General features: G+C 38.2%; 54 protein-coding genes, 2 pseudogenes and 2 other annotated features (2 of these 58 cut by a window edge). Of the genes and pseudogenes, 49 read left to right on the top strand and 7 right to left on the bottom strand.

Annotated features, from left to right (window positions below; all coding sequences use genetic code 11):
* The 4 genes from qoxB to MHB65_RS16910 all read right to left on the bottom strand — a co-directional run.
* Positions 1-416 carry the start of a cytochrome aa3 quinol oxidase subunit I gene (gene qoxB, locus MHB65_RS16925; protein ID WP_205444708.1) on the bottom strand. Its footprint begins 1,528 nt before the window's first position, so the window shows 416 of its 1,944 coding nt (coding positions 1-416); it begins with the start codon at positions 414-416; its stop codon lies off the left edge, out of view.
* A 60-nt stretch (positions 417-476) separates the two neighbouring features.
* A complete protein-coding gene (qoxA, locus tag MHB65_RS16920; RefSeq protein ID WP_342441105.1) occupies positions 477-1,382 on the bottom strand; it encodes a cytochrome aa3 quinol oxidase subunit II in 906 nt (301 codons plus the stop codon).
* A gap of 828 nt (positions 1,383-2,210) precedes the next feature.
* Entirely contained in the window at positions 2,211-3,053 is an 843-nt protein-coding gene (locus MHB65_RS16915; protein WP_342441104.1) for a DUF2785 domain-containing protein, read from the bottom strand.
* 813 nt (positions 3,054-3,866) lie between these two features.
* Positions 3,867-4,331, bottom strand: a complete 465-nt coding sequence (locus MHB65_RS16910; protein WP_205444703.1) for a hypothetical protein — start codon at positions 4,329-4,331, stop codon at positions 3,867-3,869.
* Between the two features lie 213 nt (positions 4,332-4,544).
* Here MHB65_RS16910 and MHB65_RS16905 point away from each other — a divergent pair, with 213 nt between their 5' ends.
* The 18 genes from MHB65_RS16905 to MHB65_RS16820 all read left to right on the top strand — a co-directional run bounded on the left by MHB65_RS16905 (position 4,545) and on the right by MHB65_RS16820 (position 27,568).
* Positions 4,545-5,528 carry a CDC27 family protein gene (locus MHB65_RS16905; protein ID WP_205444702.1) on the top strand — a complete coding sequence of 328 codons (984 nt, stop codon included), beginning with the start codon at positions 4,545-4,547 and terminating at the stop codon, positions 5,526-5,528.
* Between the two features lie 119 nt (positions 5,529-5,647).
* Positions 5,648-6,937 (top strand): trigger factor, encoded by a 1,290-nt coding sequence (tig, locus tag MHB65_RS16900; RefSeq protein ID WP_205444700.1) that lies wholly within the window; start codon positions 5,648-5,650, stop codon positions 6,935-6,937.
* Between the two features lie 685 nt (positions 6,938-7,622).
* Positions 7,623-8,894 carry an ATP-dependent protease ATP-binding subunit ClpX gene (clpX, locus tag MHB65_RS16895; RefSeq protein ID WP_205444698.1) on the top strand — a complete coding sequence of 424 codons (1,272 nt, stop codon included), beginning with the start codon at positions 7,623-7,625 and terminating at the stop codon, positions 8,892-8,894.
* 230 nt (positions 8,895-9,124) lie between these two features.
* Entirely contained in the window at positions 9,125-11,449 is a 2,325-nt protein-coding gene (lon, locus tag MHB65_RS16890) for an endopeptidase La (RefSeq protein ID WP_342443761.1), read from the top strand.
* 4 nt (positions 11,450-11,453) lie between these two features.
* The gene (gene yihA / locus MHB65_RS16885) at positions 11,454-12,035 is read left to right on the top strand and encodes a ribosome biogenesis GTP-binding protein YihA/YsxC (RefSeq protein ID WP_205444696.1); all 582 of its coding nucleotides are present in this window, start codon (positions 11,454-11,456) and stop codon (positions 12,033-12,035) included.
* A gap of 137 nt (positions 12,036-12,172) precedes the next feature.
* On the top strand, positions 12,173-12,346 hold the full coding sequence (locus tag MHB65_RS16880) for a YjfB family protein (RefSeq protein ID WP_081011007.1): 174 nt from the start codon (positions 12,173-12,175) through the stop codon (positions 12,344-12,346).
* 143 nt (positions 12,347-12,489) lie between these two features.
* A complete protein-coding gene (locus MHB65_RS16875) occupies positions 12,490-14,151 on the top strand; it encodes a hypothetical protein (RefSeq protein WP_205444695.1) in 1,662 nt (553 codons plus the stop codon).
* A 201-nt stretch (positions 14,152-14,352) separates the two neighbouring features.
* On the top strand, positions 14,353-15,801 hold the full coding sequence (locus MHB65_RS16870; RefSeq protein ID WP_342441103.1) for an S-layer homology domain-containing protein: 1,449 nt from the start codon (positions 14,353-14,355) through the stop codon (positions 15,799-15,801).
* 18 nt (positions 15,802-15,819) lie between these two features.
* Positions 15,820-18,747, top strand: a complete 2,928-nt coding sequence (locus tag MHB65_RS16865) for a VWA domain-containing protein (protein WP_342441102.1) — start codon at positions 15,820-15,822, stop codon at positions 18,745-18,747.
* A gap of 199 nt (positions 18,748-18,946) precedes the next feature.
* Positions 18,947-20,311, top strand: a complete 1,365-nt coding sequence (hemA, locus tag MHB65_RS16860) for a glutamyl-tRNA reductase (protein WP_205444690.1) — start codon at positions 18,947-18,949, stop codon at positions 20,309-20,311.
* A gap of 183 nt (positions 20,312-20,494) precedes the next feature.
* Positions 20,495-21,322, top strand: a complete 828-nt coding sequence (gene ccsA / locus MHB65_RS16855) for a cytochrome c biogenesis protein CcsA (protein WP_205444689.1) — start codon at positions 20,495-20,497, stop codon at positions 21,320-21,322.
* A gap of 18 nt (positions 21,323-21,340) precedes the next feature.
* Positions 21,341-22,273: a hydroxymethylbilane synthase gene (hemC, locus tag MHB65_RS16850; RefSeq protein WP_205444687.1), complete on the top strand. Its 933-nt coding sequence runs from the start codon at positions 21,341-21,343 to the stop codon at positions 22,271-22,273.
* Positions 22,263-23,024, top strand: a complete 762-nt coding sequence (locus MHB65_RS16845) for a uroporphyrinogen-III synthase (RefSeq protein ID WP_342441101.1) — start codon at positions 22,263-22,265, stop codon at positions 23,022-23,024. Before hemC ends, MHB65_RS16845 begins: the two co-directional genes overlap by 11 nt.
* Complete coding sequence (hemB, locus tag MHB65_RS16840) at positions 23,021-24,001, top strand: porphobilinogen synthase (protein ID WP_342441100.1); 981 nt, start codon at positions 23,021-23,023, stop codon at positions 23,999-24,001. The genes MHB65_RS16845 and hemB overlap by 4 nt, the downstream gene beginning before the upstream one ends.
* Positions 24,002-25,294, top strand: coding sequence for a glutamate-1-semialdehyde 2,1-aminomutase (hemL, locus tag MHB65_RS16835; RefSeq protein ID WP_342441099.1), 1,293 nt, complete (start codon positions 24,002-24,004; stop codon positions 25,292-25,294).
* A 174-nt stretch (positions 25,295-25,468) separates the two neighbouring features.
* Entirely contained in the window at positions 25,469-25,942 is a 474-nt protein-coding gene (tnpA, locus tag MHB65_RS16830) for an IS200/IS605 family transposase (RefSeq protein WP_036129052.1), read from the top strand.
* A gap of 333 nt (positions 25,943-26,275) precedes the next feature.
* Complete coding sequence (locus MHB65_RS16825; RefSeq protein ID WP_342441098.1) at positions 26,276-26,722, top strand: SRPBCC family protein; 447 nt, start codon at positions 26,276-26,278, stop codon at positions 26,720-26,722.
* A gap of 171 nt (positions 26,723-26,893) precedes the next feature.
* Positions 26,894-27,568, top strand: a complete 675-nt coding sequence (locus MHB65_RS16820; protein WP_205444680.1) for a valyl-tRNA synthetase — start codon at positions 26,894-26,896, stop codon at positions 27,566-27,568.
* Here the strand turns inward: MHB65_RS16820 and MHB65_RS16815 are convergent.
* Positions 27,545-27,739 (bottom strand): hypothetical protein, encoded by a 195-nt coding sequence (locus tag MHB65_RS16815; protein WP_036124009.1) that lies wholly within the window; start codon positions 27,737-27,739, stop codon positions 27,545-27,547. The two genes, MHB65_RS16820 and MHB65_RS16815, sit on opposite strands and share 24 nt — an antisense overlap.
* 102 nt (positions 27,740-27,841) lie before the next feature.
* Positions 27,842-28,100 (top strand) — a binding site (T-box leader).
* A gap of 81 nt (positions 28,101-28,181) precedes the next feature.
* On the opposite strand from MHB65_RS16815, the gene MHB65_RS16810 reads away from it, so the two are divergent.
* The 24 genes and pseudogenes from MHB65_RS16810 (at position 28,182) to MHB65_RS16695 (ending at position 49,768) form a co-directional block, all read left to right on the top strand.
* Positions 28,182-30,827, top strand: a complete 2,646-nt coding sequence (locus MHB65_RS16810) for a valine--tRNA ligase (protein ID WP_342441097.1) — start codon at positions 28,182-28,184, stop codon at positions 30,825-30,827.
* 267 nt (positions 30,828-31,094) lie between these two features.
* Positions 31,095-31,493, top strand: coding sequence for a hypothetical protein (locus MHB65_RS16805; protein WP_205444677.1), 399 nt, complete (start codon positions 31,095-31,097; stop codon positions 31,491-31,493).
* A gap of 134 nt (positions 31,494-31,627) precedes the next feature.
* The gene (locus MHB65_RS16800) at positions 31,628-32,908 is read left to right on the top strand and encodes a folylpolyglutamate synthase/dihydrofolate synthase family protein (protein WP_342443760.1); all 1,281 of its coding nucleotides are present in this window, start codon (positions 31,628-31,630) and stop codon (positions 32,906-32,908) included.
* Positions 32,905-34,155 (top strand): folylpolyglutamate synthase/dihydrofolate synthase family protein, encoded by a 1,251-nt coding sequence (locus MHB65_RS16795; protein ID WP_342441096.1) that lies wholly within the window; start codon positions 32,905-32,907, stop codon positions 34,153-34,155. The genes MHB65_RS16800 and MHB65_RS16795 overlap by 4 nt, the downstream gene beginning before the upstream one ends.
* A 184-nt stretch (positions 34,156-34,339) precedes the next feature.
* Positions 34,340-34,984, top strand: a complete 645-nt coding sequence (locus MHB65_RS16790; protein WP_205444674.1) for a hypothetical protein — start codon at positions 34,340-34,342, stop codon at positions 34,982-34,984.
* 98 nt (positions 34,985-35,082) lie between these two features.
* Positions 35,083-35,676 carry a Maf family protein gene (locus tag MHB65_RS16785; RefSeq protein ID WP_342441095.1) on the top strand — a complete coding sequence of 198 codons (594 nt, stop codon included), beginning with the start codon at positions 35,083-35,085 and terminating at the stop codon, positions 35,674-35,676.
* Between the two features lie 33 nt (positions 35,677-35,709).
* Positions 35,710-36,243: pseudogene (radC, locus tag MHB65_RS16780) on the top strand (DNA repair protein RadC); the annotation flags it as partial.
* A gap of 568 nt (positions 36,244-36,811) precedes the next feature.
* Positions 36,812-38,695: a reverse transcriptase domain-containing protein gene (locus tag MHB65_RS16775; RefSeq protein ID WP_342441094.1), complete on the top strand. Its 1,884-nt coding sequence runs from the start codon at positions 36,812-36,814 to the stop codon at positions 38,693-38,695.
* Positions 38,696-38,762: 67 nt separating this feature from the next.
* Positions 38,763-38,915: pseudogene (locus MHB65_RS16770) on the top strand (JAB domain-containing protein); the annotation flags it as partial.
* Between the two features lie 580 nt (positions 38,916-39,495).
* A complete protein-coding gene (locus MHB65_RS16765) occupies positions 39,496-40,515 on the top strand; it encodes a rod shape-determining protein (RefSeq protein ID WP_205444671.1) in 1,020 nt (339 codons plus the stop codon).
* Between the two features lie 13 nt (positions 40,516-40,528).
* Positions 40,529-41,443, top strand: coding sequence for a rod shape-determining protein MreC (gene mreC, locus MHB65_RS16760; RefSeq protein ID WP_205444669.1), 915 nt, complete (start codon positions 40,529-40,531; stop codon positions 41,441-41,443).
* Positions 41,443-41,967, top strand: a complete 525-nt coding sequence (gene mreD, locus MHB65_RS16755) for a rod shape-determining protein MreD (protein ID WP_004226656.1) — start codon at positions 41,443-41,445, stop codon at positions 41,965-41,967. Before mreC ends, mreD begins: the two co-directional genes overlap by 1 nt.
* Before the next feature lie 27 nt (positions 41,968-41,994).
* Complete coding sequence (minC, locus tag MHB65_RS16750) at positions 41,995-42,663, top strand: septum site-determining protein MinC (RefSeq protein ID WP_205444667.1); 669 nt, start codon at positions 41,995-41,997, stop codon at positions 42,661-42,663.
* Between the two features lies 1 nt (position 42,664).
* The gene (gene minD, locus MHB65_RS16745; protein WP_205444666.1) at positions 42,665-43,462 is read left to right on the top strand and encodes a septum site-determining protein MinD; all 798 of its coding nucleotides are present in this window, start codon (positions 42,665-42,667) and stop codon (positions 43,460-43,462) included.
* Positions 43,463-43,555: 93 nt separating this feature from the next.
* Positions 43,556-44,110, top strand: a complete 555-nt coding sequence (locus MHB65_RS16740; RefSeq protein WP_205444665.1) for a peptidoglycan DD-metalloendopeptidase family protein — start codon at positions 43,556-43,558, stop codon at positions 44,108-44,110.
* Complete coding sequence (locus MHB65_RS16735) at positions 44,100-44,711, top strand: stage IV sporulation protein FB (protein ID WP_342441093.1); 612 nt, start codon at positions 44,100-44,102, stop codon at positions 44,709-44,711. The genes MHB65_RS16740 and MHB65_RS16735 overlap by 11 nt, the downstream gene beginning before the upstream one ends.
* Positions 44,712-44,756: 45 nt before the next feature.
* Positions 44,757-44,834: a sequence feature (ribosomal protein L21 leader region), on the top strand.
* Between the two features lie 14 nt (positions 44,835-44,848).
* A complete protein-coding gene (gene rplU, locus MHB65_RS16730; RefSeq protein WP_205444661.1) occupies positions 44,849-45,157 on the top strand; it encodes a 50S ribosomal protein L21 in 309 nt (102 codons plus the stop codon).
* 16 nt (positions 45,158-45,173) lie between these two features.
* A complete protein-coding gene (locus MHB65_RS16725) occupies positions 45,174-45,530 on the top strand; it encodes a ribosomal-processing cysteine protease Prp (RefSeq protein ID WP_205444660.1) in 357 nt (118 codons plus the stop codon).
* On the top strand, positions 45,527-45,826 hold the full coding sequence (gene rpmA, locus MHB65_RS16720; protein WP_205444658.1) for a 50S ribosomal protein L27: 300 nt from the start codon (positions 45,527-45,529) through the stop codon (positions 45,824-45,826). Before MHB65_RS16725 ends, rpmA begins: the two co-directional genes overlap by 4 nt.
* Before the next feature lie 179 nt (positions 45,827-46,005).
* Positions 46,006-46,533, top strand: a complete 528-nt coding sequence (locus MHB65_RS16715; protein WP_205444656.1) for a Spo0B domain-containing protein — start codon at positions 46,006-46,008, stop codon at positions 46,531-46,533.
* 5 nt (positions 46,534-46,538) lie between these two features.
* Positions 46,539-47,828, top strand: coding sequence for a GTPase ObgE (gene obgE, locus MHB65_RS16710; RefSeq protein WP_205444655.1), 1,290 nt, complete (start codon positions 46,539-46,541; stop codon positions 47,826-47,828).
* Between the two features lie 24 nt (positions 47,829-47,852).
* The gene (locus MHB65_RS16705) at positions 47,853-48,308 is read left to right on the top strand and encodes an ACT domain-containing protein (RefSeq protein ID WP_004226679.1); all 456 of its coding nucleotides are present in this window, start codon (positions 47,853-47,855) and stop codon (positions 48,306-48,308) included.
* Positions 48,309-48,475: 167 nt separating this feature from the next.
* The gene (gene pheA, locus MHB65_RS16700) at positions 48,476-49,354 is read left to right on the top strand and encodes a prephenate dehydratase (RefSeq protein ID WP_205444653.1); all 879 of its coding nucleotides are present in this window, start codon (positions 48,476-48,478) and stop codon (positions 49,352-49,354) included.
* 21 nt (positions 49,355-49,375) lie between these two features.
* Positions 49,376-49,768: a thiol-disulfide oxidoreductase DCC family protein gene (locus MHB65_RS16695; protein ID WP_205444651.1), complete on the top strand. Its 393-nt coding sequence runs from the start codon at positions 49,376-49,378 to the stop codon at positions 49,766-49,768.
* A 161-nt stretch (positions 49,769-49,929) separates the two neighbouring features.
* Here the strand turns inward: MHB65_RS16695 and MHB65_RS16690 are convergent, their stop codons facing one another.
* A complete protein-coding gene (locus MHB65_RS16690) occupies positions 49,930-50,463 on the bottom strand; it encodes a transcription repressor NadR (protein ID WP_205444650.1) in 534 nt (177 codons plus the stop codon).
* 141 nt (positions 50,464-50,604) lie between these two features.
* On the opposite strand from MHB65_RS16690, the gene MHB65_RS16685 reads away from it, so the two are divergent.
* The 7 genes from MHB65_RS16685 (at position 50,605) to yajC (ending at position 57,058) form a co-directional block, all read left to right on the top strand.
* Positions 50,605-51,648 (top strand): LysM domain-containing protein, encoded by a 1,044-nt coding sequence (locus MHB65_RS16685; protein ID WP_342441092.1) that lies wholly within the window; start codon positions 50,605-50,607, stop codon positions 51,646-51,648.
* Positions 51,638-52,516 carry a phosphotransferase gene (locus MHB65_RS16680; protein ID WP_342443759.1) on the top strand — a complete coding sequence of 293 codons (879 nt, stop codon included), beginning with the start codon at positions 51,638-51,640 and terminating at the stop codon, positions 52,514-52,516. The genes MHB65_RS16685 and MHB65_RS16680 overlap by 11 nt, the downstream gene beginning before the upstream one ends.
* 112 nt (positions 52,517-52,628) lie before the next feature.
* Complete coding sequence (gene ruvA, locus MHB65_RS16675) at positions 52,629-53,249, top strand: Holliday junction branch migration protein RuvA (protein WP_342441091.1); 621 nt, start codon at positions 52,629-52,631, stop codon at positions 53,247-53,249.
* A gap of 18 nt (positions 53,250-53,267) precedes the next feature.
* Positions 53,268-54,272 (top strand): Holliday junction branch migration DNA helicase RuvB, encoded by a 1,005-nt coding sequence (gene ruvB, locus MHB65_RS16670; RefSeq protein WP_342441090.1) that lies wholly within the window; start codon positions 53,268-53,270, stop codon positions 54,270-54,272.
* Between the two features lie 17 nt (positions 54,273-54,289).
* On the top strand, positions 54,290-55,330 hold the full coding sequence (queA, locus tag MHB65_RS16665) for a tRNA preQ1(34) S-adenosylmethionine ribosyltransferase-isomerase QueA (protein WP_342441089.1): 1,041 nt from the start codon (positions 54,290-54,292) through the stop codon (positions 55,328-55,330).
* A 57-nt stretch (positions 55,331-55,387) separates the two neighbouring features.
* The gene (gene tgt, locus MHB65_RS16660; RefSeq protein ID WP_036075815.1) at positions 55,388-56,533 is read left to right on the top strand and encodes a tRNA guanosine(34) transglycosylase Tgt; all 1,146 of its coding nucleotides are present in this window, start codon (positions 55,388-55,390) and stop codon (positions 56,531-56,533) included.
* A 258-nt stretch (positions 56,534-56,791) separates the two neighbouring features.
* The gene (yajC, locus tag MHB65_RS16655) at positions 56,792-57,058 is read left to right on the top strand and encodes a preprotein translocase subunit YajC (RefSeq protein ID WP_205444640.1); all 267 of its coding nucleotides are present in this window, start codon (positions 56,792-56,794) and stop codon (positions 57,056-57,058) included.
* Between the two features lie 83 nt (positions 57,059-57,141).
* Here the strand turns inward: yajC and MHB65_RS16650 are convergent, their stop codons facing one another.
* Positions 57,142-57,671, bottom strand: the 3' portion of a protein-coding gene (locus tag MHB65_RS16650; protein ID WP_342441088.1) for a polysaccharide deacetylase family protein. 322 nt of this gene lie beyond the right edge of the window; the window shows 530 of its 852 coding nt (coding positions 323-852); its start codon lies off the right edge, out of view; its stop codon occupies positions 57,142-57,144.

Here is a 57,671-nt window from a genome sequence, read left to right as displayed (position 1 = left end):
ACAGCATTTAAACGTGGGAAAGCAACGTCACGTGCACCGATTTGAAGTGGAATGACAATGTTCATTAACCCGATGACAAATGGCATCGCCATAAATAGAATCATTAATAAACCGTGTGTTGTGAAAATCTCATTATAGTGTTGTGCATCAAGAAGTCCGTTATCTGGAACGGCTGTTTGTGCACGCATTAATAGTGCATCGATACCACCGCGGAATAGCATTAATAAGGCTACTGCGATATACATAATCCCGATTTTTTTATGGTCAACAGTTGATAGCCAGTTTTTGTAGAAATAGCCCCATTTTTTGAAATAAGTAAGGCCAGCTACGATAACCACTGCACCAACTACGATACTAATAGCTGCCGCTAAAATCATCGGTTCTTGCATTGGATGGAATAATTCTTCCATACTCATTGGATGCGCTCCTTTCAAAATTAAAAATTAAGTCTCGATTCGTTCAAAGTTAAATTCAAATTAATGACCAGAATGTTCATTATTCATGTCTTCCTCAGACATATCCCCATGATCCATATCATCCATATTCATGTTTTTACCATGTTCCATTGGAGCTGGACTGAAGTCTAAGTGTGTAGATGAGAAGCTTTGGCGACCAACATGTTCTGCCTCTAGAAGCTCATCAAATTTTTCTTCTGTTAATGGTGCTTCTTTTGCTTTTACATCAGCAACCCATTTATCGAAGTCTTCTTGCGTCATAGACTGTGCTTCAAATTCCATTTCAGCAAAGCCACGTCCATTAAAGTTAGAGTTACGTCCCATAAATGAACCAACTTCATCTGCCGCAAGGTGAATTGTTGTTAACATATCACTCATGGCATACTTTTGACCTGCTAATTGAGGAATCCAGAAACTTGTAATTGGACCAAATGAGTAAAGTTTGAACTCGATTGGACGATCCACCGGAATGTTTACATAGTTGACTGTTTCAACACCTTCTTCAGGATAACTAAAGTGCCATTTCCAGTTTGATGATGATGCATAAATAACTAAAGGTTCCTTATCGTCATAACCTGCTGGTTGAGCTTCTACTGTAGATGTTGTTCTTACAGTCACAACAGCTAAGAATGCTACGATAATAATTGGAATTACTGTCCATGTAATTTCAAGAAGATGGCTTCCTTCTTCATGAGGAGGCTCATAATCAGCAGATGCTTTTGATGCACGATACTTTGTAAGCATAAAGGCTAAAAGCACATACACGACTAGTAATATAAAGGCCATTGTAATAATGGATAAGATAATTGTGTTTGATAATGTTTCAGCATTAGGTCCTTTTGGATTGAACACTGTTAATGGTTCACAACCAGCAAGAAGAGCAAGCGCACTCAATGCTACTAACATTAAACTTAATTTTTTCTTCATGTTTGACTCCTTTCTATAGAACGGCTATTCATAAAATTCATGTGTTTTTTTGTCAGTGTCACATTTACAAATAGTAGATACTGAGGTCACCTCTTTTATCTTGGCGTATCAATCAACAACATAAGAAATTACAATGGCATGGTTCAATATGAAACATAAAATCTAGTGTTGACTGATCTGATGCAAGCGTTAGCAAAATCAATGACTTGCGCAATCGTTTTAAATACGTACTTGCTTAACTACGATTGTCACAATCTCTCGTTGTTTGCACATTGGATTATACGCCCTGTTTTTAAGAAAAAACATAATTTTGTTATGAAAATGATAGTATAGCGGTGTTGAATTTGAACATTTTTTGAACAAAAATCGTTATTTTAGTATTGGTATTTATAGGTTTTAATCATTAAACACTGTGGAAACGTTGAAAATACTGCATTCCTGATGTTTACCTAAGTAAATAATTTATATTGTGAAAAATGGCATTTCACATTTTAGACGCTGTTTTGTAATAAAATCATTGCCATATCAGACGTAATGGGATTTTTTATTTGCCTTTTATTAAAAAAAGGAGTACACGTAATGACGTTTTATGGAAACAATAGGTTGAATTTTCAATGAAAGGAATGAGTGAAGAGGGAATAAATGGTGTGGATTATTAATTATGTTAATATAATAATCAATTTTCTTTAGAATCTAAATTTTTACTTTGTTTGTTTTATCTGAAAAGTAAAAAGCAAACTAAGAGCTGTCTTAGTTTGCTAGTATTTTAGAAAAAAATTATGTTATGAAGAATTAAGAGGAGTTAATCAGCATTTTTAAGATTGCTTGTCAATCACCAAGCTTCAACCATTTGGCTACTTGACCATAAATCGTATTTTGTAGTTGAGGAGCTTTATTATTCATTTTTAAAGAAAAATATAATGTTTTCATAAAGTTTAACGTACAAGTGCGTCCACTAAAGAAGAGCTCATTATAACCTTGTGCCATTAAATGCATTTCAAATTTATCAAAAGCCTGCTCAACAAATTCGATCAGTGCTTCCTCTGAGTAATGTTGAAGTAATAGCGCATCCACGATATTGATTAAACGTTCCTCTTCGTCATTAACAAAGACGGTTTCTTTCCAAGTGACAAGTTTTAATGCATGTAAGATGGATGGTGCATACTGTAAATCGAATTTTGGATGTTTTATTGTCGTTGCAGCTAAATCTGCACCATGTGCAATACTGTGTGCCCATCCTTTATCCTGAACAAATCCTCTCGTATCTTGCTCTAATAACAAATAGCGGCCAATTTTTTTAAAGAATAGTTGCAAGTCATCATCACTTAAAACGAGTAATTCAGCATCCTTTGCAAGAAGCCCTGCAACAAGTAATGCAGAAAACGAACGAGTAAAGACACTATCTGTTGCTTTTTCTCCAATATGTAAATATAAAAAATCATCACCCGTAACTGTTTCAAACAAATATTGAAGTTGTTGAGGGTTCAATAAATTATCACTTAGTAAATCAACAAAGGTACGATAAATGAGGTGGTCTCGTAATTCAGCATCAACTGAGCCAATATGCGCTAACATCTCCTGTAATAGCCAATCACTATGCTGCAACATAAATGCTTGGCGATCAGACAGTGTCATTGTAGAAAAAGATTGTAATGTTTCTTTAATATCCATGTTTAAGAAAGCCTCCATCATCATTTTTGTACTATTATTATAGCGCCATTTCATTTCGAAAGGATAAATTTGAAACCCCCATTAAATAAGAACTGTTAGAATGCTCTCTTTAAAACATAACTTTTACAATATTATTTCCAGAACCTATAGAAAGTTGTTATGATAGAAACGCAATAAAATGGTAAAACTTAAATGTGAATAAAAAAAGACATACCTATTTAAGTATGTCTTTGCTTAGTGTTGAAAAACAAAACTGTCAATTGAAAGGTAGAAATGGATTTCCGTTGCAGGCTACTTGCTTTCCTGTGGGCGAGCGCCGAATCGCTTCCTCCGCTACCGCTCCGTGCAGGGCTTCGCCTGTCTCGCTATCCCACGGGAGTCAAGTAGCCTTCCACTCCAACCCACTGACTTTTTAGCAAAGGTTTTCAAATAAAGGGAAGGTGCTCACTGCTCTTTATGAAGAGGTGTTGTCACGCATCACTTCTCCACATTGAAAATAAGAGTTTATCCCCTCTAAGAATACAGTTAATGGGCGATTTGATCGCTACGGCTAGTATGAAAAATAAGGAAAGACACTTTTGCAGAATGGTTGATTGGAGTGGAGCCAGCGTCACTCCTAGGGGGTTTAGCGTCACAGAGGAGACCCTGGAGCGAACGTAAGTGAGTGAAGCGGCTCATCGGACGCCCTCTGGAAAGGACGCTGGCGGAACGGAAATCAACCCCTCACCTTGCAAAATTGCTTTCTCTGCCGTTGACAACATCTTTTTTCAACAACATGAAAAGACATACTTATTTAAGTATGTCTTTGTCTAGCTAAATAATGACTGCTGATTTGATGCCAATTGGCCATTCGGTAAGCGTGTGTTGATTTGTCTTTAACTCGACAAGAATATTGGCGTTTTTGATTGCATCAATGAGCCATTCACAATAATGACGATTTGGTTCAGGATGTTGTAAAATTTGCTGCATATCTTTTTTATCAACATGTAACAGCTTGTAGTTGCATTCAATGTTTACTTTTTGAGGAATAATGGAAAGAGACTCGTTTTGATGACCAAGTGCAATAGAACCAGGAATACACCCTTGAATTCTTAAAATATAGGTGCTGGCTTCTTGTGTGTAGACGTCGATTTTGGTGCGTGTTAAAAGTTCAAATTCTATCGGCATATCTTGAAGAGGGCCGTTCGTTGTAGAAATTGAAATGACTTTAATCGATAATGCCTCGAATGCAGATGAGATACAATGATCAAATTCTGTAATTGTATCAAGTAATTGCATGGATTCCACTCCTTGTTAAGAACTTGATTTTCTTGATGCAGACAATAATGGGGAACGTCTGCGAATTGTGATAAATTTTAGACTATTCTAATTATAATACAATTTATTACAAAATATGAATGCAAAAGCAATGATTTTTTGTTAAAAACAAGAAACTTGTGGATTTTTTTAGTAAATAACAGAAATGAAAATTAGAATAATGAGGTGAGAAAAATGACAAAAAGAAAGCGTCATGTCATTAAACATGACAATATTGTTGTTTTTCCAGGCGCTGTCCAAACTTTAATACGTGAAGGGCATATGTTTGCTGAAAATTTTCAGTATGAAAAAGCGGTGGCAAGTTTTGAAAAGGCATTTGCATACGAAGCTGGAGATGAGTTTGCTCTTAGTGCCTATGCTTTTGCTTTGTATGAATTAAAGGACTATAGCAAGGCAAAAAATGTTTGTGAGCAATTATTTTCGGTGGGTACAACACTTTATGTAGAAGTCATGGAATTGTACATTACCGTATGCATGCAGTTAAAAGAATATCATCAAGTAGAGTCATTAATTACAACCCTACTTGAAGAAAATGTTTTGCCTCAGGATCAAATTGAAAAATTTGAGCGATTAAAAAATTTGAATAGTGAAGTGTCTAAGAATCTAGAAAAAAAAGAAAATGCACAACGTTTAATAGAGGAACAGGAGTATGATCTTGAGAAATTTTGTGCACTTACTCCAAATGAACAATCCATTCGCTTACATCGTCTTATGGATACAAATGTAAGACAATTAAAAGAGGCATTAAAAGCGATCATTGAATGTTCAACGGTTCATCCTTTTGTCCAGAGCTTAGCATTAATATTATTAGTGGAACAAGAAGTAGCTATTGATGTTACAATAGCCAAATTCAACCAAACAAAAACCGTTAATCCGACTGAGCTAGTATTGCCTAACCAGTTACCGCAGTATGGAGAAATAAAAAATATATTGGAAATGAAGCTAGAACAAGACCCATCTACGTTGGAAATGGTACAATATTTAATGGCAAAGCATGCCATTGTAACGTATCCTTTTGAATGGCAACCGTTCGAAGCAGATGATGTTGCCTATAGTTATATTGATTTTGTCTTAGCCATGCTAGGAAATGTACAAGAAATGGACTATGAAATCATCGACTTTTTACAAATGTTAGAAAAGCTAACAGAACTACATTAGGTATGAAATAAGTTGAAACTATACACATCTATGTTATACTAAAATGGTTGTCAAAATCGTAGTTACGAATGAATTGTCTAACATCTAAACTTGATTATTTATTTTGGAGGTATTTATACATGTCAGCAAAATGGGAAAAACAAGAAGGTAATATCGGTACTCTTACAATCGAAGTACCTGCTGCAGAAATCGATGCAGCAATGGACCAAGCGTTCAAAAAAGTTGTAAAACAAATTAACGTACCAGGTTTCCGTAAAGGTAAAATGCCTCGTAAAATGTTTGAACAACGTTTTGGTATCGAATCTCTATACCAAGATGCATTAGAAATCATCGTTCCTGAATCTTATGCAAAAGCAATTGATGAAGCTGGAATTATGCCAGTTGATTACCCAGAAATCGCTGGTACAGAAAACTTTGTACACGGCCAAGATTTCACATTCACTGCACAAGTAACAGTGAAACCAGAACCAAAGCTAGGTGACTACAAAGGTTTAGAAGTATCTAAACTGCCAGTAGAAGTAACGGATGAAGAAGTAGATGCTCAAATTCAAGATCAATTAGCTCGCAAAGCAGAACTTGAAATCAAAGAAGACGAAGCAATCGTAGAAGGTGATACAGCTGTGATCGACTTCGAAGGTTTCGTAGGTGAAGAAGCTTTTGAAGGTGGAAAAGGCGAAGACTATCCACTAGAAATCGGTTCAGGTTCATTCATTCCAGGTTTTGAAGAGCAACTTGTTGGTGTTAAAACTGGCGAATCTAAAGATGTTGTTGTGACATTCCCAGAAGAATACCATGCAGCTGAATTAGCTGGTAAAGAAGCTACTTTCAAAGTAACAGTGAAAGAAGTTAAAACAAAAGTTCTTCCTGAGTTAAATGATGAATTCGCAAAAGAATTAGATCCAGAAGTTGAAGGCGTTGAAGCTTTACGCGCTAAAATTAAAGAACAAACTGCAGCTCAAAAGGCAACAGAATCAGATGCTGCTCTTCGTGATGAACTAGTAGAGAAAGCTGCTGAAAATGCTGAGTTTGAAGTGCCAGCAGGTATGATTAACTCTGAAACTGATCGTATGTTACAAGAATTTGGTCAACGTTTACAAATGCAAGGTATGAACTTAGACCTTTACTACCAATTCTCTGGTCAATCAGAAGAAGACCTACGTGGTCAAATGAAAGAAGAAGCAGAAAGCCGTGTACGTGTTTCATTAACACTTGAAGCGATTGCTGAAGCTGAAAAAATTGAAGCATCTGAAGCTGATATTGAAGCAGAATTAGAAAAAATGGCTGCTCAATTCAACATGACAAATGATCAAATCACAAGTGCTTTAGGTGGTACAGCAGTACTTGAAAACGACATCAAAATCCAAAAAACAGTTGAATTTTTAGTAGAAAACGCTAAAATTACTGAATAAGATTTTGTGTAATTAGATAGCCTAAAAAAAACAAGGTACGGCATGAATCCGTGCCTTGTTTTATCACATAAACTCTTAAAAATCAGTCCCCTTAACGTTTAATTCACTTTATACTTCACTTATACATAGTATTGTTTTAGTTTTTATCTTCATTCAGCAGATGTTTTTGTATCCAAAGCATAACGTCAGGTACAAATGACGCCCATCTCACATAGATGGTGAACTGTATGCCTTTTTAACCTTTTTAGTGTGTGTTTAAACCACGACTGAATGAAGATAGAGCCTGCTGGCAGGTGTCAAGGATTTGGATTGATGTCCAGACGCTATTTGAGTCAAGGCGAAATTGATACGATGCTAAACTTAACTTCATTCAGAGAGGTCATAATAAATAAAATTTATTTTTTGAGTGATATATACCCTTGGTTGATGAATGTAGTAGATTTATAAATAGAGATCAGTAGTTTGTAGTGTGTCGGAAGTGAATAAATGTAACTTTATAGCAGTATAAGGTGGCGGAGTAAGCAGGTTTCGATAGCATGCTTCGTAAGGCAAATGAAGTAAAGTACATGACGATACGTTATAATCTATACATGCATAAATGCTGAGGCGTAAATGATGCAGACAATTTATTTGATAAAGGTTCAATAATCTTGTAAGATTGTTGCTTGAATAGGGGTGAAACATATTGTTCAAATTTAATGATGAAAAAGGCAATTTAAAATGCTCATTTTGTGGAAAGCCACAAGAACAAGTGCGTAAATTAGTTGCAGGTCCTGGTGTTTATATTTGTGATGAATGTATCGAGCTTTGTTCAGAGATCGTTGTAGAGGAACTAGGTGTAGAGGAGGAAATTGAATTCCAAGATATTCCGAAACCTAAAGAAATCTTAACGATTCTAGATGAGTATGTAATTGGACAAGAGCGTGCTAAAAAGGCATTGGCAGTCGCAGTTTACAATCACTATAAACGTATCAATACGAATAGTAAAATTGATGATATTGAATTAGCAAAATCGAACATTGTGTTAATCGGCCCAACTGGTAGCGGTAAAACTTTATTAGCTCAAACGTTAGCACGTATTTTAAATGTTCCATTCGCAATTGCGGATGCTACCTCCTTAACTGAAGCAGGTTATGTTGGTGAGGACGTTGAAAATATTTTATTAAAGTTAATCCAATCAGCTGATTATGATATCGAACGCGCTGAAAAAGGGATTATCTATATTGATGAAATTGACAAAGTTGCACGTAAGTCAGAGAATCCATCTATTACACGAGATGTTTCTGGTGAAGGTGTTCAGCAGGCACTCCTAAAGATTCTGGAAGGAACAGTTGCAAGCGTTCCACCGCAAGGAGGACGAAAACATCCTCATCAAGAATTTTTACAAATCGATACAACTAATATTCTTTTCATTGTGGGTGGTGCATTTGATGGCATTGAAACCATCATTAAACGACGTCAGGGTGAAAAAGTAATAGGATTCGGTTCAGATCCGAATATAGTAGATGTAGATGAAGGTTCTATTATGTCCAAGCTGATTCCTGAGGATTTATTGAAATTTGGTTTAATACCAGAGTTCATTGGTCGATTACCTGTACTTGCGAGTCTGGAGCAATTAAACGAAGCTGCACTAGTACAAATTTTAACAGAGCCGAAAAATGCACTAGCCAAGCAATATCAAAAAATGCTTGAATTAGATGGTGTTGAGCTTGAATTTGATGAAGGTGCTCTTGTGGAAATTGCTAAGGAAGCGATTGAACGTAAAACAGGTGCGCGTGGTCTTCGTTCAATTATTGAGTCAACAATGCTTGATGTAATGTACGAATTGCCTTCACGTGAAGACGTAAAAAAATGTATCATTACAGCAAAAACAATTACGGATAAAGAAAAACCGAAATTGCTTCTTGAAGATGGCACTGAACTCGATGAAGGTAGCGACACTAAAACTTCAGCATAATGAATAGACGTGGCTGTCTACCGTTGTGAGATAGAGAGTAATTAGCTGACTTCGATTGTGCAATGTTCGCACATATCGACAGTCAGCTTTTTATTCATTCCTACATAAAGCCAGCTGTAACTTGAAGAAATTTTTGGCTCGCTTCAATAACTAGTGTGAATCAACTTTTTAAACACATACTAGTAGCGCGGGATGTTAACATGAAAATTTTGACGGAGGTGAATGCCCGCATGGTGACAATACAAAAAACAACAAATGTACCATTATTGCCTTTGCGTGGACTTTTAGTATTCCCATCGATGGTGTTACATATTGATGTGGGTAGAAATCGTTCTGTAGCGGCGCTTGAGCAGGCAATGTTAGAGGACCAAATGATTTTATTGGTGACACAAAAAGAAATGCACGATGAACAGCCTGAAGAGCAAGATCTGTATTCAGTTGGTACAATTGCTTATGTCAAACAAATGCTAAAATTACCAAACGGCACGTTACGTATCCTTGTAGAAGGAGTTGCTCGTGCAACGTGGGAAAACTATCGTGCATTAGAGAAGTATACAGTTGTGGATATTGATATGAAAGAGGAGTCAACAGAAAAAGATGTAGAAACGCAAGCATTGATGCGTACATTGTTGACGTATTTTGAAAAATATGCAAAATCCTCCAATAAAATTACGACTGAGACGATCAATACTGTAACGGATATTGAAGAGCCTGGCCGTTTAGCAGATATTATTGCTTCTCATTTGCCATTTAAAATGGCCGACAAGCAAGAAGTATTGGAAATGCTTAGCGTTAAAAAACGACTAGATCATTTAATTATTCGCTTACATGATGAACAGGAAGTATTGGATCTAGAAAAGAAAATTAATTCCAAAGTAAAGCAATCAATGGAACGCACGCAAAAAGAATATTATTTACGTGAGCAAATGAAAGCTATCCAAACGGAGCTGGGCGATCGCGAAGGGAAAACTGGAGAAGTTGCGGAATTACGTAAGCGTATCGACGAAGCGGGTATGCCTGAATCAACAAAAGAAGCGGCACTGAAAGAATTAGATCGCTATGAAAAAATACCTGGAGCTAGTGCAGAGAGCGGTGTTATTCGCAATTATATTGATTGGCTTATCTCATTACCATGGACAACTGCTACAGAGGATCGCATGAATATTGCGCATGCTGAAAATATTTTAAACCGAGATCATGATGGATTAGAAAAAGTCAAAGAACGTGTTTTGGAATATTTAGCAGTACGTCAGCTGAAAAATTCACTGCGAGGACCTATTTTATGCTTAGCAGGACCTCCAGGAGTAGGTAAAACATCATTAGCTCGCTCCATTGCGGAAAGCTTAGATCGTAAGTTTATTCGTATTTCTTTAGGTGGTGTGCGGGATGAATCGGAAATTCGTGGTCATCGACGTACGTATGTTGGTGCAATGCCAGGACGTATTATTCAAGGAATGAAAAAAGCAGGTACCGTTAATCCAGTATTTTTATTAGATGAAATCGATAAAATGTCTAATGATTTTAGAGGTGACCCTGCAGCAGCCATGCTTGAAGTCTTAGATCCTGCACAAAACAATACATTTAGTGATCATTATATTGAGGAACCATATGATTTATCAAATGTGTTATTTATTGCCACTGCCAATGACTTAAGTAGTATCCCTGGACCATTATTAGATCGTATGGAAGTAATTTCTATTGCAGGTTATACTGAAATTGAAAAATCTCAAATTACGAAAAATCATCTGATACCAAAGCAGCTTAAAGAGCATGGTTTGAAAAAAACACAAGTAGTAATTAAAGATGAAGCTGTCACTGATATTATTCGTTATTATACACGGGAAGCAGGAGTTCGCGGTTTAGAACGACAAATCGCTACGCTTTGCCGTAAAATCGCCAAAATAATAGTATCTGGTGAGAAAAAACGAGTAACGGTTAACTCAAAATCGTTACAAGATTTACTGGGTAAACATCGTTTCCGTTATGGTCAGGCTGAAAAGGAAAATCAAGTAGGTGTAGCAACTGGACTTGCATATACAACAGTTGGTGGAGATACATTACAAATCGAAGTATCATTAACACCAGGTAAAGGGAAGTTACAACTTACTGGTAAGCTTGGTGAAGTAATGAAGGAATCTGCTCAAACAGCATTATCCTATGTTCGCACGAAGATGGAGCACCTCAATGTGGATGCCGAATTTTTTGATACACATGATATTCATATCCATGTGCCAGAGGGTGCTGTACCTAAAGATGGGCCATCAGCTGGTATTACAATGGCAACAGCTATCGTTTCTGCTATTTTACATCGCCCGATTCGCCGCGAAGTAGGTATGACAGGTGAAATTACCTTACGTGGCCGTGTATTACCTATCGGAGGCTTAAAAGAAAAAACACTAAGTGCTCACCGTGCAGGCTTAACGACGATTATTTGTCCAAAGGATAATGAACGTGATATAGAGGATATTCCTGACAGTGTACGCGAGCAACTAACATTTAAACTAGTGACATCGGCTGATGAAGTATTAGCCTATGCACTGGACGGAGGTTTTTAGAAAAATGAAAGTCCATAATGTCGAAATGGTCATTAGTGCGGTACGACCAGACCAATATCCAGAAGATGGACTGCCAGAATTTGCATTAGCTGGTCGTTCGAATGTAGGGAAGTCTTCCTTCATTAATCGAATGATCGGGCGTAAAGCTTTAGCACGTATTTCATCTAAGCCTGGTAAAACACAAACCCTTAACTTTTATAAAATTGAAGAGCAGTTATTTTTTGTGGATGTTCCGGGTTATGGCTATGCAAAGGTTTCTAAATCTGAGCGTGAGGCATGGGGAAAAATGATTGAGCGCTATTTTACAGGGCGCCAGGAGTTAAAAGCAGTCGTACAAATTATTGATTTGCGTCATCCTCCAACAGCTGATGATCGCATGATGTATGATTTTTTAAAGCATTACAATATTCCTTGCATTGTTATTGCGACGAAGGCAGATAAGATACCAAAAGGTAAATGGGATAAACATAAGAAAATTGTCAAAGAGACATTGGAGATGGAAAAAAGTGATCCACTTATTGTCTTCTCTTCCGAAACGGGTCTTGGCTTTGAGGAAGTTTGGAAAACAATCGAAAATAAAATGTAATAATAAACATCTATTGTGTCTAAGGCGTTAGGACAATAGATGTTTTTGTATTTTCAATAGGGGGATGTGTAGAAAATTAGGGAAAATACTTGATGATGAAACTATTTGTCCGATAAATTAGATAGGAGGTGGACTAAATGGATATCGCAGCTTTATCGATGGCAATGAATCAAGCAACACTAATGCAAAATGTATCTTTAGCTGTTACGAAACAGGCAATGGAGATGCAACAGCAAAATACAGAACAGTTAGTTGAAATGTTAGATGCTCCACATCCGACAGCCGGACATACAATTGATATTCAAGTATGAAGCAGGCAAGGTAGCTTGAAGTTAAAAGCTACCTCAACTTTTTTCATTAGAAATAAATTCAAAAAGGCCTAAAATGTAACTTTTCGAATAAGAAAAACTACCAATAATACGATATACTAATAATTAGTAAGGAGGCAGGTTTTTTGAAAAAATATTCATACATACTTATGATCGTGTTACTGATGATAGTAGGTTTTTCCTTTAACCAAACTGCTAAAGCAGCCCAATTAGTGACTGGGACCTTTGTCGATGTAACATTTTCAGAATATACAAAGCCAGATGGCACGATAGAAAAGCAGCTTAGTAAAATAACATTGGAAAATGATCGTGGACGAACAGTGACATTCAATATTAATAAAAACACGCGATTATATATTAATAATACGTCAACGACTATTGAGGGCTTTAAGATGGGAATGGAAGTCGAGGCTGAAATTTCTCTCAGAAGTGTTGTTGAACTTCGCGGTACCTCTAATACACCAACAGAAACAAATGTACCATCAACTGGAAGTAGCAACGGTAAAACGATGGCTGGTGTCGTAACGAGTATTGATCCAAATGGATTATTTATTATGGTCAAACCAGATGTTGGTGCAGAAACGACTTATTATTTAAACAAAGAAACCAATTATCAAAAAGGTTCTTCTGCAACGGATATTAGTGCATTATATGTTGGGGATCGAGTTAAATTAAGTTTTAAAAATAAAACCTCCTCAGTCCTATCAAAGGTAGCTATCAGTGAAACAGGTACACTAGTAGAAAACTTATATAAAGGTGAGATACAAGCGGTCAATCCGAATGCCAATAAGCTAACCGTGAAAAATCAACATGCTTTTGTTAACTGGCAATTTGGCTCACAAGCAACAAATGATCTTTCAACAATGCCTTTTACATCTAAAGTACCAATATATGTGGGGAATACGAAAGTCGAGAAAGGTCAGCTGAAAAATTATATAGGCAGCGAAGCATACTATGCGACCGTTAAACAATTCGGTAAGGAAGTAATCGAGAAAATCGTCGTATTGAAAAATAACGAACGAACATATTACGAACCCATGCTGTCTGTAGATACAGATTACCAACTACTGAAACTGAAAACAGCAGGTACCATGTACTTCCATAATGGAACTATTTTAATTCGAAATGGACGTTTAATTGAACCTACTGGTCTAATGGCATATGGTACTGCTTTTGTCGTGGCTGATGGTGCTACGCGCGACCATTATGCACAAGTTATACAAGTAACAAGTGATAGCTTCATGTCACCTAATTTAGCTGGCCATGAATTATATTATGGACGCTTATCTCAAGCTGATGGATATGTAATTGAAATTGACGATGCTATGAAGATTGAGTCAAATGTTTTCAAAAAAGCAGATCGTACGGTATTGTCGGTTAGTAATTCCACAAAAGCGATGGTAGATGATGGCAATAAAACCTATAGTGTCATGCCTGATATTGAACTTTACTTATCTGAGGGCGACTATGGATATTTCTATGTGAAGGAAGGCCATGTACAGGCTCTTCATATTTTAGACAATGCTAAACCTGTTGCGCCTCTAATGCTTGCAGGGAAGCTACAATCTGTGAAATCTACGTATCCTGCTGTGATTAATGTCAAGAGTGTTAGTCAATGGCAAAATGGTCGTTGGTATGAAGCAGGTGAGATGGTTAATATGAATATTGACCAAGCGACACTGATAAAAGCAGGTAAGGTGATTCAAGCTTCTGACTTACAGCCATCTGATCGTTTAGTAGTATTATCAGATCGATTTGTGAAAGCTCATTTTATTTTGGTAGATTAGCATAAATAATTAACTAAAAAAAATCTGCGAGTCTAATGCGAATAGTATTTGCAAAAGAGCGATGTTTCTTATCTAAAAAAGAGGAAGGTTACTTCGCATAAGCTATATTGTGCATACTTTCGCTAGACGAGCAGATTTTTTAGTAGTATTAGAACAAGCTTCATTCTGCACGCCATGCACAGTGAAAGAGAGGAAAAGTGAATGCAAAAAAAATTATCTAAAATTATGTTCATCGTTCTTGCTATTTTTTTGATTGGAACTACTATTCCGTTCAATGCATCAGCCGCTTCATTAGAAACAACGGGTGCTGTAAAAAACGAGTATACATATGAAGAAGCCGTGTTCCTGTCAGGGACACCTGTTATTTTTAAAGGGACAAGTAAAGATATTAAAATTGCACAAAAAGAATCAAAAGGTAAATTAACTGAAACGTATAGTATGAAGTTAACAGCAAGCAATGGTGCTACATTGACAAGAAATATTGCCTACGAATCAGATGTAGTAGATTATGCAGTTCTTGGTCAAAAAACATCTAATGGTGAAGTAAAGAAATACACTGAAAAAATTACAATTGGCGCCATTACGTATTCATTAGTCGATTATCAATTTTCACAAGGAACAGTTACTGATAATCGTGCAGCCTCAGATTATTACTCAGGAAATATTATTTCTAGGAAAACCTATGCTTTTGAAACAGGAAAAGGGAAAAATGCTGTTCAAAACACAGTAACAATTGAAACAGATAGTCGACATGCAGGCTATGAGAACTTCTGGGGTGCGACTGAAACTCAAATCACAGAGTCTGTTTATTCCTATAGTGATGGCAAGACAAGCCATGTGAAAAATCGTTTATCTACAAGTAAATCACGTGTCTTAAATTATGAAGAAAATCTCGGTAGCTTAGGGAGTTTTGAAGGGGGATATGCAGTCGTTAGTGAAAAGGATGTTATTTCTGAATATACATACGACTTATCTTCAGGGCAAAAAGGAACGCTAGATTTAGATACAGAGTACATGCCAACAATTGAGCGTCTCATTATTCCTAAATTCAGAGATTTAACAACCCATTACGCGAAAGAAGCAATTGAAAAACTTTATTCTCTAGGTATTTACTCGGATTCAAGTAATTTCTTCTCTCCTAATACGCCAATGAAACGTATTGATTTTACGACGGCTATTGGGAAAGCAGTTGACTTACGTGTGTTTGAAGAAAAGAAATCAAAAAAGACACCTACTACAAGTGTTTTTAAAGATTTGAAGCGTTCTATCAAAGATTACGGCTATATTGAATCAGCATTAAATAAAGGGATCATTAAAGGTGTATCAGCTGACTACTTTAAGCCAGATAATGCGATTACTCGAGCACAGGCTGCAACAATTTTTGTTCGTGCCTTAGGACTTGAAAATAGAGCACCCGATCCTGGCTACTTAACTAGATTTACAGATGATAAACAGATTCCGAATTATTCAAGAGATGGCATTTATATAGCGAATGAACTTGGCTTAATGATTGGTGATTCTGCTGGTCGCTTTAATCCAAATAAACCGCTAACTCGTGCGGAGGCATCAGTCGTTCTAGAACGATTCTTGAAATATTTGGAAGATGACTTAAAACAAAACTATCGTGATGACATATTGTTCTTTAACTAAAGAAAGGATGGAACAAAAATGACATATGTAAAAAAGGCATTGCTTGCTATGCTTTGCTTCATGTTACTACTGATGACAGCGACACCCACTGTCACTCAAGCAGCTACAACCATTAGAGATGTTCCAACAAATAGCAATAATTATAAAGCTATTTCCTGGGCGGTCGATAATGACCTGATGTCCTTAAATAGTGCAAGTAACTTTTTACCGAATGAGCAAGTGACAGATCGTGAGCTTGTCCTGATGTTTGCCAAGCTAGATCGTAACTATGCGTTATCTTATGTAGATAGTGTTGCTTATAATTTCTATAGCGATTTTTATTTACCATTTAACGGCACACATGTGAATACGAATCGAACAAAAGCCGTAACGCGCGGCCAATTTGCCCAAATTTATGCTGCTTTTAAAGGCTTAGATTTAGATGAGCCACAGGCAGTGCAATATTTATATTCAAATGATTTATCTACAAGTTCTACAGGCAAAAAGACATTTGCTAGCTTCAATCCATCTACAAAATTAACACGTGGTGATGTTGCTGAATTCTTATATCGTGCTGTTCAAAATAGCACTTTTGCAGTACAAGGATTAAAACGTAGTCCAGCGGGTCGTGATAATGATAGCATTACGTTACCTCCAGGTTTTATGGGATCTAGTAGTGCTGATTTTGAAGAACCGAAGGATAATTCAAATGATTTTACTGGACCGAACAATGTCAATAATGCACTGCAAAGTATTGTGGTGGAAAAACCTGATTTAATTGCAAATAATGTGGATACAACACTTGTTACGGTGTCTTTAAAGGCTTGTAATGGTGATCCTATCGCAGATGATAAATCCTATTCATTCCGCGTGAAGGCATCCTACGGAAATATTGTTGATACTTCAGGTGAAGCAGTTGATATTGTCCAATCGGATGGTTCAACTGTGTCCGCTATCGTTGTAGCACCAAAATTAACTAAATCGGTACGTGATACCATCACTTTTGAGCTAATTAATAATACAGACCCAGCAATGAAGTGTCTTGTTGGAGAGAAATTAAATGCAGAAGTGCGTTACGCACCACAGCCTGAATTGCGTATTGATTACCAAGTATACGACCCAGGAAATACGGATGATAATGGCAGCGTGATACCTGAATTTCCAAAAAGTGAAGATATCCCAGAGTTCTTTACGCAAAACCTAATTGATGTGTATAGCCCAGTTCCTTTTGACTTTGATGGGGATAGAAAGCTATTTAGTATTGGACAGCAAACAAATGTAACAGATGTTTTAGGAAATGTGCAAAACATCTATTTACGTTACGGTGGATCTGATCCTAAATATCCAGCATTAGGTTATGAAAATGCTATTCTACAATTTGAAAACTATGATATTTCTGTTCACTTATTTGAGGAACTTTTAAAGACGCGTTTCCAAAACTCTGTTACAACTAAAGATAATACAGCTATAACGGAAATCATGTATATGATTGCTGACGATGGTCGTCCTATTTATCGCGTTCAAGGCATTGATGATGATATTGCCTCACAGGTAGAAAACATTAATCCAGTCGGCGCTATTATTCAACTTATGAAAAAGATGCCAGACGAAAAGGATTTAACATTAGAGCATTATGATAGTGTTATGAAGATTTATACGATCTTCACAAACTTAAGTAACTATGACCGTACAGTATTATTAAAATATCAAGGCGGTAAATTACTTGGGCAAGTAGAGGCCTATAAAAAACGAGTAGAGGCATTAAAGGAAAGTGCCGATGCGGCATCAAGACCATCAGGAAAAGATCGTTATACAAAAGTGATGGTGACTTTAGTGCGCCCAGGTGGAGAGCCTATTACGGATTATCAAGGGACAGTCAAAATTAAGTATGATGGAGTGGAAAAAACAGCTTCATTCATTACGAACACTTCAGACCCATTGAATAATACAGGGAATCCAGGTACTGCCGTAGCCTACTTTGATTCAATTATTTATGGAAAATCTAAAGTGGAAGCAATACTTGTCAATCCAATAGACCCACGCTACGCAACATCCTTGAAGGGTTTAAAAGATAAAACAGTAACGAAAGACATTTTTGCTAATCCATACTTCAGTAAAAATTCTTGTTCTTTAGCAACAGAAATTGCCTATGTAGTGGATTATTCCTCTTCCATGAAGGCCGTTGATCCAACAAATTATCGTGGAAAGAAAATGATTGAACTAATCAATCAATTAAAGGCTAAAAATAACATAGTCATTGAAACGAATACAAAAGCAACGGTGCTTGGAGAAGGTACAACAGAAAATGTGCTAAAAAAAGATCTTTATAAAGCATCAAAAGAGAAGGGTGCAACTGATATTTTTGCAGGCATTGATATTGCTTTAACAAAATTCTCGAATGATTCGAAAACATCCAAAGCGATTGTCGTTGTATCTGATGGTAAAACAAGTAAATCAAAAATGACAAAAGTTATAAATGAAGCGAAAAAGCAAGGTGTCAAAGTATACACAGTAAGTATGGGCAAGAAATCACAAGTAAATGATGCCACTTTAATGCAACTATCTTCAGAAACGGGTGGAACGTATTTCCATGCAATTGATAATTTACAATTGCATCAAGTATTCCAGAAGTTAATTGATACAATTTTATGTAAAACGCCAGCTTCAAGTTGTATCAATCCAGAAGATTTATTTGAAGAAACGAGCGTTTCTCTACGAAAAGGCTATATTACAATGAGCGCACGAGTCGATGGTAACTGTCAAAATGTTGCCAAGATGAATGTACGTTTTAATTCGATCAGTGGAGATGTCCAATTTGATTTGCAAAAGCGTAGTGATCATGTTTATATGTTAACGAAAACCGTCCAAACTATGCAGGATTTTAAAGTGAATGATGAGATTGAGTTTATAGCATATGATAAAGATGGAAATATGATTGCATTAAAGACTGTCTCAATAACAAATTAATGAGAGAAAACTGCCTCCGATTGTGGGGCAGTTTTTTTAATTTGAAACAACACGTATAATTTGTTACACTTAGTTTATAATAATTCTAATGTAGATGACGAATTGCAGTTCTTCATGACATGTTCACAAATTAATGATGAACTATTGTCGAACTGTGCTATAATGAGATTTGTGAATTAGAACGTGTGAGGTGTTATTCATGCATGCCATCGTAGTAGGCTTGAATTATAAAACAGCGCCTGTTGAAATACGTGAGAAGTTATCATTCATTGAGAGTGAACTGCCACAAGCAATGGAAGCGCTGCAAAAGCAAAAAAGTATATTAGAGAACGTAATTGTTTCGACATGTAATCGTACAGAAATATATGCTGTTGTGGATCAATTGCATACTGGACGTCATTTTGTGAAACAATTTTTAGCCAACTGGTTTGATTTGCCTGTGGAGACATTTTCTTCGTATTTAACAATTCGTGAAGAAGATGAGGCAATCGAACATTTATTTAAAGTGACAGCTGGAATCGATTCAATGGTTCTAGGTGAAACACAAATTTTAGGGCAAGTAAAAAAAAGCTTTTTAAGTGGACAAGAGATTGGCACAACAGGAACGGTATACAATCAACTATTTAAACAAGCAGTAACATTTGCAAAGCGTGCACATAATGAAACAGCGATCGGTGAAAATGCGGTATCCGTTTCCTATGCTGCCGTAGAATTAGCAAAGAAAATTTTTGGCTCATTACAACGCAAGCATGTAGCTATTTTAGGTGCAGGAAAAATGGGGGAACTTGCGATTGAGAACCTTTATGGTAGTGGCGTAGGGAAAGTTACTGTCATTAACCGTACATTTGAAAAAGCAGAAAGCTTAGCGGCTAAATTCCATGGTGAAGCTAAATCAATGAAGGAATTACAATGTTCATTGTTAGAAGCGGATATTTTAATTACTTCAACAGGTGCAACAGATTATGTTATTGATTACGAGCTGATGCAATTTGTGGAACGTTTACGTAAAGGAAAACCATTATTTATGGTAGATATTGCGGTTCCTCGTGATATTGATCCACGAGTTGGCGACCTACCAAATGTTTTCCTCTATGATATCGATGATTTACAAGGTATTGTCGAGGCGAATTTAGCAGAGCGTGAACGTGCTGCTGCTGATATTACCGATATGATTGGCAAAGAAGTTGTGCAATTTAAAGACTGGGTAGCAACGCTTGGGGTAGTTCCAGTCATTTCAGCATTACGTAAAAAAGCGAGTCGTATTCAAGAAGAGACAATGATGAGTATCGAAAATAAAATGCCAGATTTAACGGAACGTGAACGTAAAATTTTAAGCAAACATACAAAATCTATTATCAATCAATTGTTAAAAGAGCCAATCTTACAAGCTAAGGAAATGGCTAATTCTCCAAAAGCAAATGAACAGTTACGTTTATTCCAACAAATTTTTGGTATAGAGGATGCTGTGGAAGTTGAAGTTCATGAGATGACAAAGCAAGAGCTTGAGCGCAAAGAACGCTCACAGGTATCTCAGACTTCTACTGAGCCAAAGTACTCTTTCTAAAATATCTATTGCGCTTGCGTAGACAAATGTGGTTGTACATGAGTATTATGCGCAATTGGATTTTCTACTGATATTACACGAGGCGTTTTCGTATCTGTATGGTAAACTTAAGATACGAAAACGTTTTTTTGTTTTCTATGCTAGAATAGCTTAATTAATTTCACGACAAAGAAGGGATGTCTATTGGCTGATTTGACCATGACGAGGTTGTATGAAGTGATGATCGTCTTGTATGCGATCAGTCTAGTTTTTTACTTTACTGATTATTTTTATAAGCAAGTACGAGCAAGGCGTATTGCTTTTTGGCTTGTTTCATTTGTATGGGTGATTCAAAGTGCCATTATCATTTTAACGTTTGTGGAGACGAAGCGTTTTCCGATTTTATCCTTGTCTGAGGGAATTCTTTTTTATTCCTGGTTACTCGTGACGTTATCCATTTTCCTTCATTGCATAGCAAAGGTGGATTTACCTGTGTTTATTATTAATATACTAGGATTTTTATTCGCTAGTATATTTACATTCATGCCGAAGCGTCCTACAGGAGCTGTCGGGGATACATTAATTTCGGAAATGCTTTTTATTCATATATCATTTGCAATATTGTCCTATGCAGCGTTCACTTTAACATTTGTGTTTGCCATTTTGTACCTCGTTCTATATCGTTTGCTGAAAAAGAAAAAGTGGTCACACTTATGGACAAGGTTGCCTTCCTTACAGCAGACGAGTAGCTGGATGAATATTTCATTTTTTATTGGGATACCAATGTTATTTATAAGTTTAATATTAGGGTTTGAATGGGCACTATTAACATTAGAGAGTCTTTCGATTTTCGATGCGAAAATCATAGGGTCTTTCATTATTTTAATTTTGTATTGTTTTATCCTATATGTGAATCGCAAAAGCAAGCTGATAGGTACAACTTATGCGTGGGTACATATTTATGCCTATCTGTTAGTTGTTGTAAATTTCTTCCTAGGAAGTAGTTTGTCGCGATTCCATTTATGGTATTAGAAGAAAGGTTGGAGACTGTTGAGAAAAATTATTGTAGGTTCTAGGAGAAGTAAGCTAGCGCTAACTCAAACAAATTGGTTCATTAATGAATTAAAAGCGGCTGGTGTACCGTTTGAATTTGAAGTAAAAGAGATTGTAACAAAAGGTGATCAAATTTTAGATGTACAGCTTTCAAAAGTAGGTGGAAAAGGATTGTTCGTGAAAGAAATTGAACAAGCCCTATACGATAAAGAAATTGATTTTGCTGTTCATTCTATGAAAGATATGCCTGCTGTATTGCCAGATGGATTAGTGATTGGTTGTATTCCACCACGTGAAGATGCGCGTGATGCATTTATCTCGAAAGGTCATGTTAAATTTGCTGACCTTCCTGCGGGAGCAGTTGTTGGGACAAGTTCTTTACGTCGTAGTGCACAGCTTTTAACAGTACGTCCTGATATCGAAATTAAATGGATTCGTGGAAATGTTGATACACGTTTAGCTAAGCTCGAAACAGAAGAATATGATGCCATTATTTTGGCTGCGGCTGGTTTGAAACGTCTTGGTTGGAGCGATGATGTAGTCACTGAGTTTTTACCTGTAGAACAATGTTTGCCAGCTGTAGCACAAGGCTCTCTAGGCATTGAATGTCGCGCAGATGATGCGGAGCTATTAGCCGAATTAGGAAAGCTCACTGATTCATTAACATGGCAAGAGGCGCATGCAGAACGTGCATTTTTGGCAGCAATGGATGGTGGTTGTCAAGTACCAATCGCTGGGTATGCCACTTCTAATGGGGAAGAAATTACATTAACAGGACTTGTTGCTGCTCCAGATGCATCTGTTATGTATAAGGAAACAGTTGTTGGTACAGATGCACAAAAAATTGGAGAAGCGCTAGCTGCTATTTTAACAGAACAGGGTGCTTTTGATTTAATTCAGCGTGTAAAGGCAGAGCAAGATGCTAAGTAATTTACCTTTAAATGGTAAAACGATACTTTTAACAGGTACATCTAAGACAACAACCATTGTCGATAACATAACAGCTTTAGGTGGACAAGCAATCATAGCCCCATTAATTGAAACGTGCGAACGATTAGACAGTAATGATGCTGAACGATTGAATTGCGCCCATCAATATGATTGGATTATTTTTACTAGTCAAAATGCTGTCGATGCTTTTGCTAGTAAAATGCTTCGGCATCAATTGAATGCTAAGCACTTCCAAGGGAAGATTGCTTCCATTGGGACTAAAACAACGACAGCATTAGAAAAGTTAGGATTTCAAGTGAGCTTTATGCCTTCCGTATTTAGTGCTGATATTTTCGTCAAAGAATTTCCAAGTGTAGCAGGTAATCATCCGAGATGTCTGTTTATTCGAGGAGAAAAGGCGAAAAGTACACTGAAGGATGGGCTGCCCTTTGAATTAAAAGAATGGACAGTCTATGAAACGATAGAACGACATGATCAAACTGCGGCTATTGTCAGTTGCATCCAGCAACATCAAGATGTCACGGTGATTTTTGCTAGTCCTTCAGCTGTTGATGTGTACGCAATGGATGTAGTGCCGCATGTTGGGTGGCAAGCAACGCGCATTGCAGCCATCGGCCATATTACGGAAGCAGCTCTTGAACAATACGGTGCTACTGTGGATATTATGCCAAGTGTATATACAATGCAAGCAGTCATCGAAGAAATTATGAAAGTAGGGGACAAATCATGACAAAACTACAATTTCAAAGACATCGTCGTTTGCGTGCCAATGCAACGATGCGATCAATGGTAAAAGAAACATACTTACATAAAGAGGACCTGATCTATCCTATTTTTGTAATGGAAGGCGAAAATATAAAAAATGAAGTACATTCAATGCCTGGCGTTTTTCAATTTTCATTGGATAAACTGGAAGCAGAGGTTGATGAGGTTGTAGCATTAGGCATTCCTGCAGTTATTTTATTTGGCTTGCCAGCTGAAAAGGATGCGGTTGGAACAGGTGCATTTCATGATCACGGCATTGTTCAAGAAGCGACGCGACTCATTAAAGCACGTCATCCTGAGCTACTAGTCATTGCAGATACATGCCTATGTGAATTTACAGATCATGGACATTGTGGCTTAATTGAGGGCGATCAAATTTTGAATGATCCTTCATTAGATGTTTTAGCCCGCACGGCGATATCACAGGCAAAAGCTGGCGCAGATATTATTGCTCCATCTAATATGATGGATGGCTTTGTAGCTGCAATTCGTGCTGGTCTAGATGAAGCTGGTTTTGAACATATTCCGATTATGTCCTATGCAGTCAAATATGCATCTAGCTACTATGGACCATTCCGTGACGCTGCAGATGGCGCTCCACAATTTGGTGATCGTAAATCCTACCAAATGGATCCATCGAACCGTCTAGAGGCATTCCGTGAGGCAGAGTCAGATATCGAAGAAGGCGCAGATTTCTTAATCGTAAAGCCGGCCTTAAGCTATTTAGATATTATTCGAGACATGAAAAATAACTATCCATTACCGCTTGTTGCGTATAATGTTTCAGGTGAATATGCAATGATTAAAGCGGCTGCTATGAATGGTTGGATTGAAGAGAAAAAAGTTGTGCTTGAAACATTATTAGGCATGAAACGAGCAGGCTCTGATTTAATTATTACGTACCATGCAAAAGATGTTGCACGTTGGTTGGAGGAGAAATAAATGACACGTTCTTACGAAAAATCAAAACAAGCCTATGCTGAAGCTGTTCAATTAATGCCAGGTGGTGTTAGTAGCCCAGTACGTGCATTCAAATCAGTGAATATGGACCCGATTTTCATGGAATCTGGCCATGGTGCGATTATTAAAGACATCGATGGTAACGAGTATATTGATTATGTATTGTCTTGGGGTCCACTCATTCTAGGACATACACATCCAGAGGTAGTGAAAGCAATTGCAGACACAGCAGCCAAGGGTTCTTCCTTTGGTGCTCCAAGCTATACAGAAAATCGTTTAGCTCAATTGGTATTAGATCGTCTACCAGGTATGGAAATGATTCGTTTTGTCTCTTCGGGAACAGAGGCTACTATGTCTGCATTACGTGTAGCACGCGGTGTTACAGGGCGTGATAAGATTTTAAAGTTTGAAGGCTCTTATCATGGTCATGGTGATTCATTATTGATTAAAGCTGGTTCAGGTGTTGCCACACTAGGCTTACCTGATAGCCCTGGTGTACCTGCAGATATCGCACGCAATACGTTGACAGTTGCCTACAATGATTTAGAAGGGGCAAAAGTGATTTTCGACAAGTTTGGTGCAGAGCTAGCAGCAGTCATTGTGGAGCCAGTTGCAGGAAATATGGGTGTTGTACCACCACAGCCAGGTTTCCTTGAAGGATTACGTACGCTTACTGCAGAGCATGGTGCATTATTAATCTTTGACGAAGTGATGACAGGTTTCCGCGTAGATTATGGCTGTGCACAAGGGTATTTTGGGGTAACACCTGATATGACGACTTTAGGAAAAGTGATTGGTGGCGGTCTTCCTGTAGGTGCGTTCGCGGGGAAAAAAGAAATTATGGAGCAAGTTGCACCAGCTGGACCAATTTATCAAGCAGGTACATTATCTGGGAATCCATTAGCGATGACAGCTGGTTACGAAACGTTATCACGTTTAGATTATGGCACATATGACTACTTTAAAAAATTAGGTGATCAGCTAGAAGCTGGTTTCCGTGAAGCAGCATCCAAATATAATATCCCACACACTGTTAATCGTGCAGGTTCTATGATTGGCTTCTTCTTTACAAATGAAGATGTCATTGATTTTGCTTCTGCTAAAACGTCTGATTTACAATTGTTCGCTGAATACTTCCGTTTGATGGCAGAAGAAGGTATTTTCTTACCGCCTTCTCAATTCGAAGGATTATTCATCTCAACAGCTCATACGGAAGAGCATATTGCGAAAACGGTGGCTGCATTCGATAAAGTATTTGCACAATTAGCGCAATAAAATTTGATAGAGCATGCTAGAATGATTTCTAGCATGCTCTTTTTGTGTGCTTTGAAAACCCCCTGCTATGCAGGGGGTTCCGGAAAGCTTTTAGCTATGGACAATAAAAAAACTCCAAACGTACAATAAAGTCAGGTCTAGTCAACCGACTTCGTACGAAAGGAGCCACCATAAATGGATAATAAAAGTTTAGCACATACAACGTGGAATTGTAAGTATCATATCGTCTTTGCGCCAAAGTATAGAAGGCAGATTATTTATGGTCAAATTAAAGCAGATGTTGGAAGAATATTGCGCCAATTATGTGAAAGAAAAGATGTAGAAATCATAGAGGCAACAGCCTGTCCTGACCATATTCATATGTTGGTAAGTATTCCTCCGAAATTGAGTGTATCTGCGTTCATGGGTTATTTAAAAGGGAAGAGTAGTCTAATGATTTTCGACCGACATGCAAATTTAAAGTATAAATACGGTAATCGTCAATTCTGGTGTCGAGGATACTATGTGGATACAGTCGGCCGAAATAAGAAAAAGATACAGGAGTATATAAAAAATCAATTACAAGAAGATATCCTGCAAGATCAAATGACGATGAAAGAATTCATTGACCCATTCACAGGAGAAGAAATCAAGAGAAAGAAAAAATAAGTAAGCCGCTTTAGCGGTTTGTGTGAAAACGGAGTGCGGTTGACGGACCATTCAGAATGTCTTTAGACATGGGCCAGTACCCCAGCGTTTCACGCGCAGAGCAAACCACCAGTTATACTGGTGGTTCTGATTTGATGGATAAAGCAGAAAGCATTATAGTGCTAGAGAAATGTATGGACAAAAAGGGGGAATAGCATATATTTACTAGTAAACAAGATCTTCTATACTGGATGAAGGACCTGCTTTTGTCAAAATTACATCTTTCAGCATAGCCAAATTGTGGGCGATTTCGTTTATAATATAGCTATTCATAAAAGAAAGTAGTGAATTGATATGGCAACAGGCACACACACGGTCGAAGTACCCGTAAGGATTGAACATGTATGGGATTTCGTTAGTGATATGGAAAAATGGGCAAAGCTTGTCCCAGGTTATAATGCACACGAAATGATTGATGACAAACACTCCACTTGGACTTTTAAAGGCAATGTTGGCGTATTGAAAAAAACAGTAGAAGTAGAAATTACAATCTTAGAATGGTTGGCACCTTCAAAAGTTACATTCGAATTAAAGGGTCTTTCTGATAATTTCACAGGAAATGGTTATTTCCTTGCAGAAAGCATCGATGCTGAAAATACAAAAATGACAGGATTCTTAGAAGTCGTTGCTGGTGGGTTAGCTGGCCCTGTTTTAAATCCGATTTTTAAACCGATCGTACCAAAGGCAACGAAAATGCTAACAGATCGTGTAGCTAATAAAATTAAATTAGTAAATGTTTAATTAAGACGAACATCCATGAAAGTGGCATGCTAGAATACTACTTCTAGCATGCCATTTTTCTAGTAGTATCTATTTTTAACTCTGTTCAACTTGAAACACCCTAGCATACTATCCTTCCAAGCGTCATATGATGCAGAGGGAGGGATTATTATCGAACACAAAACTTGGAATATGCGCGAAACATTTTGTTTTCCTGGATACGGCTGCCCAACAGAAATAGCAGCTGTACAAATTAAGCCTCAGTGGCAGGCAATGCAGTTAGAGGATTCACTTCGACTTATGGGCATCTATCATATCACCGCACACGTTCGCTTTGATTTTCAAGATATGCAAGCATTTACAGATAATGAAGATTTAATTACAATTGATGCCCTTGATATCCAAGGAGATACTGGTTATTTTGAGTATGCCGTACCTTTACATGTTGATTTACCAAAAGAATCGGATGTCAAAGATTTAATGGTCAAGGATATTCGCCCTAGTCTGGCAAATCAGATGTGTCAGCTTGAGTGGACAGTCACAAGTGCTTTCAATGAATATGAACCTGTTGTTGAAAGAAATATGTTAGACAATCCACACTTATCAACCCATGCTTTCGAACAAGAGGAAACAATGGCAGTAATCGAAGAAAGTGTTCAAGTGAAACAACCTGCCGCAGTAGCAGCAGCTTCACGCCAAGAGAACTCTACAACAGTTGACCAAAAAGCTGTATTGAGAGAATCCTCAAGCCATATTGTTGTACGTGAATCCAGTACTTGGCATGAAGTGCCTTCTATGATTTGGGATCTAACAGAAGAATATACACCGCTTAAAGTTCGTGTTTCAAATGATGTCTTTCAAAAGTAAATAGCAGAGAAGTAGCAGGAGTAATAAGAAGACTAAATCACCTGATGTTGGCACAATAATGACACGGATAAACTGAAAAGCACAAATCGGCACGATAATGGTTCTGCAATAAAAACGAACTTGCCGTAGCCAAGGTGGTAAAAGCCAAGGGTTATACTTGCGTCGACGCATTTGAATTGTCACTTCCTTTTCTATTTACTTTCCTCTTACTAAAAGATGACTAAATCACTTGAAAAATGACACGATCCTGCGGTACAATAAGGAAAATCAAATACAGATGCTATGATAGGGAAGAGTAAATTTTGTCTACATTTTCAGAGAGGAAACGGTAGCTGAGAAGTTTCTATTTGTACTGAATTGAAGGTAGCCCTTGAGCAGCTTTAGTGAACTAATAGTAGTTAAAGCCGGTTAAACACCGTTACCGAATTGAGAGCCAGTAGGGAAGGCTGAGAAAATGTGTCATTTAACATTTATCTTAACCACTGCTGGAATTAAAGGTGGTACCGCGAACTAAAACTCCTTCGTCCTTTTAGACGAGAGGAGTTTTTTTATTGGGTAAAAAAATGAACAGCATTTCTTTACCAACAGTTTTCAAACAATAGGAGGAGTCAATATGACAGAAAACATTTCAATGCCAACTAAATATGACCCACAGTCCATTGAAGCTGGTCGCTATGAATGGTGGTTACAAGGGAAGTTTTTCGAGGCACAGCCTGAAAGTGGGAAAAAACCCTATTCAATCGTTATTCCACCACCAAACGTAACAGGTAAATTACACCTTGGTCATGCTTGGGATACAACATTACAAGATATCCTCATTCGTATGAAACGCATGCAAGGTTATGATGCCCTTTGGTTGCCTGGTATGGATCATGCGGGTATTGCAACACAGGCAAAAGTAGAAGCAAAGCTGCGTGAGGATAATATTACACGTTATGATTTAGGACGTGAAAAATTCCTTGAAAAAACATGGGAATGGAAAGAAGAATATGCTGGACATATTCGTGATCAATGGGCAAAGCTTGGTCTTGGATTAGACTATACGCGTGAACGTTTCACACTAGATAAAGGCCTTTCAGATGCGGTAAAAACAGTTTTTGTTCAGTTATATGAAAAAGGTTTAATTTACCGTGGTGAGCGTATCATCAACTGGGACCCAGCGGCGAAAACAGCATTGTCTGATATTGAAGTAATTTATCAGGATGTGCAAGGTGCCTTCTATCATATGAAATATCCATTAGCTGATGGCTCAGGCTATGTAGAAGTTGCTACTACACGTCCCGAAACAATGCTTGGTGACTCTGGGGTAGCTGTTCACCCGAACGATGAGCGTTACCAGCATTTAATTGGTAAAACCGTTATTTTACCGATTGTAGGTCGCGAAATCCCGATTGTTGCTGATGACTATGTTGATATGGAATTTGGTACTGGGGTTGTAAAAATGACACCAGCCCATGATCCGAACGACTTTGAAGTTGGTAATCGTCATAATCTAGAGCGTATTCTAGTAATGAATGAAGACGGCACAATGAATGATCTTGCTGGTAAATATAAAGGAATGGATCGCTTTGAATGCCGCAAGCAAATCGTTGCTGATTTACAAGAAGCAGGCGTGTTAATTCGTATTGAAGAGCATATGCATTCAGTAGGACACTCTGAACGTTCTGGTGCTGTTGTTGAGCCATACCTTTCAGCACAATGGTTCGTTAAAATGCAACCACTTGCTGACGCTTCCCTAGAGCTACAAAAGGATGAAGAAGGGAAAGTAAACTTTGTTCCTGCTCGTTTTGAAAACACATATTCTCGCTGGATGGAGAATATTCGTGATTGGTGTATTTCTCGTCAATTATGGTGGGGCCATCAAATCCCAGCTTGGTACCATAATGAAACAGGCGAAATATACGTAGGTAAAGAAGCGCCAGCTGATGCAGAAAACTGGACGCAAGATGAAGATGTACTAGATACATGGTTCTCTTCAGCACTATGGCCATTTTCTACAATGGGCTGGCCGGATGAAGCAAATGAAGAATTTAAACGTTACTATCCAACCAGTACTTTAGTAACAGGTTATGATATTATTTTCTTCTGGGTATCTCGCATGATTTTCCAAGGCCTTGAGTTTACAGAGCAACGTCCATTTAAAGATGTACTCATTCATGGTTTAGTACGTGACGGTGAAGGACGTAAAATGAGTAAATCACTTGGCAATGGTGTTGATCCAATGGATGTTATTGAACAATACGGTGCAGATTCATTACGCTACTTCTTAGCTACTGGTTCATCACCTGGTCAAGATTTACGCTATACAACTGAAAAAGTAGAAGCAGTATGGAACTTCTCCAATAAGATTTGGAATGCATCACGTTTTGCGCTTATGAATATGGATGGTATGACATATGATGAGATCGACTTAACTGGTGAAAAATCAGTTGCTGACAAATGGATTTTAACACGCTTAAATGAAACAATTGAACGAGTAACTTCTCTTGCAGAGCGTTATGAATTCGGTGAAGTGGGTCGTGAATTGTACAATTTCATTTGGGATGATTTCTGTTCTTGGTATATTGAAATGGCAAAATTACCACTTTACGGAGAGGATGAAGCAGCTAAAAAGACAACTCGTTCTATTTTAGCTTACGTACTAGATCAAACAATGCGTCTATTACATCCATTTATGCCTTTCATTACAGAAGAAATCTGGCAGCACTTACCACACGAGGGTGAATCTATTACAGTGGCAGCATGGCCAACAGTACGCACAGATCTTCATTTTGCAGATGAAGCAGATAATATGAAGCTCCTAATGGATATTATACGTTCAGTACGTAATATTCGTGCGGAAGTAAATACGCCAATGAGCAAAAAAGTACCGTTGTTTATTTCAGCGAAAGATGCGGCAACAGCAGCTGTACTCGAAGAGAATCAAGCATATTTAGAAAAATTCTGTAATCCTGACACTTTAACAATTGGTGAAGGTTTAGAGGCTCCAGGTCAATCGATGACGGCTGTTGTTACAGGAGCACAGGTTTTCCTACCTCTTGTTGGACTGATCAATCTAGAGGAAGAAATTGCTCGCCTTGAAAAAGAATTAGAAAAATGGGCAAAAGAAGTGAAGCTTGTTACAGGTAAGCTATCGAATGAGAAGTTCGTATCGAAAGCACCGGAAGCGTTAGTCAATGCAGAACGTGAAAAATTAGCAGATTACGAAAGCAAGCATGCGGTTGTTTTAAAACGTTTAGATGAATTGAAAAATATGTAAAGATAAAGCAATGGATGGCGAAAAAGTCATCCATTGCTTTTTTTTTATGGATCTAAAGATATGCATTGTTTTAGGAAAAAATATATAGTATTATTTAAAATAAATTAGTCTAATAGATGATAATTGGCACTACACTAGTAGGAAACAAAACCTAATTTCATATTATTTAGCCGTGAAAAACCAAAGCTAAGATTGTGTGAATGGATATTTTTTTAAATAGACAGTCTTTTTAATGAAAGAAAATAAGAGTCAATGGAGGTGTTGAGAATGTCAGGAAATATTGCAACTATTATTACAAAAGTCAACAAAGCATGTGATGAATTAGACTTTGTAAGCGCGAGAGTATTGATCGAAACGAATCTCTTGAAATTATCAGAAGCAAAGTATTATCGTTTATTAAATACAAGTGGTCGCGTCCTTATTAAGCACATATTAGCAAATAGTAATCCTCAACAGGATAGCGCTAAATTATCAAGGACCGATTTATTAACGATCCAAAAAATAAATGAGTATTGCTCAGACTTTGATATATCTATGTTAAAAAGAACGTTAAAAAACGCTTTTGAATTAGTGCAACGTCCAGATGTTCATCCGTTATTAAATAGTGATGCAAAAACTATTTTAAACAATATGGGTGCTTTATTAGGTGCTCACAAGGTACACTAATCTAATATTAGTACGAACACGCAGTCGCTAGCTGCGTGTTTTTTGTATTTTGTCATTTTGCTATGTTATTAAACGTTACTTGTACTAAAATAAAGATATTGCAGTAAGAGGGAGTGTTTATTTTGTTTAACACAATGAACGAATGTACAAAATTTATTTTTACATTAAAAGCAGTTGATCATAAACGTGCGCCACTTGTCCTTATGCGTGAAGTATTAGGACATTTAGATGAACCTCACAACAAACTACGAGTAATCCATGTAGCAGGCTCAAATGGTAAAGGCTCTACGGTGAACGCATTAAGAGAAATGCTACAACATGCAGGTTACACTGTAGGGGCATTTACGTCCCCACATTTAGAGCGAGTCAATGAACGGATGACCATTAACGGCCACCAAATCTCGGATGAGCAATTTCTTTACTACTTCAATAAACTTGCAAAAATTATAGAAGAGCACTACAATGGCGATTTTCCAAGCTTTTTTGAGGTAGTTACACTGATTATGTTTCAATATTTTGCACATGAAGGAGTAGATATAGCGCTTATTGAGACAGGGCTTGGAGGACGTTTGGATGCGACAAATGTCGTAACGCCGATTGTAGCTATTATTACAACGATTTCGCTAGAGCATACAGCCTTTTTAGGTGATACCTTCGCAAAGGTTGCCGCTGAAAAAGCTGGCATCATCAAAGAAGGCATCCCGGTTGTTGTAGGCGTTAACAATGAGGAAGCATTGGCTGTCATTAAAGCCACTGCAGAGGAACGACATGCATCATGCTTTGTTTTGGGGCAGGATTTTACGGTGACAAATAGTTGGCAAAGCATTGACAATCAGCACTTTACATATGAAAAGGACCATGTCTTGATGAGGGATGTGCCCTTAAAAATGGCTGGCTCGCATCAAATGAATAATGCAAGTCTGGCTATCACGGCAATGCTAACGTTACGGGAGAAGGGGGCAATTGCAATCTCTGATGATTCAATTCATCGAGGTCTACAATGTGCGCAATGGGCAGGTCGCTTCGAGCAAAGGCCGAATCGTATTGTGCTAGATGGTGCTCATAATTCCGAGGGCACAGCTGCTCTTATCCAAACACTAAAAAACGTCTACCCAACTAATAAATATCGTTTTATTTATGCTGCATTAGCAGATAAGGATCATGCCAACAGTATAGAACTAATGGATGCTGTTGCCACCTCCATCGCTTTTACAGAAATAAACCTACCGAATGCAATGCCTGCTGAAAGCTTAGCGATGTTGTCGACGCATGCGAATAAAACGCATCATAAAGAATGGCTAAAAAGTCTTCAAACCGTATTACAAGAACGCCATGAAGAGGATATTGTTGTCATTACAGGCTCTTTATACTTTATAGCAGAAGCTCGACAGTGGCTACAGGAGGAAGGACAATGATTCCAAACTTTGATTATTATAAAGAGAAATGGCAGGTCAAAAGTGATGATGTGATTAAACCAGGTCTTGCAGCAATTGAAGAGGCTTTATCATTAGTAGGTAATCCTGAGCAAACTTTGCGTGTCGTCCACTTAGCTGGTACAAACGGGAAAGGCTCTACTTTAACGTTTCTAGAGGCAATTGCGCAAGAACATGGCTTACGCGTGGGCAAATTTATGTCACCATGTATCGTCGATGTTCATGATCAAATTCAAATAGCTGGTCAACCTATAACAGAAGCTGAAATGGATCGAGTGTTTCAACAGATGCGTGAAGCTGGGCTTAGTGGCAAACTAACAGATTTTGAATTACTGACGGTGGCAGCATTCTTACATTTTGTGAATGGCCAAGTAGATATTGCACTGATTGAAGCGGGAATGGGCGGCTTACTGGATAGCACAAATGTGGTCACACCCATTGTCTCTATTATCCCAAGCATAGCTTTAGAACACACAAAGTTTTTAGGGGATACGCTTGAAAGCATTGCACGCCATAAAGCAGGTATTATTAAACAACAACGGCCAGTCATTATGGGTGATTTGCCAGATGAAGCAAAGCGTGTTGTTGATGACGTAGCCACTCAAAAAAATGCCCCTATATTTGCATTAAATCATCATTTTGCTATTGAGCAAGCAACTGATGGAGAAAGCTATACGAATGACGTACAGCAGTTTCAAATAGCAAAACTAACACGTTCTATGAAGGGAGCGCATCAGGCGAATAATATGGCACTCGCCATTACTGCATTTTTGGAAGTGGCATCAGTATTAGGTGTGTCTACGGATAAAACTGCCATTCGTCAAGCTGTGCAAAAGGCCTCTATTTTAGGACGTTTTGAAGAAATAATGCCTTTCGTTATTTTGGATGGCGCACATAATCCTGCGAGTGCCGAAAAATTAGTAGAAACGATTCAAAGTGAGTATCCAAATGAGCAGATAACATTTGTTATTGGCATACTAGCAGATAAAGATGTTCAGCAGATTCTTCGACTTTTAGAGCAGGTGAGTGATGATTTTTATTTCGTGGATTTTGATAATTCTCGTGCAATGACAGCTCAACAAATGCTCAAGCTTTCTCATGCAACATCAAAAACAACCTTAGTTGATTATGCATCCTTTATACAGGCGCAATCACATAGACAGCAAAGAACAATTGTATCAGGCTCGTTATATTTATTAACAGAGGTTCGTAATAGATTAAAAGAATGAAAAGACTAGGACTCTTGATAGCGAGTCCTAGTTTTTTTATGGTAGCAAATTTAGATTGTAATGAGTTCCGTATCAAAAAATAATAAATTCGCATTTACACTTCGGAATCTACATATACTTATATCATATTATGTTGGCAACGTTACTAGTGCATAGATAGGTGGAAGGATGAGGTGATAGTTGAATGAAAATTGTAAGTCATGTGATGAAAAAACAAATATTTCGAGCAATGATTATTGGTGGATTTGTTGGTCTATTAGGTGTAGCGATTTTTTTGGGCGTTTTACAAGCCAGTACACAGTTACCTTTAAATAAAAATGGTAGTGAAGTGGCAAATAATCAATCACAAACAGAAACGATTCCAACTGCCGGTGAGACAACCAATACATCTAATGCACCGATGTTTTATGCTAGCCAAGCTGGCGTGTATTCAAACTATGAGAGCGCTAGTTCATTTGTTGCTGAGTATCCTGCCTTAAAAGAGAGCGCGATTGTTCAAGTTGATGACAAGTTTTACGTATGGACAAGCATGGTGACGGAAGAAAGCCAGCTACAATTTTTACAGGACCCTGCTACCTTTAAAAAGGCGTTTAGTGTCAGCGGTGAAAGCTGTAAAGAACCGACCCTTGCAGAGATACCAGCTGCTTTAGCAGATAAAAATGCCTCAAAATTAAATTTTAAGGAAAATGGTAAGGATTCAACGCTCCCTGAAGATTGGCAGTCTATTGGGGCAGCTGCCTCTACTATTTCCAACGATGTTAACATCATTCGTTTGCATGTTTTTGCCCATTATCAATCTAAAAATACGTGTCTTCAGGTGAAATTTTAACCATAAATGTTAGCGGAATCATCATTATCTTGTTTTTTTGAAAATTTTCAAATTGTCCATTCTTTTGTATCATAAGGATAAGGAGGAATGGTCAGATAATGTTGAAAACAAATCATAAGCTTGTCCTTGCTTCTGCTTCCCCTAGGCGCAAGGAATTGCTTAACATGTTAGCACTTCCATTTGAAGTCTTAACAAGTGAAGTGGAAGAAACAAGTGTACAAGCTCATACAATGCAGGATTATGTAAAAGAAGTAGCTTTATTGAAGACGCGTGATGTAGCCAAAAAAGCAACGAATGCGACGATTATTGGTGCAGATACAATCGTAGTTTACAATCAAGAGCTACTACATAAACCAAAAACACGTGAGGAGGCTATTTCTCACTTATTACGTTTGTCAAATAACAAACATAGTGTGATGACAGCCGTCGCTATAATTGAACCGAATGGAAAGGAAACGACCTTTGTAGAAGAGACCCAAGTTGTTTTCCACCGTCTAACGCAGGAACTAATAGAAGCTTATGTAGATTCAGGAGATCCTTTTGATAAAGCGGGCGGTTATGGCATTCAAACGATCGGTACACTATTAGTTAAACGAATTGAAGGAGATTATAACAATGTTGTAGGTCTACCACTTGCAGCTTTGTTTTCGCAATTGGTAGATCTACAGATAGTCCAATTTGCGAAGGAGTGAATATTTTTGCTTGAAGACGCTTTACCAACTTTGATGATACGTGATGTCAATATTGAGGATCGCCCCCGTGAACGATTATTACGACAAGGGGCTAAAAGTTTATCCAATCAAGAGCTACTCGCGATTTTATTGAGGACAGGCACAAAGGAAGAATCTGTGCTTGTTCTCGCAAATAGGGTTTTAAATGTTTTTGAACGACTTCATCATCTGAAGCACGCAACCATTGAAGAAATGATGGCTATTAAAGGAATAGGTGAGGTAAAAGCCATTCAATTAATAGCTGCCATTGAACTTGGTAGAAGACTGGCCCAAAAACATAATGATGAGAAATTTACGATACGTTCTCCACAAGATGCAGCAACATACTTAATGCCTGATATGACTTCGCTTAACCAGGAGCATTTTGTTGTTCTTTTTTTAAATATTAAAAATCAAATTATTCATAAGCAGACGATTTTTATTGGCAGTTTAAACGCCTCCATCGTTCATCCTAGGGAAATCTATCGAGAAGCTGTCAAAAGATCTGCGGCTTCTATTATATGCGCTCACAATCATCCGAGTGGGGTGCGCCTGTAATGTGCGTAAACTTAGTGTTTCCTAAGGGAAATTAGAACTTCTCACAACGTTCTATGGTCAGCGTCTTACCTTGAGAGGAAACTCACAGAGGGAACATAGCATGACGTGAAAAGGGGGAAAGACGACAAAGCTATCAGAGTCGAGTCAGTCCTTCAGACCAAGTGATGTATGGTAAAAGCTATACTGCCTGAATCCTAGACAGATGAGCGATGGGTGCGCCGTTACCTACGATAGTTATTAGGTAATGAGGATAAAATGGGAGACACAGAGTCAGAGTGTCTATTAGAATACGCCACTTTCTTGTCCATAGTGAGATTTGTCCTTCAATCCTTTATAAAAGGAAAATGTCGAAAGGGATACCTAACCATCACGTATCTAAGTTTATGTGTAATACAGGGATTACCTAAGTGTGAATGCCTTCGTGGCTATAACGTGTAGAAGTTTGAAAATCACATATGGTAACGGAGTCTTCATAGTACCCAACGTTTGCTTGTAATGAGTTTAGCATGGGAAAGGAAGACAGGTTGTTTTAACGTTAACAAAGAAAGGAGTCATGAATATGGCAAAAAATCCATTTCAGCAGTTAGACGTTATAAGGAATGCTTCATATCATAATCGAAAAATAAAAGACTGCTACCGATTACTATACCATAAAGATTTATGGATAAAAGCATATGCAAAGTTATACCCAAATGCGGGCAATCTAACGAAAGGCACGACAGAGGAAACAATTGATGGCTTCAGTCTTGGGAAAATTGAACAGATAATTGAAGAATTAAAAGAAGGTACATTTCGCTTTTCTCCTGTGCGTAGGGTTTACATTCCCAAAGCAAATGGAAAGAAACGTCCTTTGGGTGTACCAAATTTTAAAGATAAATTAGTTCAAGAAGTAATGCGAATGATTTTAGAACAAGTTTATGAACCGATTTTTAGTAAACATTCGCATGGATTCCGACCAAACTATAGTTGTCATACAGCTTTATCTGAAATTAAAAACACGTGGAAAGGTTTGACATGGTGTGTTGAAGGTGATATTAAAGGGTTTTTCGATAATATTAATCACAATACGCTGTTAAAACTAATTGCTCAAAAAATTGATGACCATAGATTTCTATTACTTATACACAATGCGCTAAAATGTGGTGTAATGGAAAACTGGCGTTATGAAAAGACCTTTAGTGGAACACCACAAGGAGGAATCATTTCCCCCTTACTTGCAAATATATACCTTCATGAACTAGATATATTCATGGAAAAAGAAATGCAAGCATTTGAAAAAGGTAAACTTCGTGAACGTAATAAAGAATGGATTGCAATCCGTGGACACATCCGAACAATTCAAAATAAAGTTAAACGTTTAGATTTAAGATACGAGCATAAGGATTGGCTAGAAAGAAACGACCTAGTTGAAGAATTGCGTATTCTAAAAGCTAAACAATTAACAATTTCATCAGTTGATCCAATGGATGAAAATTATCGAAGAATGAAATATGTTCGTTATGCAGATGACTTCGTTATTGGAATTGCTAGTTCTAAAAATGATGCAAAACAAATAAAACAAATAGTCACAGATTTTTTATTAGATAAGCTTCAATTAGAATTAAGTGAGGAAAAAACGGTTATAACACACCTTGAAAAAGGTGTCCCATTTCTAGGTTACGAGTTCAAAACATGGAATCAAGAAAAAATTACCCGTGTTCAATACAAAAATCACAAACATCCTATAAAGAAACGTACACTCTCTGGTGCAATTAAGTTAGAAATACCAACGAAAAAGATATATGCATACGCAATAAAAAATGGATATGGTAATTTAGAAAATTTTAAAATTACTCACCGAAACAAACTGCTTAACAATTCGGAATTAGAAATATTAATGACCTACAATGCAGAATTACGAGGCATAGCAAATTACTACAAGCTAGCGAATAATTATCATCACTTAGATAAGCTATTCTATCTAGCTGAAAGTAGTTTTATTAAGACGTTAGCTGTTAAAAGAAGAAGCACATCAAAAAAAGTCGCAACTAGTATGAGAAAGCATGAACAAGGAAGGCTTTCAATCGTTTCAAAGAACAAAAAGGGCGAAGAAGTTGCTTATATGTTTGTGAAGCTAAAAGATATGCCTAAACCAAAGGGAGCTATACGTACTAGTAATAGCGAGATGGATAATATCCCAAACACGCTAAAATACTCAGCGAGGACAGAATTTGAAAAACGCTTACTTGCAAATAAATGCGAAGCATGTGGAAAAACAGAAGGGCAAATGGAAGTACATCATGTACGGAAATTAAAAGACCTTAAAAACAAGAAAAACTTAAAGTATTTAGACAAGATTATGATAGAAAGAAATAGGAAGACAATTGTACTCTGTTATGATTGTCATCACATGCATCATGAAAAACGCATTCCGATTGAACAACTGGCGAGCCGTATACATTGAAAGGTGTACGTACGGTTCTGTGGGGGGGATTGTGAAATCGACTATGGCAACATAGTACGGCGCATTTTCTCTACCCAACGTGCCAACACCGAGCACAGAGGATATTGAAGTAACAAAGCGAATTGTTGAAGCTGGTTATATTATAGGGATTGAGTTAATTGATCATGTTATCATCGGTGATCATCAATATATTAGTTTAAAAGAAAAAGGGTATTTTTAACTCTGCATACAATATGCAGAGTTTTTTATGATGAATCTGTTTTGTTGTATAGAAGATTCATTTATCTATCATGGTATTATTAATTATCTTGTCATAAAATTTTTGTATTTTTTTGTGGTATATTGGCGAACCTTTTTCCTTACATATCGTTAATGTATTCATAGAAATGCAATTATCTTCACAAAAATTGGTAGCCTGATACACATTGTCTTATGGGAATAAAAATTATATGCTAATCTATACGTACTATTTTTAGTTTAAGAGGGAATTAAAATAGTATCTTTTCTGTGAGATGAAGTATGTGATACTATAAATTCTTGCGTTTTTCCGTTATAATGAACGGTATGAATTTTATCTTTATTCAGGAAAGACTCCCATCGAAAATGGTGGTGAGGTGAATGAGTGTGTATTTTTTTCAAGGTGTATATCACCAGCTGATGAAGATAAAAAATTTTGACAGGTGTTATGGACTTTGAAAGGAGTCAATTGTGTATTTACACAATTCAAATTCCTATACATTGATGTCAAATATATTGGATGTCAACGAAAGTATGGCTTATATAGAAAGGGAGTACACAATTTGTTTGGACTAGGAAGCAAAGATGTCGGGATTGACCTCGGCACAGCGAATACATTAGTGTTTATTAAAGGAAAGGGAATCGTTTTACGTGAACCTTCAGTTGTAGCAAAAAATACAAAAACAGGGGATATCGTTGCTGTTGGTAATGATGCGAAAAATATGATTGGTCGTACACCTGGCTCAATCGTAGCGATTCGTCCTATGAAAGATGGCGTTATTGCTGACTTTGATATTACAACAGCAATGATCGAGTATTATTTAAAAGAAGCATGTAAAAACTCCGGAGGTAACTGGAAAAAACCAAATGTCATGATTTGTGTGCCTTATGGTATTACATCAGTGGAGCAACGTGCGGTTATTGATGCTGCACGACAAGCGGGTGCAAAAGAGGCGTTCACAATCGAAGAGCCATTTGCAGCAGCAATCGGTTCAAATCTTCCTGTATGGGATCCTACTGGGTCAATGGTTGTTGATATCGGTGGGGGTACAACAGAAGTAGCCGTTATTTCTTTAGGTGGTATTGTAACGAGTGAATCGGTACGTGTTGGTGGAGATGCTATGGATCAATCCATCATTTCGTATATTCGTAAAACGTATAATTTAACAATTGGTGAACGTACAGCGGAAGCCGTAAAAATGGAAATTGGTACGGCATTAGCAGAAGGACCAGAAGAACGAATGGATATTAGAGGTCGTGACCTGTTAACAGGTTTACCGAAAACAATCGAAATTTCTTCACAGGAAATTTCTGAATCATTGCGTGAAGCGGTTGCCTCTATTATTGATGGTGTTCGAAAAACATTAGAACAAACACCTCCTGAATTATCTGCTGACGTAATGGAGCGCGGTATCGTGTTAACTGGCGGTGGTGCCCTATTAACAAATTTAGACAAAGTAATTAGCCAAGAAACAAATATGCCAGTATTTATCGCAGAAGATCCTTTAGACTGTGTAGCAATAGGTACAGGTAAGGCCTTAGATCATATCGACTTAATTCGTCAACAACAAGTTAAAGGGTAAGGAGGTTTAGGCAATGCCACACTTTTTTTTCAATAAGAAAGTAATTTTGCTGCTCGTAGGCATGGTTTTTCTTGTGGCATTGATTAGCTTCTCATTACGTGATCGGACGAATGCAACTTTACCAGAGCAAATTATTAAAGATACTGTCGGCGTCGCACAATCGCTTGTTGCGAAGCCGGCGAATTATATTAATGGTATTTTTAATAGTATTGACTCCCTCTTAAACACGTACGAAGAAAATAAACGTTTAAAAGCACGCTTAGAAGATTTTGCAGTTGTACAAGCTGAGGCTACGGATTTAAAATCAGAGAATAACAAGCTTCGAGAGCTTTTGGATAAAACCGAGAGCTTAAAGGCGTTTAATCCAATTCAAGCAACAGTGATTGCTAGAAATCCTGACCAGTGGGAAGAGAAAATCATTTTAGATAAAGGGTCTTCTCATGGCGTCAAAAAAAACATGGCAGTTATGACGGCGAAAGGCTTAGTGGGGAAAATTACACTAGTTACACCTTTCACATCTGAGGTAGAGCTTTTATATACAAATAATCCAAACTATCGTGTTTCTGCGATGGTGCTTGGAGAAAAAGAAGCATACGGTTTAATCGAGGGCTTTGATGAAGAACGTAATGAACTCATTATGAAGCGAATCGATTCTAGCATGAAGGTTAAAGTAGGCGAGCAAGTAGTTTCTTCAGGTCTTGGTGGTATTTTCCCTAAGGGAGTGCCGATTGGAGTAATTACGGAGGTTAGTACAGATGATTTTGGTTTAACAAAAATGGCTTATGTCAAACCATCTGCTGATTCTTCAATTTTAGAGCATGTTGTGATTGCACAGCGAACATCCACAAGTATTGATGGATCAGATGGCAACGCAACGAATGAGGATTTATCGAATCCGCAAGAGGCGAGTGAAGAGGAGGCGGAGTGATGGTTCGATTTCTCATCCCCTCTGTGGCGGTATTACTATTCCTGTTAGAACCAGAATTTGCCATGCTTTCCCCGATTGAAATTAAAGGGGAAGTCTATTTTCTGGTACCGCGTTTTTTAATCTTATACCTAATTTTTATATCCATCTATTACAGCCGTCAACGAGCGGTAATGTATGGACTTTTTTTTGGTGTCTTGTATGATGTGTTTTACATTGATATTATTGGATTATATTCAGTACTTTATCCACTTATTTGTTTTTTAGCAGGGTCTATCGTGAAAGTTATACATCAGCACTTAGTTGTAACAACCACAATTTCAGTTGTGCTAGTAGCTATTTTAGAATTTATTCTCTATCAATTCTTTTTCCTAATCGATTTTACAGCAATTCCTTTAGCGGATTTCTTACGTTCACGACTACTACCAACAATCATTGCCAATGCTTTATTTTTAATGATTCTTGGGTGGGCCTTCAAGTATCTAATTAATGCGCGTGTCTTACAGAGAGCACGTGAGGTTTCTTAACAAAGAACAACGTGAGGTGAGGCATTCATGAAAAAACAGTTAGTTAATATGAAGGGAACGAAGGACGGTTTTGTACTACGCCTAGACGACCAATGTGCGTATGGTGAGCTAGTGGAAGAATTAAAGAATAAAGTTTTAGAGGGCGGTATCGATGGTAAAGTTGATGTACAATTATACTTAGGCTATCGATACTGTACTGAAGAACAATTAAAAGAACTTATAAAAATTATAGAAGAAACAGAGCAGCTTATTGTATCGAAGGTGCAAAGTGAAGTACTGACTGTCCACGAAAGCAACCAGAAGATGTTTGAAAGTCAACAAGATACATATATAGGAGTGGTCAGGTCAGGACAAGTTCTGCGTTCATCAGGGGACATTACCATCATAGGAAATGTGAATCCAAACGGTCGTGTTGAGGCTGGAGGTAATGTATATGTCCTAGGTAGACTAAAAGGGATTGCACATGCTGGTGTGCAAGGCAATAAAGAAGCAATCATTGCAGCATCTCGATTTGAAGCCACACATATCATGATTGCCGATCAAGTGCAGGCAATGTCAGATGAACATGTAAAAGCGTTAAATCAAGTAGAAATGACTTGTGCATTTATTGGCTACGATGGACGCATTACGTACGATCAAATTCATGCCTTAAAAAATATTCGACCATTGTTAAATGTGTCTAAGGGAGGAAGCTAGTGTGGGAGAAGCGATCGTCATAACTTCAGGTAAAGGCGGTGTCGGTAAAACAACGACAGCGGCTAACCTTGGGACTGCATTGGCTCTACAAGGTAAAAAAATATGTTTAGTGGATACAGATATTGGCCTACGTAATTTAGATGTGATTTTAGGCCTGGAAAATCGTATTATTTATGACCTGGTTGATGTGGTGGAAGGACGCTGTAAAATTCATCAAGCATTGATTAAGGATAAGCGCGTAGATGAGAAACTATTTTTATTACCTGCTGCTCAAACAACAGATAAAAATGCTGTTACCCCTGAGCAAATGAAGAGCTTAGTAGAGGAATTGAAAAGAGACTATGATTATGTTTTAATCGATTGCCCTGCTGGAATTGAGCAAGGCTATCGTAATGCTGTTGCTGGTGCAGATCATGCGATTGTTGTCACAACACCTGAAATTTCTGCTGTTCGTGATGCAGATCGTATTATTGGTTTACTGGAGCAGGAAGAGATCACAGCACCTAAACTCATCATTAATCGTATTCGACAACATATGATGAAGAATGGTGACACATTGGATGTCAACGAAATTACAACTCATTTATCGATTGATCTATTGGGCATTATTATAGACAGTGAGGGTGTCATCTCATCTTCTAATAAAGGTGAACCAATTGTGATGGACCCTTCAAATAAAGCGTCATTAGGCTATCGAAATATTGCACGTCGTATCCTTGGTGAGTCTGTGCCATTGATGGCTATTCACGATGAGCAAAGAGGGATGTTTTCAAAACTTAAAGCCCTTTTTTCAAAATAAATTAAAACCTTTTCGTGCAATCGTACGGGAAGGTTTTTTCTTGTGCATGTTTGGACATGCAATCTCATATAGTGAGGAAAAAAGGATGAGGGCTTGTTTAAAAAATGGAAATGGTTCGTCACGATACTTCTTGTGGCGGCGATTATGCTTGTAATTCGTTTAGAGGATCAAGGCGTCGTAGATACACCTGTTCGAAAACTTGTGACAACCTCTGCTGATTTAACGTATTTAAGTGAGCTCGGACAAAGTTGGTTTGAAAAAGAAAAAGAGACCATCATGGTTTCTAGTGATGTAGGGCAAGCAGATCTTTTAACATTTGCGAATGCCCAAGTATTCAAAGAAGGCTATCTATTGCAGTATGATGTAGGCTTACCCATCTATGCGGGGCAGAATGGATTAGTCGTTTTTACTGGCCATACAAAGTACACAGGCAAGACCATGACGATCAGCTATGAGGATGGTACAACGGTATCCTATGGTATGTTAGATAGTTTAGCCCAACTACCCTATACATCTATTCAAGCAAATGATTTAATTGGTATGAAAGAAGCGGGTCAACTTTATGTGTCCATTGAAAAGGGAGATGCTCATTATGATTTAGAGCAAATTGTACAATGGCTTGAAACGACGGAGACCAATGAGAATTAAATTACATCTTCTGTGTATCCCTCTTGTATTTGTCATGATTTTTAGTGGCCAATTAGCATATTACGCTATTATTTTATTTTCATTGCTATGGCATGAGGCTGGTCACTTAATTGCGGCAGTATTGTGTGGAGTGAAGGTGAAATCCTGCGTTATTACACCATATGGGGGAGAAATTCAATTTGAAAATCCAGCGGTTGTGCAAGCTTCGTCACTCCTATGGATTGCATTAGGAGGACCAATCGCTACCATTATTGGGATTGGCCTCGCTTTTTTTATGCCTGATTTACTCGCTATGAAACTTATAAATGTACAATTCGTGTTATTGGCTGTAAATCTTGTACCCATCATACCGTTAGACGGTGGGAGGATCTTGTTAGCCTGGCTATTTTTAAAATATCCAAAAGCCCAAGTGGTTGAGCTATACTATTGGTTATCCTTCATCATTGCTACAACACTATTACTAGTCACTTTCAAGTTCTTGCCACAATCTATTTTTTTAGCCATCATAAATTTATTCATTTGGTTGCAAGTATTGAAAGAATGGCGTTATCGAAAATATCGAGTTGCTTTTGAAAAATATGTTATGAATAGATTGACTTAAAAAAAATCGTGTGGTAATATTTTAATGTTATTGTTTGTAGCACCCGTGCTACTACAACCGCTCTGTAAAGGTTTAAGTATCTGATAAGATCACCTTAAAACACAGGCGAGTCTGAGTCTAAGAGGAGGTGCAGTAAAATGTACGCAATTATTGAAACTGGTGGTAAACAAGTCAAAGTAGAAGCTGGTCAAGAAATCTATGTTGAGAAATTAGGCGTAGAAGCTGACGAGGTTGTAACTTTTGATAAAGTTTTATTCGTAGGTGGCGAAAACGTTAAAGTTGGCGCTCCATTCGTAGAAGGCGCTACTGTAACAGCTAAAGTTGTTAAAGAAGGCCGTGCGAAAAAAATCGTTGTTTTCAAAATGAAAGCTAAAAAGAACTACCGTCGTAAACAAGGTCACCGTCAACCTTACACAAAATTAGTTGTTGAAGCAATCAACGCTTAATTGTGAGGTGTAGCGAATGATACAAGTTACGATTCATCACGATGAAAATAGACATGTGTCAGCATTCGAATTTTCAGGACATGCTGGTTACGATGAATCTGGTAAAGATTTAGTATGTGCAGGAGCATCAACTATTGCCATTGGTACAGTAAATGCTATTTACGCATTATTACAAATTCAACCCGAAATCGAACAAGCTGCTGAAGGTGGAGGCTATCTCAAGGTAAATCTACCATCAGATTTAGAACCTGAAGTAGATGCAAAACTACAGTTAATTGTTCAAGTAATGACTGCCCAAGTGTATTCTATGGTGCAAAATTACGGACAATACATCCAAATCAACTACAACCAAGTAGGAGGTGGAACTCGATGAAATTATTATTAGCATTAGATCTTCAACTTTTCGCATCGAAAAAAGGGGTAGGTTCTACTAAAAACGGACGTGACTCTGAGTCTAAACGACTTGGTGCTAAACGTGCTGATGGCCAATTCGTAACTGGTGGTTCAATTCTTTACCGTCAACGCGGTACAAAAATTTACCCAGGTACAAACGTAGGTCGTGGTGGTGACGATACACTATTTGCTAAAGTTGACGGCGTTGTTAAATTCGAACGTTTAGGTCGCGATCGCAAACAAGTATCTGTATACCCAGAAACACAAGAAGCTTAATCTTTTATAAGATAACATAAAGCGGAGGACTGCATTTATTGCAGTCCTTTTTTTGGCTAAATTTCAACAAAGCAGATTTCAGACGCAATGACGCCAAGGTATAATTGATTAAAGAATTAAGGGAAAAATACAGCAAAACTTGTTATACTAGTAAGGATAACTTTATTGGAGTGAATGGGATGAACAATCAATCACTAACCATTAGTGAAGTATTACGTTTTGCAAATCATGATTATGTGAATCAACTGCAACTGATTCGCATGAATTTAGATTTAGGTAGAATCGACGAATCGAAGAAACTTATTCAACATTATTCAGAACAATTACGAGTGTTTTCTATCCTCAATCGACTACAATTACCCCAAACAATTGAGTGGCTACAAACAGCAGGATGGCGTTATCCATCATTAGCGTGGAAGCTAAATGGTGAGATAAAAAAGCCTGTGACCAATGAGATTGATCAGGAAGTTGTAGATTATTTAAACAAAACAGTTATGCATGTTTATGATACATTAGATCCATTTACAGAGCAGATCCTAACGCTTGATGTACGTGTTGACGATCATACATTTGCCGTGACATTCACGCTAAATGGGTTATGGAGTGCTGATGCATTCACCGAAAAAGGTTTGAAACAATTCGACATTCAAACAATTGAGCAGACAACTACACGCTGGCAATATGTCTTGAGTGCAAATAGGGAGTGAATTAAATGTTTGTCGATCACGTAAAGATTTATGTTAAAGGTGGCGACGGCGGAGATGGCATGGTTGCCTTTCGTCGAGAAAAATTTGTACCGAATGGTGGTCCAGCTGGTGGAGATGGTGGACATGGCGGTAATGTCGTATTTGAAGTAGAGGAAGGCTTACGAACGTTAATGGATTTCCGCTATAAACGCCATTTCAAAGCACCGCGTGGCGAGCATGGTATGAGTAAAGGCATGCACGGTAAAAATGCGGAAGATTTAATTGTTAAAGTTCCACCAGGTACAGTGGTTATGAATGAAGAAACAAATGCCGTTATTGCTGACTTAGTCGAGCATGGGCAACGAGCTGTTATTGCGAAAGCAGGCCGAGGTGGACGTGGTAATTCTCGCTTTGCTACACCTGCCAACCCAGCGCCAGAACTTTCTGAAAAAGGTGAGCCAGGACAAGATTTAAATGTTATATTAGAGTTAAAAGTTTTAGCAGATGTAGGGTTAGTTGGTTTCCCAAGTGTTGGTAAATCAACGCTTTTATCAGTAGTTTCTGCTGCTAAGCCAAAAATTGGTGCATATCATTTTACAACAATTGTACCGAACTTAGGCATGATTGAAACGGATGATCATCGAAGCTTTGCAATGGCAGATTTACCTGGGCTTATTGAGGGAGCACATGAAGGGGTTGGATTAGGCCACCAATTTTTACGACATATTGAACGTACACGCGTTATTGTCCATGTTATTGATATGTCAGGAATGGAAGGCCGCGATCCATATGAAGATTATTTAACAATCAATGAAGAGCTAAAACAATATAATCTTCGTTTAACAGAGCGTCCACAAATTATCGTAGCCAATAAAATGGATATGCCAGATGCAGAAGAGAACTTAACAGCATTCCGTCAGAAGGTAGGAGAAGACGTTCAAATCTTCCCAATTTCTGCTGTTTCACGTCAAGGGTTAAAAGAGCTACTGTTTGCCATTGCAGATCTACTAGAAGTAACGCCTGAATTCCCGCTATATGATGAAGAAGAGGAACAATCAGATGCAACGGTTATGTACAAGCATGAGGCAAAAGGTGAAGATTTCGAAATCACTCGTGAAGATGACGGTACATTTATTATTAGTGGTTATGCCATTGAGCGTTTATTTAAAATGACAGACTTCAGCCGTGAAGATGGTATTCGTCGTTTTGCTCGTCAATTGCGTGCAATGGGTGTGGATGAGGCTCTGCGTGAGCGTGGAGCACAGGATGGCGATACAGTACGCCTACAAGAGTTTGAATTTGAATTTGTCGATTAAGACATGAGTTTTAGGGGGAAGCGTATGAAGAATGTTGCGAATCAGCGATATTATTTAGTTCGTGAGGATGTTTTAACGGATGCAATGCAAAAAACTTTGGAGGCGAAACACTTACTATCAAGTGGTTCAGTATCTTCCATTTGGGATGCGGTAAAGCAGGTGGATTTATCGCGAAGTGCGTTTTACAAATATCGTGATGCGGTTTTTCCTTTTCATTCAATTGTGCAGGAACGCATTTTAACAGTCTTTTTACAGCTTCAAGACAGAAAAGGAACACTTGCCAAGCTTTTAGAAACTGTGACAATTACACATTGTAATGTATTGACGATTCATCAAACAATCCCTATTCAGGGGCGTGCGAATGTTACATTGTCTTTAGATGTAACAAGCATGACCTGTGATCTTGATGATCTTATCCAGCAATTAAAGCGCTTAGATTTTGTGGAATCAGCGGAAGTGATTAGTTCTGGAGCATTATAATCACAGTGTAGTGTTCAATCCTTTAATTTTTGACAAAATGACAAGCATCGTGTTGAATAAGCCCAATAGGGTAAAAATGCGATAAAGAAGCTCAAGTAAGGAGCTGTCCCAAAAGTGATTGATCATGAGGGACTGCTCCTTATTGTGCCATAAAGGAGGTATTTGCAATGACAAAGCAACAATGGGAAAATCGAATTGCCTACTTAGGACCAGAAGCATCATTTACATACTTAGCAACAAAGGCTATCTTTCCAAATGAGTGGCTTGTACCGTGTGCAACGATTCCAGAATGTATAGAGGCTGTTGCAGAGGGAAAGGTCGATTTAGCTGTCGTACCACTCGAAAATGCGTTAGAGGGCTCTGTGCCATTAACATTAGATTACTTATTCCATGAGGCAACACTTTATGTGACGGGTGAATTATTGCTGAAAATCCAGCAACATTTAATGGTCAATAAAGCGCAAAAGAATCATTGGCAGGCAATCGAAGGCGTTTATTCCCATCCACATGCACTAGCTCAATGTCATAAATATTTATTTTATCGTTTCAGTCATGCGCCATTACATCAAACAACTTCTACAGCAGCTGCAGCGAAATATGTATCAGAAAATCCACAAGAGTGTATAGCGGCAGTCGGCAATGCAGCAGCAGCAGAAAAGTATGGTCTTGAAATAGTCGAACAGAATATCCATGATTTTCATTTCAATCATACACGTTTCTTTGTACTGTCTAAGCAAAATAAACGATTGCCACAAGAGCTATCAGAGGGGCAAGCAAAAACAACATTTATGATTACCTTACCGACAGATCGTTCAGGGGCTTTACATCAGGTGCTTTCTGTTTTTGCATGGCGTCAGCTGAATTTAAGTAAAATCGAATCTCGGCCACTAAAGACAGGACTTGGTGATTATTTCTTCATGATTGATGTATTAGCAGATGAAAAGGAACCGATGATGCGTGGGGCAATGGAAGAACTAGCTGCTCTAGGCTGCAAGGTAAAGTCACTGGGTACCTACTTTACTTATGTAACATCAGACGAAGCATAGTAGCTGGAAGGAGGAGTGGTGATGGGTGGGATTATTTTATTTGATGGTGTCTGTAATTTTTGTGATAGCACTGTTCAATTTATCATCAAACATGATCAAGCTGGCTATTTTCAATTTGCCTCGCTTCAAAGTGAGATTGGTCAAGCACTTCTCGCTCAGTACAATATACCAAAGAATATAGATAGTGTGATTCTCATTGAACAAGGGAAAGTATCTGTGGAATCTACGGCTGCATTAAATATATGCAGGAAATTCGATGGACTTTGGCCTTGCTTCTACGCCTTTATCCTTGTGCCACCATTTTTACGCAATGCATTATATCGCTTATTTGCAAAGCATCGCTATCGTTTATTTGGGCAAAAAAGTGAATGCTTATTGCCTACACCTGCTCAACGGCAAAGATTTCTTTCCTGAAAAGGGGAGGGCGCGATACTCGCGGAATGAAGTAAAATACCCGCGATTAAGGACATGATACTCGCGAAGAGAAGTGAAATACCCGCGCTCAACAACATAATACCCGCAATAAGAACAGAAAGCACCGTATGAAAGCATTTTTCAGACGGTGCTTTTGCTATTCATTGATCTGTCACTAAGTAGCCTTTTTTTTGTAAAGCTTGCTCGATTAAGGCTAAAACTTCAACAGAGGGTGCTGTGATGACATGTAGATGGATGCCACCAGTGAGAGCGGATAAATAATTGGCCTGTGTTGCATTCACACGTTCGATAAATTGTTTCACCTCATGGCGGTTCGAAACCATAATCGAAGCTGTAAGTTCACCATAAATCGGATGTTCGACAATGACATTTTTGACGGTTCCGCCACAATCGACAATCGTCATTAATTCATCCTCTGTTTGCTCTGATGTGTGCAAACAAGGGAATGTGCGTTCAACGGTTTGCTGTAATTGTTCCTGATGCATATAAAGATAGCCTTGGCTTGTTGCAATAATGGGCTCATTTCTTGCCTTTAATAAAGTCATATCATTGACGATTACTTGTCTAGAAACATTGGCGAACTTAGCTAGGTCTGTCCCAGTTATAGGTGCTTTATTTTTTTTTAATTGCGCTAATAGTTGCAGTCGGCGTTCTTCGCCTAACATTTTTTTCATAAGAGATCACCCCTGCTCGTAATAAAGGAATCCGTATTCCTTATGAATTAGTGTACCATGAAGCATTTCTAACTTGCTGAAATTTTTGTATCCAAATGAAACATTGAACATATGATACGTAGAGAGGAAGGGAGGAAAAAATTGCGTATTCATATTGTTCAAAAGGGAGACACATTGTGGAAGATTGCGAAAGAGTACGGCATTTCGTTTGAAGATTTGAAGCGGCTCAATGTCCATCTTGCCAACCCAGATTATATTGTTCCAGGCATGGAAATTATACTGCCTGAAAAAATAAACAAAGAGCCGCATAGAGATTCGCATAAAGAAATGCCGAAAAAGGAAACACAAGTGCATAAGGAGACACCGAAGGAAAGTCCTAAAAAAGAGGTACAGCGACCGATGCCGCCACCACCGCCGGTTGTATCGCCGCCACCAGCTCCTATGCCAATGCCCGAACCACAAATGATTCCGATACCAATACCGATGCCAATGCCAATGCAGATGCCACAACAACCGATGTGGGTACCGCAGCCTGTGGAAATGAATTGGCACCAACAATTGGTGATGCCACAAATGGAGCAAACTGTTACAATACCACCTGTGCAAATACAGCCACCGCCAGCACCTACACCGCAACCACCACCTGTAGCTAAACCGAAGCCAATGCCAATGCCACAACCAGCACCACATCCACCAATGCATATCATGCCACAAATGCCTGCCGTGCCACATTGTTCAAGTTGCCATCAGCCAATCTATCATCAAATGTGGTGGCCGATGCCAATGCAGCCGCAGGTGGAGCATTATACGATGCCACAGCAGCCAATGTCCTGTGACATGCCAGATCATAAAGTGGGTGGGATGGAAGACTTTTTAGAGTCCACGTCACCATTCTTCCATACACAAAATCACCAAATGCAGCCACAAATGGATATGATGCCTGATATGAATATGGGGCAGCCCTGTGGTTGTGGTACACAACCAATGATGATGCCTGATATGAACATGGGTCATTCCTGTGGCTGTAATACACAACCAATGATGATGCCTAATTGGCAAATGGACCCTTGTCATTGTCCGCCACCCCCATGTCCGACACATTGTCCACCACCGTGTCCATCAGCAGCAGGACCATGGATGTCACCGCACTATTTCCCAGGCGGGATGACGCCTTATCGATGGTGAAAAAGCGTATATTGTAGAAGAGGTAAAGCCAAATATTTGGAAATATAAGTATCAATCGAATAATTATTTTGTCAAACGTGCAAAGCAAGTAGAAATTGCGGAGAAGGTAAGAACCATTCATCGCCAGTTAGGACGTATGGACCCTTCTTTGATCTTACCATTAGTTCAGAGCGATGATGAGCAGTTAATTGTTCAAATGTGGCAAGAAGGAAGCCATGGTGCTAACTTTGCGCATAAAAAAGATCGTAAGGAATCTCTTAGATTATTAATAGCTTTACATGACACACATAAAAAAATTGCTTGGCAGCGCGTGCCAGGCTTGCATACCTACTCACAGCTTTTAAAATGGCAAATGCGTCATATGCGTTTTAAAAGTAGAAAAAATGAGCTTCGAACATTTTTAACGAAAGAAGAAATCGATCAAATACTGCATTATAGTGATAAATCATTACAATTGATTGCATTAGAAGATGCACCTGAAAAAGAGATTACGCTATTACACGGGGATGTAGTCCATCATAATTTCTTATGGTGCTCTGATGGACAATTGCGATTAATTGATTTTGATTTAGCGCACCTTGGTGAAGCGGATGACGAGTATATTTTATGGTTACATCGTGTGTTGCCTGCTGTAGATTATGATCTTGGAAAGATTTTTGCAGAGTTACCTGAGCTGAAACGACTGGATAAAAGAAAGCTTCATCGTTTGAAATATCCGAATGAGTTATTACGAGAATGGCTTTTTGCTATAGATTTACCACTAGAGCAACAGCTAGTATTTTTAGATTATTTAGTGCCATTTACAAAACGAGCCCTCACCTATTGGCCCAAACTGTGGTACGATATTGATAGATTTGTCAAGAAATGACCGTCATTTGGCGGTCATTTTTGTCTGCGAACGGCGTTTTTGACGCTACTTTTTGTCGAGCATTCGTTCGCTATATGCTATAATCGAAGACGATGATTGTGAGGGATTATAGATGTATGATTATTTAAAAGGACAAATTACTCGTATTACACCTGAATTTATTGTGCTAGAACAACAAGGGATTGGCTGGCAACTCAATACGCCCAATCCGTTTGCTTTTCGAACTTCTGCCCTTGAACAACAGATATATGTTCATTTGCATGTACGAGAAGATGCACAAGTTTTATATGGTTTCCCTAATCTAGATCAGCGCGAGCTATTCCGTAAGCTTATTTTAGTGTCGGGAATAGGGCCAAAGGGAGCACTAGCTATTTTAGCTACGGGCAATCCACAACAGGTTATTAGTGCAATCGAACGGGAGGACGAAACATTTTTAGTGAAGTTCCCTGGAGTCGGAAAAAAAACAGCACGTCAAATGATCCTCGACTTGAAGGGTAAGCTAGGCTCATTATTAGATACATTGGAGTTACCTAGTGCAGAAGATGAGTTACCATTGTTTGGTGTGAATCCTTATAAACATGAACTAGAAGAAGCCTTACTTGCTTTAATAGCACTTGGTTATTCTGAAAAAGAGCTCGAAAAAATTAAACCACAGCTAGAGGATAATGACAAACTGGAAACGACAGATGCCTTTATGAAACAAGCATTGCAACTACTGCTAAAATTAAAATAAGGAAAGGAGGGAAGGTGCATGTCTGAACGTATGATGGCAAGTGAAGCAGGTAGCTATGATGAGCAGTTTGAATTATCTTTACGCCCTCAAAAATTAGCGCAGTATATTGGGCAACATAAAGTAAAGGAAAACTTACAAATATTCATTGAAGCGGCAAAGCTTCGCCAAGAAAGTTTAGATCATGTGTTGTTATATGGACCTCCGGGACTTGGTAAAACGACATTAGCTGCTGTTATTGCGAATGAGATGAATGTCAATGTACGCATGACAAGTGGACCCGCGATTGAGCGTCCTGGAGATTTGGCAGCTATTTTAAGTTCACTAGAGCCTGGGGACGTTTTATTTATAGATGAAATCCATCGACTCCCCCGTGCTATTGAAGAAGTTTTATATCCAGCAATGGAAGACTTCTGTTTAGATATTGTGGTGGGGAAGGGCCCTGAAGCACGTTCTGTACGACTTGAATTACCTCCCTTTACCCTTGTAGGTGCAACAACAAGAGCTGGTGCATTATCAGCTCCTTTAAGGGATCGTTTTGGAGTGTTACTACGCTTAGAATATTACGATGATCAATCGCTTGCCGAAATTGTTGTGCGAAGTGCTCATTTGTTTGAGGTAGAAATTGAGCAAATAGCAGCAACGGAAATGGCGAGGCGCTCACGTGGAACACCTCGAATTGCCAATCGTTTATTGAAACGAGTGCGAGATTATGCACAAGTGCTTGGAGATGGTATGATAACGGAGGGTCTTGCACAGCAAGCGTTAGAGCTGTTACAAGTAGATCCTAGAGGGCTTGATCATATTGACCATAAACTTGTAACCAACATGATTGAGCGGTTCCAAGGAGGTCCAGTAGGCTTAGATACACTTGCTGCATCGATTGGTGAAGAACGAGTTACAATAGAAGATGTATACGAGCCTTATTTGATGCAAATTGGCCTTATTCAACGTACACCAAGAGGAAGAGTGGCCACATATTTAGCCTACGAACATTTTGGATATGAGTATCCCAAACAAACATAAAGAAGGAAGTTATTTTCATGCGTGTAGAAGATTTTGATTTTGAATTACCAGAGGAGCTTATTGCCCAAACGCCATTAGTCGATCGTACAGCGAGTCGATTAATGGTCGTGACACCAGGCTCAAATAAAGTGGAGCACCACCATTTTGCTCATGTTTTAGAGGAGCTACATGCTGGAGACTGTCTTGTACTAAATGATACAAGAGTTTTACCTGCTCGCTTAATGGGGGTGAAGGAGGAGACAGGGGCACATATAGAAGTATTACTATTAAAGCAATTGGCTGGTACAGATCAGTGGGAAACACTTGTAAAACCAGCAAAGCGTGTAAAAGTAGGAACAGTCATAACATTTGGTGACGGTTTATTAACAGCTACTTGTACAGGTGAGCTTGAACATGGCGGACGTACATTTGAATTTCATTATGATGGCATCTTTTATGAAATATTAGAGCAACTTGGTGAAATGCCGTTACCTCCATATATTCGTGAAAAACTAGAGGACAAAGATCGTTATCAAACCGTTTATGCCAAAGAGCGTGGCTCGGCTGCAGCACCTACAGCAGGACTGCATTTTACAGAGGAGCTATTAGCACAAGTGAAGGCTAAAGGGGTAGAGGTTGTCTTTATTACGCTACATGTAGGTCTGGGCACTTTCCGTCCCGTTAGTGTAGATTCGATTGAGAACCATGAAATGCATGCGGAATTCTATAGTGTTACCGAACAAGCAGCAGATACGATTAATCGAGTAAAGCGTAACGGCGGCAAGGTTATAGCTGTTGGGACAACCTCTACTCGTACATTGGAGACAATTGGTTCGAAATATGAGGGAGAAGTGCGAGCAGAACAAGGTTGGACGTCTATTTTCATTTATCCAGGCTACAACTTTACGGTGGTAGATGGGTTAATCACAAACTTCCATTTACCAAAATCAACACTGGTCATGCTTGTCAGTACGCTAGCCACACGAGAGACCATTTTAAGTGCTTATCAGCAAGCTGTAGAGGAAAAATATCGCTTCTTTAGTTTTGGCGATGCAATGTTTATACGTCCAAAAAAATAATAGTGGATAAAATCGGAGTACTGTTTTTACTTCAGATAAGAGAGGATTATTTATTTTATGACACAACCAGCAATTCGATATGAACTACTTCATACATGTAAACAAACAGGAGCACGCCTTGGCATCGTGCATACACCGCATGGCTCCTTTGAAACACCAGCATTTATGCCTGTTGGCACACAAGCAACGGTTAAGACCATGTCACCAGAGGAATTAAAAGAGATGAATGCCGGCATCATCCTGTCCAATACGTACCATTTATGGCTTCGTCCAGGTAATGATATTGTTAAAGAAGCAGGCGGGCTTCATAAATTTATGAACTGGGATCGTCCAATTTTAACGGATTCAGGTGGTTTCCAAGTATTTTCACTTAGTCAATTCCGAAAAATTGAGGAGGAAGGCGTTCATTTCCGTAATCACCTCAATGGCGATAAACTATTTTTGAGTCCAGAAAAGGCGATGGAAATTCAAAATGATTTAGGCTCTGATATTATGATGGCCTTTGATGAATGTCCACCATATCCTGCAACACATGACTATATGCTGCAATCAGTCGATCGTACAACTCGTTGGGCAAAACGTTGTAAGGAAGCACATCAGCGTCCAGAGGAGCAAGGTTTATTTGGGATTATTCAAGGCGGAGAGTACGAAGATTTACGCCGCCGCTCAGCTGAAGCGTTAGTGGAACTAGATTTCCCTGGCTATGCGATTGGCGGATTATCTGTTGGTGAACCGAAAGATGTGATGAACCGCGTTTTAGAATTTACTACGCCAATGATGCCTGAAAATAAACCACGTTATTTAATGGGTGTTGGCTCACCAGATTCTTTAATTGATGGGGCCATTCGTGGGATTGATATGTTTGACTGTGTATTGCCAACACGTATTGCACGTAATGGAACACTGATGACATCTGAAGGACGCCTAGTGGTGAAAAATGCAAAATATGCACGTGACTTTGGTCCAATTGATCCTAACTGTGATTGCTATACATGTAAAAATTATTCTCGTGCCTATGTTCGTCACCTTATTCGCACGGAAGAAACGTTCGGTATTCGTTTAACATCTTATCATAATCTACACTTCCTATTGAAATTGATGGAGCAAGTACGTGAGGCAATTCGTCAAGACCGCCTTGGTGATTTCCGTGAAGAGTTCTTTGAAAAATACGGCTTTAATGGGCCAGACGCAAAAAACTTTTAAGCTAGACGGATATGATCATTTCATGCGCTAAATCAAATGAAAAAAGGACATTAGGCATCCCCTAATGTCCATAATCAATAGCAATAGTTTTGCAAATCATTCAAAACTTTGTAAAAAGTGAATATTTCTAGCAAAATATTGTCAATCATAGAAAAAATATTAGTAAATGAGAAAATTTTTTGGCTTGTCCATCGCTTTTTAATGGTGGAATAGTCTATACTAAAAAAGTGAGATTTGGAAAGGGGGCAAGATGCTATTATGGATCAATTACTAGGATTAGCACCAATATTATTAATGTTCGTTGCAATGTGGTTTATCTTAATCCGTCCTGCTAAAAAAAGACAGCAGGAAACACAAAATATGCAAACTAGTTTGCAACGTGGAGATAAAGTCATTACAATCGGTGGTTTACATGGTGTTATTGATGCAATTGAAGACTCAGCAGTGACATTAAAAATCGCTGACAATGTACGAGTGAAATTTGACCGTCAAGCAATTGGACGAATTGTCAATGACAATCAGTAACAAAGAAGAAAAGGCTTACAATAGGCAATAGCTACATTGTAAGTCTTTTTTATATAACTGATGGTTAGTGCCGTCTATGCTGCTTATATGTTTTTTGCAGGTGTAGCTTTTAATTTATGAATGAAGGCTTCACCAGTATCATTGCCATTAATAGTGATTCTGTTTAACGTAAATATGGCATCGCCCTTTTTCACATGTTTATTTTGTATAACAAAGGCCATCTTAAACCCAGCTTCTTTGGCTATTTTTATCGTGGAGAGTGAATAAATCCCATAAGGATAGCTTATAGCAATTGGCTCATAACCTAATTTTTCTTTAATTATTTTTCTTGAGCGAATAAAATCATTTCTAACTCTTTCTTCATAGGCAACCTGACTTTCTAGCTGCCCATTCACAAAACTAGGGCCGAATACAGCGCCATTTAGTTTACCGTTTTCTGAAGGTAATTTATAATGTAAATCCCAAGTATGACTCTGGATTGTAATATAATCCTTCATTTCCTTCAATTGATCCCAACTCATCTTTGCTGATTCATTTGGATAGTGATTGTTTTCGTTATTCTCTAGGATTCGGCTTGCAATCACGAAAATTTCCGCATGCATACCATATTTTT

The sequence above is a fragment of the Lysinibacillus sp. FSL K6-0075 genome (assembly GCF_038592945.1).
Classification (GTDB): Bacteria; Bacillota; Bacilli; order Bacillales_A; family Planococcaceae; genus Lysinibacillus; species Lysinibacillus fusiformis_F.
Note: the sequence above shows the minus strand (reverse complement) of the source record. Positions and strands in the feature narration are given on the sequence as shown.

Bases quoted from the DNA above. Each gene is read 5' to 3' on its own strand.
- MHB65_RS16775 (WP_342441094.1), top strand. From the start codon at position 36,812: ATGGCAAAAAATCCATTTCAGCAGTTAGACGTTATAAGGAATGCTTCA.
- MHB65_RS16690 (WP_205444650.1), bottom strand. From the start codon at position 50,463: ATGAAAAAAATGTTAGGCGAAGAACGCCGACTGCAACTATTAGCGCAA.
- MHB65_RS16725 (WP_205444660.1), top strand. From the start codon at position 45,174: ATGATACAAGTTACGATTCATCACGATGAAAATAGACATGTGTCAGCA.
- hemA (WP_205444690.1), top strand. From the start codon at position 18,947: ATGCATGCCATCGTAGTAGGCTTGAATTATAAAACAGCGCCTGTTGAA.
- obgE (WP_205444655.1), top strand. From the start codon at position 46,539: ATGTTTGTCGATCACGTAAAGATTTATGTTAAAGGTGGCGACGGCGGA.
- MHB65_RS16820 (WP_205444680.1), top strand. From the start codon at position 26,894: ATGCGCGAAACATTTTGTTTTCCTGGATACGGCTGCCCAACAGAAATA.
- MHB65_RS16870 (WP_342441103.1), top strand. From the start codon at position 14,353: ATGCAAAAAAAATTATCTAAAATTATGTTCATCGTTCTTGCTATTTTT.
- MHB65_RS16880 (WP_081011007.1), top strand. From the start codon at position 12,173: ATGGATATCGCAGCTTTATCGATGGCAATGAATCAAGCAACACTAATG.
- yajC (WP_205444640.1), top strand. From the start codon at position 56,792: ATGGATCAATTACTAGGATTAGCACCAATATTATTAATGTTCGTTGCA.
- MHB65_RS16800 (WP_342443760.1), top strand. From the start codon at position 31,628: ATGAACGAATGTACAAAATTTATTTTTACATTAAAAGCAGTTGATCAT.
- tgt (WP_036075815.1), top strand. From the start codon at position 55,388: ATGACACAACCAGCAATTCGATATGAACTACTTCATACATGTAAACAA.
- mreD (WP_004226656.1), top strand. From the start codon at position 41,443: ATGGTTCGATTTCTCATCCCCTCTGTGGCGGTATTACTATTCCTGTTA.
- pheA (WP_205444653.1), top strand. From the start codon at position 48,476: ATGACAAAGCAACAATGGGAAAATCGAATTGCCTACTTAGGACCAGAA.
- mreC (WP_205444669.1), top strand. From the start codon at position 40,529: ATGCCACACTTTTTTTTCAATAAGAAAGTAATTTTGCTGCTCGTAGGC.
- MHB65_RS16785 (WP_342441095.1), top strand. From the start codon at position 35,083: ATGTTGAAAACAAATCATAAGCTTGTCCTTGCTTCTGCTTCCCCTAGG.
- tig (WP_205444700.1), top strand. From the start codon at position 5,648: ATGTCAGCAAAATGGGAAAAACAAGAAGGTAATATCGGTACTCTTACA.
- MHB65_RS16845 (WP_342441101.1), top strand. From the start codon at position 22,263: ATGCTAAGTAATTTACCTTTAAATGGTAAAACGATACTTTTAACAGGT.
- MHB65_RS16825 (WP_342441098.1), top strand. From the start codon at position 26,276: ATGGCAACAGGCACACACACGGTCGAAGTACCCGTAAGGATTGAACAT.
- hemL (WP_342441099.1), top strand. From the start codon at position 24,002: ATGACACGTTCTTACGAAAAATCAAAACAAGCCTATGCTGAAGCTGTT.
- MHB65_RS16715 (WP_205444656.1), top strand. From the start codon at position 46,006: ATGAACAATCAATCACTAACCATTAGTGAAGTATTACGTTTTGCAAAT.
- MHB65_RS16905 (WP_205444702.1), top strand. From the start codon at position 4,545: ATGACAAAAAGAAAGCGTCATGTCATTAAACATGACAATATTGTTGTT.
- MHB65_RS16865 (WP_342441102.1), top strand. From the start codon at position 15,820: ATGACATATGTAAAAAAGGCATTGCTTGCTATGCTTTGCTTCATGTTA.
- MHB65_RS16910 (WP_205444703.1), bottom strand. From the start codon at position 4,331: ATGCAATTACTTGATACAATTACAGAATTTGATCATTGTATCTCATCT.
- tnpA (WP_036129052.1), top strand. From the start codon at position 25,469: ATGGATAATAAAAGTTTAGCACATACAACGTGGAATTGTAAGTATCAT.
- queA (WP_342441089.1), top strand. From the start codon at position 54,290: ATGCGTGTAGAAGATTTTGATTTTGAATTACCAGAGGAGCTTATTGCC.
- hemB (WP_342441100.1), top strand. From the start codon at position 23,021: ATGACAAAACTACAATTTCAAAGACATCGTCGTTTGCGTGCCAATGCA.
- MHB65_RS16915 (WP_342441104.1), bottom strand. From the start codon at position 3,053: ATGGATATTAAAGAAACATTACAATCTTTTTCTACAATGACACTGTCT.
- MHB65_RS16810 (WP_342441097.1), top strand. From the start codon at position 28,182: ATGACAGAAAACATTTCAATGCCAACTAAATATGACCCACAGTCCATT.
- MHB65_RS16705 (WP_004226679.1), top strand. From the start codon at position 47,853: ATGAAGAATGTTGCGAATCAGCGATATTATTTAGTTCGTGAGGATGTT.
- MHB65_RS16815 (WP_036124009.1), bottom strand. From the start codon at position 27,739: ATGCGTCGACGCAAGTATAACCCTTGGCTTTTACCACCTTGGCTACGG.
- MHB65_RS16805 (WP_205444677.1), top strand. From the start codon at position 31,095: ATGTCAGGAAATATTGCAACTATTATTACAAAAGTCAACAAAGCATGT.
- MHB65_RS16735 (WP_342441093.1), top strand. From the start codon at position 44,100: ATGAGAATTAAATTACATCTTCTGTGTATCCCTCTTGTATTTGTCATG.
- ruvB (WP_342441090.1), top strand. From the start codon at position 53,268: ATGTCTGAACGTATGATGGCAAGTGAAGCAGGTAGCTATGATGAGCAG.
- MHB65_RS16695 (WP_205444651.1), top strand. From the start codon at position 49,376: ATGGGTGGGATTATTTTATTTGATGGTGTCTGTAATTTTTGTGATAGC.
- rplU (WP_205444661.1), top strand. From the start codon at position 44,849: ATGTACGCAATTATTGAAACTGGTGGTAAACAAGTCAAAGTAGAAGCT.
- MHB65_RS16795 (WP_342441096.1), top strand. From the start codon at position 32,905: ATGATTCCAAACTTTGATTATTATAAAGAGAAATGGCAGGTCAAAAGT.
- minC (WP_205444667.1), top strand. From the start codon at position 41,995: ATGAAAAAACAGTTAGTTAATATGAAGGGAACGAAGGACGGTTTTGTA.
- lon (WP_342443761.1), top strand. From the start codon at position 9,125: ATGGTGACAATACAAAAAACAACAAATGTACCATTATTGCCTTTGCGT.
- ruvA (WP_342441091.1), top strand. From the start codon at position 52,629: ATGTATGATTATTTAAAAGGACAAATTACTCGTATTACACCTGAATTT.
- yihA (WP_205444696.1), top strand. From the start codon at position 11,454: ATGAAAGTCCATAATGTCGAAATGGTCATTAGTGCGGTACGACCAGAC.
- rpmA (WP_205444658.1), top strand. From the start codon at position 45,527: ATGAAATTATTATTAGCATTAGATCTTCAACTTTTCGCATCGAAAAAA.
- qoxA (WP_342441105.1), bottom strand. From the start codon at position 1,382: ATGAAGAAAAAATTAAGTTTAATGTTAGTAGCATTGAGTGCGCTTGCT.
- MHB65_RS16790 (WP_205444674.1), top strand. From the start codon at position 34,340: ATGAAAATTGTAAGTCATGTGATGAAAAAACAAATATTTCGAGCAATG.